General features: G+C 53.3%; 53 protein-coding genes, 1 tRNA gene and 1 pseudogene (1 of these 55 running past the window's edge). 23 read left to right on the top strand and 32 right to left on the bottom strand.

Annotation, left to right across the window (positions count from 1 at the left end; all coding sequences use genetic code 11):
- Positions 1-211: 211 nt before the first annotated feature.
- From GF617_RS18815 to rraB, 5 genes are all read right to left on the bottom strand, one after another.
- Positions 212-1,474 (bottom strand): integrase arm-type DNA-binding domain-containing protein, encoded by a 1,263-nt coding sequence (locus tag GF617_RS18815; protein WP_203452248.1) that lies wholly within the window; start codon positions 1,472-1,474, stop codon positions 212-214.
- A 186-nt stretch (positions 1,475-1,660) separates the two neighbouring features.
- Positions 1,661-1,745 (bottom strand) — tRNA-Leu (locus GF617_RS18820).
- Between the two features lie 105 nt (positions 1,746-1,850).
- Positions 1,851-2,582 (bottom strand): topoisomerase II, encoded by a 732-nt coding sequence (locus tag GF617_RS18825; protein ID WP_181622044.1) that lies wholly within the window; start codon positions 2,580-2,582, stop codon positions 1,851-1,853.
- Between the two features lie 29 nt (positions 2,583-2,611).
- Positions 2,612-3,370 carry a tRNA isopentenyl-2-thiomethyl-A-37 hydroxylase MiaE gene (gene miaE, locus GF617_RS18830; protein WP_203452249.1) on the bottom strand — a complete coding sequence of 253 codons (759 nt, stop codon included), beginning with the start codon at positions 3,368-3,370 and terminating at the stop codon, positions 2,612-2,614.
- Between the two features lie 44 nt (positions 3,371-3,414).
- Entirely contained in the window at positions 3,415-3,834 is a 420-nt protein-coding gene (gene rraB, locus GF617_RS18835) for a ribonuclease E inhibitor RraB (protein WP_203452250.1), read from the bottom strand.
- 99 nt (positions 3,835-3,933) lie between these two features.
- On the opposite strand from rraB, the gene GF617_RS27550 reads away from it, so the two are divergent.
- On the top strand, positions 3,934-4,029 hold the full coding sequence (locus tag GF617_RS27550) for a hypothetical protein (protein ID WP_239006544.1): 96 nt from the start codon (positions 3,934-3,936) through the stop codon (positions 4,027-4,029).
- Positions 3,999-5,003, top strand: a complete 1,005-nt coding sequence (argF, locus tag GF617_RS18840; protein WP_203452251.1) for an ornithine carbamoyltransferase — start codon at positions 3,999-4,001, stop codon at positions 5,001-5,003. Before GF617_RS27550 ends, argF (GF617_RS18840) begins: the two co-directional genes overlap by 31 nt.
- An 84-nt stretch (positions 5,004-5,087) precedes the next feature.
- Here argF (GF617_RS18840) and GF617_RS18845 read toward each other — a convergent pair whose 3' ends face one another.
- Complete coding sequence (locus GF617_RS18845) at positions 5,088-5,540, bottom strand: YhcH/YjgK/YiaL family protein (protein WP_181622040.1); 453 nt, start codon at positions 5,538-5,540, stop codon at positions 5,088-5,090.
- A gap of 673 nt (positions 5,541-6,213) precedes the next feature.
- Between GF617_RS18845 and arcA the strand changes: the two genes are divergently transcribed.
- From arcA to GF617_RS18870, 5 genes are all read left to right on the top strand, one after another.
- Entirely contained in the window at positions 6,214-7,434 is a 1,221-nt protein-coding gene (arcA, locus tag GF617_RS18850) for an arginine deiminase (RefSeq protein ID WP_203452252.1), read from the top strand.
- A 10-nt stretch (positions 7,435-7,444) separates the two neighbouring features.
- Entirely contained in the window at positions 7,445-8,356 is a 912-nt protein-coding gene (arcC, locus tag GF617_RS18855; protein WP_203452253.1) for a carbamate kinase, read from the top strand.
- An 89-nt stretch (positions 8,357-8,445) separates the two neighbouring features.
- The gene (gene argF / locus GF617_RS18860) at positions 8,446-9,450 is read left to right on the top strand and encodes an ornithine carbamoyltransferase (protein WP_181622037.1); all 1,005 of its coding nucleotides are present in this window, start codon (positions 8,446-8,448) and stop codon (positions 9,448-9,450) included.
- 47 nt (positions 9,451-9,497) lie between these two features.
- Positions 9,498-10,901, top strand: a complete 1,404-nt coding sequence (locus tag GF617_RS18865; protein WP_203452254.1) for a YfcC family protein — start codon at positions 9,498-9,500, stop codon at positions 10,899-10,901.
- Between the two features lie 85 nt (positions 10,902-10,986).
- Complete coding sequence (locus GF617_RS18870) at positions 10,987-11,466, top strand: arginine repressor (RefSeq protein WP_181622035.1); 480 nt, start codon at positions 10,987-10,989, stop codon at positions 11,464-11,466.
- A 3-nt stretch (positions 11,467-11,469) separates the two neighbouring features.
- Here the strand turns inward: GF617_RS18870 and GF617_RS18875 are convergent.
- Positions 11,470-11,587: pseudogene (locus GF617_RS18875) on the bottom strand (hypothetical protein).
- Between GF617_RS18875 and GF617_RS18880 the strand changes: the two are divergent.
- From GF617_RS18880 to gbpA, 5 genes are all read left to right on the top strand, one after another.
- Positions 11,567-11,671 (top strand): pyrBI operon leader peptide, encoded by a 105-nt coding sequence (locus GF617_RS18880; protein WP_203452255.1) that lies wholly within the window; start codon positions 11,567-11,569, stop codon positions 11,669-11,671. The pseudogene GF617_RS18875 and the gene GF617_RS18880 overlap by 21 nt on opposite strands.
- 34 nt (positions 11,672-11,705) lie before the next feature.
- The gene (gene pyrB / locus GF617_RS18885; protein ID WP_181622033.1) at positions 11,706-12,638 is read left to right on the top strand and encodes an aspartate carbamoyltransferase; all 933 of its coding nucleotides are present in this window, start codon (positions 11,706-11,708) and stop codon (positions 12,636-12,638) included.
- 12 nt (positions 12,639-12,650) lie between these two features.
- On the top strand, positions 12,651-13,112 hold the full coding sequence (pyrI, locus tag GF617_RS18890) for an aspartate carbamoyltransferase regulatory subunit (protein WP_203452256.1): 462 nt from the start codon (positions 12,651-12,653) through the stop codon (positions 13,110-13,112).
- 73 nt (positions 13,113-13,185) lie between these two features.
- Positions 13,186-13,572, top strand: coding sequence for a 2-iminobutanoate/2-iminopropanoate deaminase (gene ridA, locus GF617_RS18895; protein ID WP_008501391.1), 387 nt, complete (start codon positions 13,186-13,188; stop codon positions 13,570-13,572).
- A gap of 138 nt (positions 13,573-13,710) precedes the next feature.
- Positions 13,711-15,162, top strand: coding sequence for an N-acetylglucosamine-binding protein GbpA (gene gbpA / locus GF617_RS18900; protein WP_203452257.1), 1,452 nt, complete (start codon positions 13,711-13,713; stop codon positions 15,160-15,162).
- Positions 15,163-15,210: 48 nt separating this feature from the next.
- Here gbpA and GF617_RS18905 read toward each other — a convergent pair whose 3' ends face one another.
- Complete coding sequence (locus GF617_RS18905; protein ID WP_203452258.1) at positions 15,211-17,595, bottom strand: beta-N-acetylhexosaminidase; 2,385 nt, start codon at positions 17,593-17,595, stop codon at positions 15,211-15,213.
- 327 nt (positions 17,596-17,922) lie between these two features.
- On the opposite strand from GF617_RS18905, the gene GF617_RS18910 reads away from it, so the two are divergent.
- Positions 17,923-18,723, top strand: coding sequence for a nucleoside phosphorylase (locus GF617_RS18910; RefSeq protein ID WP_203452259.1), 801 nt, complete (start codon positions 17,923-17,925; stop codon positions 18,721-18,723).
- 227 nt (positions 18,724-18,950) lie between these two features.
- Here the strand turns inward: GF617_RS18910 and mgtA are convergent, their stop codons facing one another.
- Complete coding sequence (gene mgtA / locus GF617_RS18915) at positions 18,951-21,659, bottom strand: magnesium-translocating P-type ATPase (protein WP_181623673.1); 2,709 nt, start codon at positions 21,657-21,659, stop codon at positions 18,951-18,953.
- Positions 21,660-22,048: 389 nt separating this feature from the next.
- Here mgtA and treR point away from each other — a divergent pair, with 389 nt between their 5' ends.
- From treR to nrdG, 5 genes are all read left to right on the top strand, one after another.
- Entirely contained in the window at positions 22,049-22,996 is a 948-nt protein-coding gene (gene treR, locus GF617_RS18920) for a trehalose operon repressor TreR (RefSeq protein ID WP_181622028.1), read from the top strand.
- Between the two features lie 185 nt (positions 22,997-23,181).
- Positions 23,182-24,600, top strand: a complete 1,419-nt coding sequence (treB, locus tag GF617_RS18925; protein ID WP_203452271.1) for a PTS trehalose transporter subunit IIBC — start codon at positions 23,182-23,184, stop codon at positions 24,598-24,600.
- 51 nt (positions 24,601-24,651) lie between these two features.
- Positions 24,652-26,310, top strand: a complete 1,659-nt coding sequence (treC, locus tag GF617_RS18930; protein WP_181622027.1) for an alpha,alpha-phosphotrehalase — start codon at positions 24,652-24,654, stop codon at positions 26,308-26,310.
- A gap of 374 nt (positions 26,311-26,684) precedes the next feature.
- Positions 26,685-28,823, top strand: coding sequence for an anaerobic ribonucleoside-triphosphate reductase (gene nrdD / locus GF617_RS18935; RefSeq protein ID WP_181622026.1), 2,139 nt, complete (start codon positions 26,685-26,687; stop codon positions 28,821-28,823).
- A 141-nt stretch (positions 28,824-28,964) separates the two neighbouring features.
- The gene (gene nrdG, locus GF617_RS18940; RefSeq protein ID WP_181622025.1) at positions 28,965-29,429 is read left to right on the top strand and encodes an anaerobic ribonucleoside-triphosphate reductase-activating protein; all 465 of its coding nucleotides are present in this window, start codon (positions 28,965-28,967) and stop codon (positions 29,427-29,429) included.
- A gap of 3 nt (positions 29,430-29,432) precedes the next feature.
- Here nrdG and GF617_RS18945 read toward each other — a convergent pair whose 3' ends face one another.
- The 14 genes from GF617_RS18945 to pmbA all read right to left on the bottom strand — a co-directional run bounded on the left by GF617_RS18945 (position 29,433) and on the right by pmbA (position 40,754).
- Positions 29,433-29,717 carry a type II toxin-antitoxin system RelE/ParE family toxin gene (locus GF617_RS18945; protein WP_203452260.1) on the bottom strand — a complete coding sequence of 95 codons (285 nt, stop codon included), beginning with the start codon at positions 29,715-29,717 and terminating at the stop codon, positions 29,433-29,435.
- Positions 29,707-29,949, bottom strand: a complete 243-nt coding sequence (locus tag GF617_RS18950; RefSeq protein ID WP_203452261.1) for a type II toxin-antitoxin system RelB/DinJ family antitoxin — start codon at positions 29,947-29,949, stop codon at positions 29,707-29,709. The genes GF617_RS18945 and GF617_RS18950 overlap by 11 nt, the downstream gene beginning before the upstream one ends.
- Positions 29,950-30,015: 66 nt before the next feature.
- Positions 30,016-31,926: a transcription antiterminator gene (locus GF617_RS18955; RefSeq protein WP_203452262.1), complete on the bottom strand. Its 1,911-nt coding sequence runs from the start codon at positions 31,924-31,926 to the stop codon at positions 30,016-30,018.
- Between the two features lie 19 nt (positions 31,927-31,945).
- On the bottom strand, positions 31,946-33,091 hold the full coding sequence (locus tag GF617_RS18960; protein WP_203452263.1) for a lactonase family protein: 1,146 nt from the start codon (positions 33,089-33,091) through the stop codon (positions 31,946-31,948).
- A 77-nt stretch (positions 33,092-33,168) separates the two neighbouring features.
- Positions 33,169-33,909: a KDGP aldolase family protein gene (locus tag GF617_RS18965; RefSeq protein ID WP_203452264.1), complete on the bottom strand. Its 741-nt coding sequence runs from the start codon at positions 33,907-33,909 to the stop codon at positions 33,169-33,171.
- Positions 33,906-35,024 carry a DgaE family pyridoxal phosphate-dependent ammonia lyase gene (locus tag GF617_RS18970; RefSeq protein ID WP_181622019.1) on the bottom strand — a complete coding sequence of 373 codons (1,119 nt, stop codon included), beginning with the start codon at positions 35,022-35,024 and terminating at the stop codon, positions 33,906-33,908. Before GF617_RS18970 ends, GF617_RS18965 begins: the two co-directional genes overlap by 4 nt.
- Positions 35,008-36,141 (bottom strand): amidohydrolase/deacetylase family metallohydrolase, encoded by a 1,134-nt coding sequence (locus tag GF617_RS18975; protein WP_181622018.1) that lies wholly within the window; start codon positions 36,139-36,141, stop codon positions 35,008-35,010. Before GF617_RS18975 ends, GF617_RS18970 begins: the two co-directional genes overlap by 17 nt.
- 43 nt (positions 36,142-36,184) lie before the next feature.
- Entirely contained in the window at positions 36,185-36,826 is a 642-nt protein-coding gene (locus GF617_RS18980; RefSeq protein WP_181622017.1) for a DUF4310 family protein, read from the bottom strand.
- Between the two features lie 13 nt (positions 36,827-36,839).
- Positions 36,840-37,616 carry a DUF4311 domain-containing protein gene (locus GF617_RS18985; RefSeq protein ID WP_181622016.1) on the bottom strand — a complete coding sequence of 259 codons (777 nt, stop codon included), beginning with the start codon at positions 37,614-37,616 and terminating at the stop codon, positions 36,840-36,842.
- A 22-nt stretch (positions 37,617-37,638) separates the two neighbouring features.
- Positions 37,639-37,938, bottom strand: a complete 300-nt coding sequence (locus GF617_RS18990) for a DUF4312 family protein (protein ID WP_063926351.1) — start codon at positions 37,936-37,938, stop codon at positions 37,639-37,641.
- Positions 37,939-37,940: 2 nt separating this feature from the next.
- Positions 37,941-38,303: an SFCGS family glycine-rich protein gene (locus GF617_RS18995; RefSeq protein ID WP_181622015.1), complete on the bottom strand. Its 363-nt coding sequence runs from the start codon at positions 38,301-38,303 to the stop codon at positions 37,941-37,943.
- A gap of 10 nt (positions 38,304-38,313) precedes the next feature.
- Complete coding sequence (locus GF617_RS19000; RefSeq protein ID WP_181622014.1) at positions 38,314-38,652, bottom strand: glycine dehydrogenase; 339 nt, start codon at positions 38,650-38,652, stop codon at positions 38,314-38,316.
- A 320-nt stretch (positions 38,653-38,972) separates the two neighbouring features.
- Positions 38,973-39,359, bottom strand: coding sequence for a cytochrome b562 (gene cybC / locus GF617_RS19005; protein WP_181622013.1), 387 nt, complete (start codon positions 39,357-39,359; stop codon positions 38,973-38,975).
- A 42-nt stretch (positions 39,360-39,401) separates the two neighbouring features.
- The gene (gene pmbA, locus GF617_RS19010) at positions 39,402-40,754 is read right to left on the bottom strand and encodes a metalloprotease PmbA (RefSeq protein WP_203452272.1); all 1,353 of its coding nucleotides are present in this window, start codon (positions 40,752-40,754) and stop codon (positions 39,402-39,404) included.
- 95 nt (positions 40,755-40,849) lie between these two features.
- Here pmbA and yjgA point away from each other — a divergent pair, with 95 nt between their 5' ends.
- Positions 40,850-41,401: a ribosome biogenesis factor YjgA gene (gene yjgA / locus GF617_RS19015; RefSeq protein ID WP_181622012.1), complete on the top strand. Its 552-nt coding sequence runs from the start codon at positions 40,850-40,852 to the stop codon at positions 41,399-41,401.
- Positions 41,402-41,503: 102 nt separating this feature from the next.
- On the opposite strand, the gene mpl is transcribed toward yjgA, so the two are convergent.
- Positions 41,504-42,880, bottom strand: coding sequence for a UDP-N-acetylmuramate:L-alanyl-gamma-D-glutamyl-meso-diaminopimelate ligase (mpl, locus tag GF617_RS19020; RefSeq protein ID WP_181622011.1), 1,377 nt, complete (start codon positions 42,878-42,880; stop codon positions 41,504-41,506).
- 199 nt (positions 42,881-43,079) lie between these two features.
- On the opposite strand from mpl, the gene fbp reads away from it, so the two are divergent.
- Together fbp and GF617_RS19030 are read left to right on the top strand one after the other, a co-directional pair.
- On the top strand, positions 43,080-44,078 hold the full coding sequence (gene fbp, locus GF617_RS19025) for a class 1 fructose-bisphosphatase (protein WP_181622010.1): 999 nt from the start codon (positions 43,080-43,082) through the stop codon (positions 44,076-44,078).
- A gap of 233 nt (positions 44,079-44,311) precedes the next feature.
- Positions 44,312-44,605 (top strand): LysR family transcriptional regulator, encoded by a 294-nt coding sequence (locus GF617_RS19030; RefSeq protein WP_181622009.1) that lies wholly within the window; start codon positions 44,312-44,314, stop codon positions 44,603-44,605.
- 37 nt (positions 44,606-44,642) lie between these two features.
- On the opposite strand, the gene GF617_RS19035 is transcribed toward GF617_RS19030, so the two are convergent.
- From GF617_RS19035 to ytfQ, 5 genes are all read right to left on the bottom strand, one after another.
- Entirely contained in the window at positions 44,643-46,211 is a 1,569-nt protein-coding gene (locus GF617_RS19035; protein WP_181622008.1) for a methyl-accepting chemotaxis protein, read from the bottom strand.
- A gap of 93 nt (positions 46,212-46,304) precedes the next feature.
- Entirely contained in the window at positions 46,305-47,306 is a 1,002-nt protein-coding gene (yjfF, locus tag GF617_RS19040) for a galactofuranose ABC transporter, permease protein YjfF (protein ID WP_203452265.1), read from the bottom strand.
- Positions 47,293-48,318, bottom strand: a complete 1,026-nt coding sequence (gene ytfT / locus GF617_RS19045) for a galactofuranose ABC transporter, ATP-binding protein YtfT (protein ID WP_181622006.1) — start codon at positions 48,316-48,318, stop codon at positions 47,293-47,295. Before ytfT ends, yjfF begins: the two co-directional genes overlap by 14 nt.
- A 10-nt stretch (positions 48,319-48,328) precedes the next feature.
- Positions 48,329-49,831 (bottom strand): galactofuranose ABC transporter, ATP-binding protein YtfR, encoded by a 1,503-nt coding sequence (gene ytfR, locus GF617_RS19050; RefSeq protein ID WP_203452266.1) that lies wholly within the window; start codon positions 49,829-49,831, stop codon positions 48,329-48,331.
- A 51-nt stretch (positions 49,832-49,882) separates the two neighbouring features.
- Entirely contained in the window at positions 49,883-50,839 is a 957-nt protein-coding gene (ytfQ, locus tag GF617_RS19055; protein WP_181622004.1) for a galactofuranose ABC transporter substrate-binding protein YtfQ, read from the bottom strand.
- Between the two features lie 309 nt (positions 50,840-51,148).
- Between ytfQ and ppa the strand changes: the two genes are divergently transcribed.
- Positions 51,149-51,676, top strand: coding sequence for an inorganic diphosphatase (gene ppa, locus GF617_RS19060; RefSeq protein WP_181622003.1), 528 nt, complete (start codon positions 51,149-51,151; stop codon positions 51,674-51,676).
- A gap of 212 nt (positions 51,677-51,888) precedes the next feature.
- A complete protein-coding gene (locus GF617_RS19065; RefSeq protein WP_203452267.1) occupies positions 51,889-53,472 on the top strand; it encodes a methyl-accepting chemotaxis protein in 1,584 nt (527 codons plus the stop codon).
- Between the two features lie 35 nt (positions 53,473-53,507).
- Here GF617_RS19065 and GF617_RS19070 read toward each other — a convergent pair whose 3' ends face one another.
- The 3 genes in view from GF617_RS19070 to tamA are tightly spaced (at most 2 nt apart) and all read right to left on the bottom strand, a layout consistent with a single transcriptional unit that may run on beyond the window.
- Positions 53,508-53,852, bottom strand: a complete 345-nt coding sequence (locus tag GF617_RS19070; RefSeq protein WP_014068657.1) for a gamma-glutamylcyclotransferase — start codon at positions 53,850-53,852, stop codon at positions 53,508-53,510.
- A gap of 2 nt (positions 53,853-53,854) precedes the next feature.
- Positions 53,855-57,631: an autotransporter assembly complex protein TamB gene (gene tamB / locus GF617_RS19075; RefSeq protein WP_203452268.1), complete on the bottom strand. Its 3,777-nt coding sequence runs from the start codon at positions 57,629-57,631 to the stop codon at positions 53,855-53,857.
- Positions 57,628-57,671: the end of an autotransporter assembly complex protein TamA gene (gene tamA / locus GF617_RS19080; protein WP_203452269.1), read on the bottom strand. The gene runs 1,690 nt beyond the window's last position; the window shows 44 of its 1,734 coding nt (coding positions 1,691-1,734); its start codon lies beyond the right edge, outside the window; the stop codon is at positions 57,628-57,630. The genes tamB and tamA overlap by 4 nt, the downstream gene beginning before the upstream one ends.

A 57,671-nucleotide genomic window follows, 5' to 3' on the forward strand; every position in this document is an offset into this window, starting at 1 on the left:
CATATGCCACCAACTGAATACGAAAAACAATATTATCAGCGGCTCGGAAGTGTCTAGATTATCTGTGGCGATTCATTACCAGCAATTTCAACATTGTATATTTTCCTATCCATCCACGAAACACATCCAGAGCTGGCGGATCAAATCCATCCATAAACCAGCTTCCAAAGTGAATCTGGTTGGTTAGTTGTATATTAATTAAACATATACACTAAATATTACCCCTATTGATCTTCGCATAGTCAAACGGCGTAATCCCACTTTCCCGATTCGCATCAAGAAAATCAGCCCACCACTGCAGCATTAGTCGTCTCTCATCAAGATGCTCAGCCTTATGAATGTAAGCAGCACGTACTGAGTTACGTTCCATATGGCTCATTTGCCGTTCCACGGCATCCCTCGACCACAATCCAGACTCAATCAATGAACTACAGGCCATTGTTCTGAAACCATGCCCACAAACCTCTACCTTCGTGTCATAACCCATAACGCGCAGCGCCTTGTTCACCGTGTTCTCACTCATCGGTTTGCGATGGTCGTGATCGCCAATGAAAACAAAATCGCGATCGCCACTAAGTTTGTGTACCTGTTTAAGGATTGCTAACGCCTGACGAGATAACGGCACCAAATGAGGCGTACGCATTTTTGAGCCACGCTGGGAGTGCTTCACCCCTTCAATAGCTTCTCGCTCTGCTGGGATCGTCCACATTGATGTTTCAAAATCGATCTCAGACCAACGAGCAAAACGTAGTTCACTTGAACGAATAAATACAAGGAGGGTTAGCTCAACGGCAAGGCGAGTCAGCGGCCTACCGGTATAGCTGCCTATGCGCTGAAGTAGCTCGGGAGTCCGTTTCAACTCAAGGGCTGGGCGATGCTGCCGGTTACCTGAAGCAACGGCACCGACCATCTCCTGCGCGGGATTGTAGTCGAGCAAACCGCTCTGTACCGCATAACGCATTATTGCCGTGGTTCGCTGTTGCAGACGGGAAGCCACTTCAAGTCGTCCAGAAAGCTCTACGGCTTTTATAGGAGCTAACAAATCCCGCGTTTTTAGCTCGGCAATGTTGCGTTTTCCAATGGCAGGAAAGAGGTTGTCCTCCAGACTTTTCAGTACTCGTCGGCTATGTTCTTCCGACCACTTTTTATTTGTGGCATGCCACTCAATAGCGAGCTGCTCAAAAGTACGCGCTTCTTCCAGCTCAACCTTATCATTTTTCTTTTTATCTCCCGGATCGATGCTGTTTGCCAAAAGCTTACGAGCTTCATCACGGCGGGCTCTGGCATCTGCAAGAGATACGTCAGGGTAAACCCCTAAAGCCAGCATCTTTTGCTTTCCGCCAAAGCGGTACTGCAGACGCCAGTATCTTGAACCATTTGGATGGACGAGAAGATGCATACCGTTGCCATCGGTCAGCTTATATTGCTTATCCATTGGCTTGGCTGTTCTGACTTTGATATCTGTTAACGCCATGCTTATCCCCTCCCTGTTGGTACAAGCATTATCGAACCGGAAATACCATCATCTATACCAACATCTGTTGGTAGATGTACGTTGAAGTCGGTTGACCTTGAGAGAGTTACTATAGCGGGAAAGATAGGTAAATACTGGATTTCAGGCACAAAAAAAGACGTCCGTTGACGTCTATTGATGTTCCGATGGTGCCGAAGGCCGGACTCGAACCGGCACGTATTTCTACGGTTGATTTTGAATCAACTGCGTCTACCGATTTCGCCACTTCGGCACTGAAGGGGATGCGGAAACGTTGTGGATTATACCTGTCGCGCGCCGCCTTGCAAGCGGCGACACGCTAAACCTGTGCTAAGTGTCGAAAAAACAAGCGCACAGCCTAATCCAGCTCCGAAACCGCCAGCCGGATCACCCCGGCGGCCTGCTTCTCAGGCAGCTTCAACACCTTCGCCCACATCTCCTGTACCATGTCGCACGAAAGCTTCTCTTTGCCTACCGCCTGCTCCGGCATCTGCAACAGCTGAATGTCCTCGCCATACTTGTCAGCCAGTTCCTTCATAATCGGGCGCACATCTGCCACTGCGGCTTCACGCTCTTCCGGGGTAACGGTGTGGCGATCTTTACCGTAGGCTGCGCGCATCATGTCAGCATCAGCCTGCATACGGCGTTGCGTCATCGGTTTATCAAGCACACGCATCGGGTTCACACCGCCTTTCACCGCCGGGTAAAGAAAGCGAAAACAGGCATCGTCGCTCACCTTCTGGATGGCGGCGGTCTGTTCCATATTCGCCTTCATATACTCCACCACATTGGCATCTGGCGCGTTTTGCAGACGTGACATCTGTAGATTGAGGATCTGCGGCTGGATCACATCAATAATGTGTTGTTCAGGCTCGCCCGCTTTTTGCATGGTGAGGATCTGCTCGCGGATGCGTTGCTGTAGCGCGGGCTCCTGCTCTTTAAGCACTTGCCAGGCAGGCATCGCGTTGAGGGTGGTATCAAGCTGCTGTTCAGGATTTTGCTGCTGCCGCTGTTTATCGAAATAGACCCAGAAGGCCACAGCGGCGGCAATAACAGCGACAACGACAATACGTGTCCAGGTTTTTCTCATGGTATCTCGCATCCTTTTGATGTGCCGGTTTACACCGGCACGCCGCTATGGAAGCGAAACTCGTTATCCGGTGTCGAGATAAGTGTGGCTTCAATTTCACCAAAAAGCTGTATGCGGGAAGAGATATCCTTATCACTCACCTGCTGAGCAAGTATCAGATAGTCCTGATAATGCCGCGCTTCAGAGCGTAGCAGCGAGAGATAAAACGTCTGCAATTCATCGTCCAGGAACGGGGCCAGCGCGGCGAAGCGCTCACAGGAACGGGCTTCGATGTATGCGCCGCAAATCAGCTTGTCGATCAGTGTCAGCTGTTCGTGAGTACGCACTTCTTTGAGCATCCCTTTGGCGTAGCGGCTGGCGGTGATTTTGACGTACGGAATATTACGCGTCAGCATCGCCTCACGCACCTGCCAGAAGTGGTGCAGTTCTTCTTTTATCAGCAGCACCATACTGTCGATAAGCGCCTGGCCCCAGGGGTCGTTCGTTTTGGGCATCACGCTTTTGCCAATTTTCCTGTGCAAGGCAACAAAATCCGGTTCCGGCCCTTCGCGGAAAGTGAATGCTTCGTAAGGTTTGAGCCAGTCGAGAAGCGCGTTTGCCCCCGTCTCATCGGCAACATATTTACGTACCAGAAGCAGTGCCGTCTGCGCAGCTTTAAGCTCACATACCATATGGTCGGTAAGCAACAGCGGCAAGTTGGCCGGGTCTCGGGCTTTATCAATCCATGCTTGCGGGGTCGGGCACTGGAGGAACGAGAGGACAGGAGAGAGTATCTGCGGGTAATCCATTTTTGACCTTTTAATGCGGCAGCCGAAGCTGCCGCAGATAACACTTAGTGGCGCACGCCATCGTCGTCTTCATCGACGAAATCGTCTTCGTCGTCGCCATCTTCACCGTTTGGATCTTCGAAGTAGGTTCCCCAGCCGTCGTATTCCACGTCAAATTTCTCAGCCAGGTTCATCAGTTGTTCAACCTGGGCGTCAATCAGCTCTGCTTTCAGCGCGCCTTCGCTCAGGATGTCACAACAGATGACGGTATCACCCTCTTCAACTTCCAGCTCTTCCGGCTCGGTCACTTCGTAACCCAGTTTGAAGGCTTCTACCGCCATTTTTTCCAGTGCTTCGAAATCGTCGGCGGAGAAATGGTGCTCGATGGTGTACAACGCGTCCGGATCGCTACCGTCTTCCAGCAGCTCCTCAATAATCAGACGCGTCTCTTCGCGTTGCTCTTCCAGTAATTCCGGGTTTGCCATGGCTCATTCCTCTTTAAAGTGCGGCAGATACTTCTATTTTCACACACGGACGTGTTTGCCTCCACCTTTGTAAGAAAGATTTGTTAAACAGGGTTGCAAATGAATATTCATACATATAAAGTGAATTTTAATTCAATAAGTGGCGTTCGCCATGTGGGGATAACATGTCTGATCTGTATAAGAAACACTTTCTGAAATTGCTCGATTTTACGCCTGCACAGTTCACCTCTTTGCTGACACTTGCCGCACAGCTCAAAGCTGATAAAAAAAATAGCAAGGAAGTACAAAAGCTTACCGGTAAAAACATCGCGCTCATCTTCGAAAAAGACTCAACCCGCACACGATGCTCTTTCGAAGTTGCCGCATATGACCAGGGCGCTCGCGTTACCTATCTCGGGCCGAGCGGCAGCCAGATTGGGCATAAAGAGTCAATTAAAGATACTGCGCGCGTGCTTGGGCGGATGTACGACGGTATTCAGTACCGTGGTCACGGCCAGGAAGTGGTTGAAACGCTGGCTGAATATGCAGGCGTCCCGGTATGGAATGGGCTGACTAACGAGTTCCACCCCACGCAGTTGCTGGCCGATTTGCTCACCATGCAAGAGCACCTGCCGGGCAAGGCGTTTAATGAGATGACGCTGGTCTACGCTGGCGATGCGCGTAATAACATGGGTAACTCGATGCTGGAAGCCGCAGCACTGACCGGGCTGGACCTGCGTCTGGTTGCGCCAAAAGCCTGTTGGCCGGAAGAGAGTCTGGTCGCAGAGTGCAGCGCATTAGCCGTGAAAAACGGCGGCAAAATCACCCTGACCGAAGATGTGGCAGCCGGTGTGAAAGGCGCTGATTTCATTTATACCGACGTATGGGTATCGATGGGCGAGCCAAAAGAGAAATGGGCGGAGCGTATTGCGCTGTTACGCGGTTACCAGGTGAATAGCCAGATGATGGCGCTGACCGGCAACACGAACGTGAAGTTCCTGCACTGCCTGCCTGCGTTCCACGACGACCAGACCACGCTCGGCAAGCAGATGGCGAAAGAGTACGCTCTGCATGGCGGGATGGAGGTCACAGACGAAGTCTTTGAATCTGCTGCCAGCATTGTGTTCGACCAGGCAGAAAACCGCATGCACACCATTAAAGCGGTGATGGTCGCGACGCTTGGGGAGTAATTCTCCTCACTTTAGCCCTCTCCCCACAGGGGAGAGGTATTGCTCCAAACGCTCTTTTCTTCCCCCGCACTTTGGGGAAAGGGATCACCCCACCAGCATCTTCACAACGACTTTACGAACTTTTGCCGGCGTCCCTACCGCACACAGCGGCTTATGCACTTCTCCCGGATAAAACACCACAAAATCCCCTTCGCTCAACACCACGGTTTTTTCCAGCTCGCCTTCCGGCAAGAACGCGATGTCTTTATCCGCCAGCCAGTCTGTGTCTGGCGTACCGTGAGGCAGCGTGCTGAAGGTCATCCCTTCCTGACCTTGCATGATGATCTGGATATCAAGGTAGCGAGCATGGTACTCCGCACGACGTTCAGCAAATGGCTGAGTCATGTCTTCTGACACCAGATAAAACAGACGGTTACCATCGATATCATGTTTACCGAGCGACGTCTCGTCAGTGACATGCGCTTTAACATGCTCAATCGCCTGTTGTAACGCTTCCGGCAGCCAGGACTGCAAATGGTGAATATTGCCAACAATCATGATTCAACCCTTAATATAAAACATTGTTTCAATTTCATCTTTTATACGGAAATTTCAACTGCCATACCACCACTTTTTCAAAGAGATTTGCGCAAGCGCATGTTTATCGGGAAACATGTTAATTCGCTGTTAACCGCTAACAGGCAATTATGCAGTGGTTATGCATAACGTAAGATTGCGTGCGTTGCACACAAGCACTAACCAATTGATTAGTAAAACCAAATAACATTACTCGCTACCACTTCACACTTTGTCATTTTGATAATTTGCGCTATAAACCAATAATTATTTATTGATTTTCCTTAAGTCGAAAATAGTTAATTGTTATTTATGCATAGCCATTCCACAAATTAAAAATAAACCTTTAAAATCAAACCAATAGCTATTTATTTCAAAATATTAAAATACACAAAATAATAACAAACACAAATAACGAAAAAGATTTCTGCTTAGCTATTCATCCCACAATTAGACCAAATTAATCATTATCTGATACGAATCATGCAACTGAAAACAAACCTTTAAATATCCAGTTCCGCGTGAGCATCATCACAATATGAAATATCTAACCGCCTACTATGAGCCGTGAAATCAATTGAGCCTGGTCGCCATGCAAATAAACATCCCGCATGGCTCAGCCCTTTTTATTCTGAAAAAAGTTAAAGGGATAATTATGGAAAAGCATTACGTCGGTTCTGAAATTGGTCAATTGCGTAGCGTTATGCTGCACCGTCCAAATTTAAGTTTGAAACGTTTAACGCCATCGAATTGTCAGGAGTTGTTATTCGATGATGTGTTATCGGTTGAACGTGCGGGCGAAGAGCATGATATATTCGCAAACACGCTGCGTGAGCAGGGTGTGGATGTCCTGCTGTTGACCGACCTGATCACCCAAACACTTGATATTACAGATGCTAAAGCCTGGTTGCTGGATACCCAAATCTCTGATTATCGCCTCGGTCCTACATTTGCTAATGACGTTCGTGGCTGGCTGGCGGATATGCCGCACCGGGAACTGGCACGTCGGTTAAGCGGCGGATTAACGTATGGCGAAATCCCTGCATTTATTAAAAATATGGTTGTCGATACCCACACGGCGAATGATTTTATTATGAAGCCGCTGCCAAACCATTTATTTACTCGTGATACCTCATGCTGGATCTATAACGGCGTGTCAATTAACCCAATGGCAAAACCTGCTCGCCAGCGTGAAACAAATAACCTGCGCGCTATATACCGCTGGCATCCTGCCTTTGCCGATGGTGATTTTATTAAATACTTTGGTGACGAGAACATTAATTACGATCACGCCACTCTGGAAGGCGGCGATGTATTAGTCATTGGCCGTGGCGCGGTATTAATTGGATTATCCGAACGCACCACTCCACAAGGCGTGGAATTTCTCGCCAACAGCCTGTTCAAACACCGCCAGGCCGAGCGTGTGATTGCCGTTGAACTGCCAAAACACCGCTCCTGTATGCACCTCGATACCGTTATGACCCACATCGATGTGGATACCTTCTCCGTCTACCCGGAAGTGGTTCGCAAAGATGCCCAGTGCTGGACGCTTACCCCAGACGGACGCGGTGGCCTGCAACGCACGCAAGAAACGGACCTGCTACACGCCATCGAAAAAGCGCTGGGGATCACGCAGGTACGCCTGATCACCACCGGCGGCGATGCCTTTGAAGCAGAACGCGAACAGTGGAACGACGCCAACAACGTACTGACCATTCGCCCCGGCGTGGTAATTGGCTACGAGCGCAACATCTGGACCAACGAGAAGTACGACAAAGCCGGCATCACCGTACTGCCTATTCCTGGCGATGAACTGGGACGTGGCCGCGGCGGCGCACGCTGCATGAGTTGCCCACTGGAACGCGACGGAATTTAAAGGAGTCATCATGGAAAGAAAACCCACTCTGGTCGTGGCACTCGGCGGTAATGCCTTGCTCAAACGCGGCGAACCACTGGAAGCCGATATCCAGCGTCAGAATATTGATTTAGCCGCGCGCACCATTGCCGGGCTTACGGCGCAGTGGCGCGTGGTACTGGTTCACGGCAATGGGCCGCAGGTTGGTTTGCTGGCACTGCAAAACAGCGCGTATGACAAAGTGGCGCCATACCCGCTCGATATTCTTGGGGCGGAAAGCCAGGGGATGATTGGCTACATGCTCCAGCAATCGCTGAAAAACAACCTTCCACAGCGCGATGTGAGCGTCCTGCTCACGCAGGTAGAAGTGGATGGCAATGATCCGGCTTTCCGTAACCCGACCAAGTACATCGGACCGGTCTACAGCCAGGAACAGGCCAACACGCTACAAGCGGAAAAAGGCTGGGTATTCAAGGCTGACGGCAGCTACTTCCGCCGCGTCGTTCCCTCACCGCAGCCTAAACGCATTGTAGAGAGTGATGCCATCACCGCGCTTATCCAGCGCGATCACCTCGTGATCTGCAACGGCGGCGGCGGTGTACCGGTTGTGGAAAACGCCAACGGTTATCACGGCATCGAGGCGGTGATCGACAAAGATCTCTCCGCCGCCCTGCTGGCACGCCAGATAGAAGCCGACGCGCTGCTGATCCTGACCGATGCCGATGCGGTGTACCTCGACTGGGGCAAACCCACTCAGCGCCCACTGGCGCAGGTTACGCCTGAACTGCTTAAAGAGATGCAATTCGACGCCGGCTCGATGGGGCCGAAAGTCGCCGCCTGCCGTGAATTTGTTGAAACCTGTAACGGCATCGCCGGGATCGGTGCACTGGCCGATGGCGCGGAGATCCTCGCCGGTGAGAAAGGCACGCTGATTCGCCGCTAAGCAGCATTTTCCCCTCTTCCTGACCCACTCCCCAGAGAGAGGGCTGGGGTGAGGGCATCAGACAGCTAAAATTAAAAAAGGATTTACACATGACTATCAACCTGAAAAACCGCAACTTTCTCAAACTGCTGGACTACACCCCAACAGAGATCCAATACCTGATCGACCTCGCCATCGAGCTGAAAGCCGCCAAAAAAGCCGGACGTGAAAAACAAACGCTGGTCGGTAAAAACATCGCCCTGATTTTTGAAAAAACCTCTACCCGCACCCGCTGTGCCTTTGAAGTTGGCGCATTTGACCAGGGCGCACAGGTCACTTACCTCGGCCCTAGTGGTTCACAGATTGGCCATAAAGAGTCGATGAAAGACACCGCCCGCGTACTGGGCCGCATGTATGACGGCATTGAGTACCGCGGTTATGGGCAGGAGATCGTCGAAGAGCTGGGTGAATTTGCCGGTGTTCCGGTGTGGAATGGACTGACCAACGAATTCCATCCCACACAAATCCTCGCAGACCTGATGACCATGCTGGAACACGCCCCAGGCAAAACCCTGCCTGAGCTGAGCTTTGCCTACCTGGGCGATGCGCGGAACAACATGGGCAACTCCCTGATGGTCGGCGCAGCCAAGATGGGCATGGATATCCGCCTGGTTGCACCGAAATCCTTCTGGCCGGAAGCTGCGCTGGTTGAACAGTGCCGCGCCATCGCCAAAGAAACCGGCGCACGCATCACCCTCACCGATGATGTGGAAGAAGGTGTTCACGGAACAGACTTCCTCTACACCGACGTCTGGGTATCAATGGGCGAACCAAAAGAAGCCTGGGCTGAACGCGTCAGTCTGATGAAACCGTACCAAATCAACGCTGACGTGATGAAAGCCACGGGCAACCCGAACGTGAAATTCATGCACTGCCTGCCAGCCTTCCACAACGAACACACCAAAGTGGGTCGCGAAATCGAAATGGCCTACGGCCTGAAAGGGCTGGAAGTGACGGAAGAGGTCTTTGAATCACCAAACTCTATCGTCTTTGACGAAGCAGAAAACCGCATGCACACCATTAAAGCGGTCATGGTGGCGACACTCGGCGATTAATCACCGCCCGGCGTACCACGGGGTGCGCCGGGATTCAGGAGAACATCATGGGCAAGTTCAAGTTTCCCTCCGCTTACACCATTCTCTTTTTTCTGATTGCCGTGGTGGCAGCTCTGAGCTGGGTTGTTCCGGCCGGGCAATACCAAATGGCAATGAATGAAACCCTCGGTAAAGAGGTTCCGATTGCCGGGACTTACGCACACGTAGCCGCACATCCGCAGGGCATTATCTCAGTTCTCATGGCCCCCATCGCCGGGCTGTACGATCCAGTGTCAGGCCAGGCAGGTGCGATCGACGTAGCGCTGTTCATTCTGATCATCGGGGGATTTCTCGGGATCGTCACCAAAACCGGGGCGATTGACGCCGGGATCGAGCGCGTCACCACCCGGCTTCGCGGACGTGAAGAGTGGATGATCCCGATCCTGATGGCGCTATTTGCCGCTGGCGGTACGATTTACGGCATGGCGGAGGAGTCACTGCCGTTCTACACGCTGCTCGTGCCGGTCATGCTCGCCGCACGTTTTGACCCGGTTGTTGCAGCTTCTACCGTTCTGCTGGGTGCTGGGATCGGCACGCTGGGGTCAACCATTAATCCGTTTGCAACCGTGATTGCCGCAAACGCGGCGGGGATCCCCTTCACCAATGGGATCGCTCTGCGCGTGGCACTGCTGGTGATAGGCTGGATCATCTGCGTGGCATGGGTGATGCGTTACGCCCGTAAAGTCCGCAACGATCCGTCGCTGTCGATCGTGGCAGACAAACAGGAAGAAAATTACGCCCACTTCCTCGGTAACAAAGGCGAACAGTCGCTGGAATTTACCCCGGTGCGCAAAGTCATTCTGGTGATTTTCGCCCTGGCCTTCGCGGTCATGATTTACGGGGTTGCGGTACTGGGATGGTGGATGGCGGAGATCTCGGCGGTATTTCTTGCCAGTGCCATCATTGTCGGCCTGATCGCCCGAATGAGCGAAGAAGAACTGACCTCGACATTTATCAACGGTGCACGGGATTTGCTGGGCGTCGCGCTGATTATCGGTATCGCGCGCGGTATCGTAGTCATCATGGATAAGGGCATGATTACCCACACCATTTTGCATAGCGCTGAAGGGCTGGTGAGCGGGCTGTCCACGGTGGCGTTTATCAACGTGATGTACTGGCTGGAAGTCGTATTGTCATTTCTTGTGCCTTCTTCATCCGGACTGGCCGTTCTGACGATGCCGATCATGGCTCCGCTCGCCGATTTCGCTAACGTCAATCGCGACCTTGTTGTGACCGCGTACCAGTCTGCATCCGGTATCGTTAACCTGGTGACGCCAACGTCTGCTGTTGTCATGGGCGGGCTGGCTATCGCTCGCGTTCCTTACGTGCGTTATCTGAAGTGGGTTGCGCCGCTGCTGGGTATTCTGACCGTGGTCATTATGGCGGCCCTTAGCCTGGGTGCGCTTCTCTAAATTTGCCGGATGGCGCTGTGCTGTTCCGGCCTACGGTCCGGTGCAGTGCCACCGGACATTTTGGCAACTTACATGGGATTTATATATGACGGACTATGGTGATTACTCTCCAAAAGAGCAGCTACAGCTGGCAGTGTGTCAGCGTCTGATTACTGAAAAGAGTTATCTCTCCCAGGAAGAAATACGCCGCGACTTGCAGGATCACGGTTTCGACAGCATTAGTCAGTCCACCGTCTCACGTCTGCTCAAGTTGCTCGGTGTCATAAAAATACGAAATGCCAAAGGCCTAAAGATTTATTCGCTGAATCCTCAACTCCGCCCCGCCCCCGATGCTGCGCGTTCCATATCCGAAATGGTGGTCAGTGTTGAACACAATAGCGAGTTTATCCTTATTCATACCGTTGCTGGATATGGCCGTGCAGTGGCGCGCATTCTGGATTATCACCAGTTACCGGAAATATTAGGAGTGGTTGCCGGAAGCAGTATTGTCTGGGTCGCCCCTCGTGTGGTGAAGCGCACTGCCCTGGTGCATAAACAAATTAATTATTTACTCAGAACGAATTAATATTCACAAAGAACCGTTTGCATTGAGTAAAGCGTGCATTAAATCGCTTGATAAGAAAAGCGAGCTGCGTATAATGCCCGACAATTTGCCGGGAGGAAGCATGGTCAAGCGTGTACGACATACTGTCTTACCGCGTCTGAAATCAGACGCTGGCCTGCCGTTTTTCTTCCCGTTGATAACCCTATTCCCAGAGCCCCTCATTTGAGGGGCTTTTTTTTGCCCGGCGTCAGGAGATAAACATGAATCCGCTTTATCAAAAACATATCATTTCCATAAACGACCTCAGCCGCGACGAGCTGGAACTGGTTCTGGAAACCGCGGCAAAACTGAAAGCGAACCCGCAACCGGAATTGCTGAAGCATAAGGTGATTGCGAGCTGTTTCTTCGAAGCCTCTACCCGCACGCGCCTGTCATTTGAAACCTCCATGCACCGCCTCGGGGCAAGCGTGGTGGGTTTCTCTGACAGCAGTAATACATCGCTGGGGAAAAAAGGTGAAACGCTGGCGGATACGATTTCGGTGATCAGCACCTATGTCGATGCAATTGTGATGCGCCACCCGCAGGAAGGCGCGGCACGTCTGGCAACCGAGTTTTCAGGCGGTATTCCGGTTCTGAACGCCGGAGATGGCGCGAACCAACACCCGACGCAAACCCTGCTGGATCTGTTTACCATTCAGGAAACCCAGGGACGCCTGGAAAACCTGAACATCGCCATGGTCGGCGACCTGAAATACGGTCGTACAGTTCACTCGCTGGCGCAGGCACTGGCGAAATTTAATGGCAACCGTTTCTACTTCATCGCACCGGTTGCACTCGCGATGCCGCAGTACATCCTCGACATGCTTGATGAAAAAGAGATGACGTGGAGCCAGCACGCCAGCATCGAAGAGGTGATGGGCGAGGTGGATGTTCTGTACATGACGCGTGTACAAAAAGAGCGTCTGGACCCGTCGGAATACGCCAACGTGAAAGCGCAGTTTGTCCTGCGCGCCAGCGACCTCGAGGGCGCACGTAGCAATATGAAAGTGCTGCACCCGCTGCCACGCATCGACGAGATCGCCACCGACGTGGATAAGACGCCGCACGCCTGGTATTTCCAGCAGGCCGGAAACGGTATCTTCGCTCGCCAGGCGTTACTGGCACTGGTTCTGAATCGCGAATTAGCACTGTAAGGGGAAACGACAATGACACACGATAACAAACTTCAGGTCGAGGCCATCAAACGTGGCACTGTGATTGACCACATCCCTGCGCAGGTAGGCTTCAAGCTGCTGACGCTGTTTAAACTGACGGAAACCGACCAGCGCATCACCATCGGTCTGAACCTGCCCTCCGGTGAAATGGGCCGCAAAGACCTGATCAAAATCGAAAATACGTTCCTGACTGACGAGCAGGTTAACCAGCTGTCACTGTACGCACCACATGCCACGGTTAACCGTATCGACGAGTACGAAGTGGTGGGCAAATCCCGTCCGAGCCTGCCTGAACGCATCGACAGCGTGCTGGTTTGCCCAAACAGTAATTGCATCAGTCATGCTGAGCCGGTTTCATCCAGTTTTGCAGTGAAAAAACGCGAAGATGACATTGCACTCAAATGCAAATACTGTGAAAAAGAGTTTTCTCATTATGTGGTGCTGGCCAACTAATTGAGGTTGGTAATGAAATCCCGGCTGTTATAATGGCCGGGAACATTCTTAACGCTGTTATTCTGGAGAAAACATGAGCAAAGTACTCGCGACGGAAAATGCACCAGCCGCTATTGGTCCATACGTTCAGGGCGTTGATCTGGGCAGCATGATCATCACCTCTGGCCAGATCCCGGTGAACCCGAAGACCGGTGCTGTTCCGGAAGATGTAGCCGCACAGGCGCGTCAGTCGCTGGAAAACGTCCAGGCCATCGTGGAATCTGCGGGTCTGAAAGTCGGCGATATCGTGAAAACCACCGTATTCGTAAAAGATTTGAACGATTTCGCGACCGTTAACGCCACCTATGAAGCCTTCTTCACCGAGCACAACGCCACCTTCCCGGCCCGTTCTTGTGTGGAAGTGGCTCGCCTGCCTAAAGACGTGAAAATTGAAATCGAAGCGATTGCCGTTCGTCGCTAAGATATTTCCACTCAGTGGAATGAAAGGCAGCTTAGGCTGCCTTTTTTTTTGGTTATTTTTCCTCACGGCTTAAAATGACGCCCCTCTGCGTCCATTAATACACTGCCTGCGCAGTATCCCTCTTTTAATGGACTCGCCATGAAACTTTCAAAAATCGCGTTTGCGGTGGCAACAATGACGGTTGCCACATCTGTATTTGCCCATGGGTATATCGAATCCCCCGCCAGCCGTGCATACATGTGCAAGCTCGGCCAAAATATCGATTGCGGTTCTGTTCAGTACGAACCGCAAAGTGTAGAGAAATCCTCCGGCTTCCCGGCGGGTGCGATGCCACCTGACGGTCAGCTTGCCAGTGCAGGGATTGCCAACTATTCCCAGTTAGACAAACAGAGCCTGAATGCCTGGACTAAAAACCCGATGACGGCAGGCCCACATAACTTTGTCTGGCGTCATACTGCGCCACATAAAACCGCTAACTGGCGTTTTTATATCACAAAGCAAAACTGGGACCCGAATAAGCCTCTCAGCCGAAACCAGTTTGAATTAACCCCATTCTGTACCATCAATGGTAATGGACAAGCGCCGTCAATGACCCAATCCATGACGTGCAATGTGCCAGAACGTACCGGTTACCAGGTGATATACGGCGTATGGGAAATTGCGGATACCGCAAACAGCTTCTATCAGGCGATTGACGTTGATTTCGGTCAGGGAAGTCATGTGACACCCGATGAATCGCCTGCGGCCGTTTCCGAATGGCGTAAATCCCTGAGCGGACAAATCTCGGGGAATAACCTGAATGCAGGCGATAAAGTGATCGCCCGCTTCTTTGACGCTAACGGTGAAGTTGCCGCCCTGCGCACAGAGATGACCATCGCCTCTGCCGAACAGGGCGATGCGAATCAGTGGTCCTATGATCTGGCGCAGAAAGTGAATACCGCACAAAGCGAGGTGCGGGTAGGCGTGAAAGATGAAAGTGGGGACGTTAACCCGGTGCATGGCGCAAACAGCGTGTTCGTGAAAGACGGGAGCGCGCTCAGATCCGTTGCAATTTCGTATGAAGAGCAGCAGGCCGTTGTGAATGAGAGCATCGCCATCTCTAACGTGCAATACAGCAAAATTGTGGGTGGTAACTCAACCGTGAAATTCCACATCAACACTCGCGGCAACGTGAATGTTGAAGCACATGTGATGAACCATATGGGAGCGGAAAAAGGCTATCTGAAGCAAGATATGAACAATGCCAACCAGGACGTCACTCTGACCCTGACGGGGGTAACAGCTGGCCACCATATGCTGAAGTACTTCGCCACCAATAAAGACGGCACGCTGTTTGCCCAGGACGTCATTAATCTGATGCTGGAAGACAATGCCCCGGCAGGAAATACCCCGAAATATGATTACACCTTCCCCGAAAACCTTGCGTCTTACAAAGCGGGAACCGTCGTGCTGCAGCCTAAAAATGGTAAGACCTACCAGTGCAGGCTGATGCCATACAGCGGATATTGTGTGCAGTGGAAAGCCTATTCAAATCAGTTTGAACCTGGCGTAGGAGCACACTGGAAAGAGGCGTGGGTGTTGAAAAACTGAGTCGCCTGATCTCCTCTCCCCATCGGGGAGAGGAGCATTTTTCGACGTCTACTGATTCCGCGTCGCATTGAGTAACGTTTCCAGCGGATAGACCGCCGCAATCACTACCTCGTCCTGAATCTTCGCCGCGTTATCGAGTTCATTCTGAATTGAGGCAATTTCTTTGTCGTCGAGCGTGCCCTGCCGCGCCACCAAATCTGTCAGCCTCAGGCCGATGGACGCCAGCTTATCAACCTCCTGAATCACGGGCTTTATCGCCTTGAGTTGGTAATTGCTTTCACTGAGCGCCAGCACGTCGCTGGTATTACTCTGCCAGCGGTTAAACACATGGCGTAACGCCTCAGCACTTTCGTTATCTTCTGCATCGCTGACTAAGCGATCGACCCATTTCGTCATCTGCCGCACGGTGTTGCTTTCCGCATTCAGCGCATCGGCAAAACGGTTGAGCGGCTCAAACTGATGATAGTTACCGGCCTGGAATTTCAGGTGTTGGCGGGTGTAATACTGTGCAGGCTCCACCGCCTGAGCGAGAATTTGCAGCGGCAGCGTGTCAGCATTGTTCGCCAGCCGGGTAAAATACGCCTGCTGCTGGCTGTGCTGTTGTAAGCCCACTGATACCGTCGACCAGGCATCAATAGCCTGTAAGCGGGTGTACATGTTGTCGATATCGTTAACGTCCTGTGCCGACCACAGACGTTCAGCGACCGCAAATGCACGCGGCCACAGTTTGATGTCCAGTACTGGTGCAACCACATTTTCCGCCCACAGAGCCGCTTCACCGCCAGACAGATTAGCCTGCTGGCTGGCATCGGGTACAACCGGGACAATACCTTTCGGTACATCATCCAGCAGCTTGCCACTAACAGGATAACGGGCGTTGCCCAACAGGAAATAGCCGCTCAGCGTATCGTTATTTACCGTCACCACTGGACGCGTTTCTCCCATCCAGGTATCCACGGTGAAGGTCACCTGGTTATCGCTGCGCCATTCGATATCCTGCACTGCACGGCGGGATTTACCGCTAAAGTCGATAAACCCGCGCCAGCCAGACTCGCCTTTCACCAGCGTAAAGCTCCCCTCCACCGGTTTCCCCTTCAGGCGTGGCATCGAGAAAGACCAGCTCTGCGCGCTGTCGTTGTCACCAATAACATCAACGTTGTTTAAGCCCTGAGGCACAATTTCATTGCGATAGTGGTAAGCCGTGGACTGAGGCTGATCGAGATAAAAGCCGGTGGAAAGGATGCCTTTATAGCCCTTTTCCGCCACCTGCCCCAGCGCATCTTGCCCTTGCCAGGACTGGATCAGAATGCTTTTTGGCAGATCAGGGTGGAAGATCTCATCCCAACCCACCATCCGGCGATGATGTTTTTCGAGGATCGTTTCCAGCTTGCGGTTGAAATAGGCCTGCAATGCGTGGCTGTCGGTCAGGCTATTATCTCGCATAAATGTCTGGATCGCTGCGTTGTTCTTCCACTGCGTGTCATCGACTTCATCGCCGCCAATGTGCAGATAAGGGTCCGGGAAGATCGCGGTCAGTTCCGTAACCATCGCCTCAGCAAATGCATAAGTGGCCTCTTTTGTTGGATCAAGCACCGGCTTCAGGACTCCCCAGTGACGCTCCATTTCATAAGGCCCTGGTGCGCTCATCAGTTCGGGATAAGCCACGGCAATAGCCGAAGCGTGGCCTGGCATATCGATCTCAGGAACCACACGAATCCCGCGTGCGGTGGCGTAGCGCACAATCTCCCGCATTTGATCCGGTGTGTAAAACAGCCCGTCGCTGGCAAGCTGTGTCAGCTTCGGATAGCGTTTTGAGGCGAAACGCCAGCCCTGATCGTCGGTCAGATGCCAGTGCAGGACGTTGAGTTTTGCCGCAGCCATGCCGTCAATCTGTCGTTTGATATCGTCAGGCGGAATAAAGTGGCGGGCAGAGTCGAGCAAGAGTCCTCGCCACGGGAAGCGCGGAGAATCGTCGATCGTCACCCAGGGGATAAACGTGTTTTCTGTCCCGTTCTGGATGAGCTGCAGTAATGTCTCCATACCGCGTAGCGCACCAAAGCGCGTGTTGGCCGCAATATTCACGCCGCTGGCATTCACGGTAAGCGTATAGCTTTCGTCGCTGTCCGGCATGGGTTGCGTCGGGACCTTTCGGGCAATGGCGAAGGTGATCGTGGCGTGCTCCGGTTTGGCTGCCTGCGGCTGTAACATCCAGCCCGTTTGCAGGGCAATACGCTGACGCAGGCGTGTCGGGGCATCGCCCAGGTCATCCCCCGTCACGTTAACAGAGGTTTTATCGGTCAGGACCAGCGCACCCTGAGTGGCCGGGCGTTCGACCTTCGCAGGCCATGGCATCAGGGGAAGATCGCCTGCCGGAGCGGCAAACGCAGAAGAGCCGAGTAAGAGTCCGGCGGTTAAGAGACTGTACCGTAACATGAATGTTCCTTATCAGAATCTGACGGGCCAATTAAAGGCAAAACATTCTGTTAACATACGGTCAATTTGTCGTCAAGAAAATGCCACGACGGAGATCACAGGTTGCTGAATTTTACAGGGATGTTTGCATGAGTTTTTTCATCATTTCTATTCCGCTCCCTCGCACATTCAATATGTCAAAAGGAATAAAATTACTCATCAGATAAATACAAAACCATCAAACAATAATTTAATTATATATAGGGGATATTTTTCAAAAATGTATTTTTTCAGGTTGAAAATGCCTATTTAAATTATTAAGGTACTTTAAAAAAGGAGAGTCAAAATATGTCTGAACAATACCATTTAAAAATCAGCCAAGGAGATGTGGCACCGTATGTTTTACTACCAGGCGATCCAGGCAGAGTAAAAGCAGTCGCCAGTTATTGGGATAAGGCAGAACTTATCGCAAGCAATCGTGAATACGTCACCTATACTGGCGAATATAAAGGTGTTCCAATTAGTTGTACCAGTACCGGCATTGGCTGCCCATCAACATCAATCGCCATGGAAGAATTGGCACGCTGCGGCGCGACTACGTTTGTGCGTATTGGTACCTGCGGAACATTTCAGGATCATGTCAAAAATGGTGATATTGCTATTTTTGACTCCGCGCTTAGGCTGGATGGATCGTCTAAACTCTACGTTCCTGCTGAATATCCTGCGGTTGCAAGCCATGAAGTGGTTGACGCATGCGCACGCGCACGCGCAGTAAGAGGATTGGGCTACACAGGCCATGTCGGAACAACACGTTCCGCAGATACATTCTATGCCGGACATGCGAAACCGGGTTCCTCCTTCAATGATTACTGGCAATCATCCTGGGCGCATCATTTCGAAGACTTAAAACGCATGAATGTACTCGCAGCCGAAATGGAAGCCAGTATCATTTTTGTGCTCGCCAGACTCTGGGGATTACGGGCCGGAGGATGTGCAGTCGTTATGGATAATATTTGTAACGTTGCAGGTGAGAGCGGCCAGTTTGATCCGCAAAAAGAATTTGACCATAGCGCCAACCATATTGAACGACTGGCACTCGCGGGCTGTGAAACCATTCGAATGCTGGCTGACCTGGATGCCAAAGAATAATAAAATGGATAATAAAAAGGATGCAAAGTAAATGTTAATAGATTTTTATAGATAATCATCCTTACTGAATGATATCTTTAATATCTATTATCAGCTCCTGAAAAACGTTCCTGAAAATAATTTTTATCACATCGCACTTAATTATCAGATAGATAAAATAGCAGCCAGTAAGATGTTTTTACTGGCTGTTTTATCATTCAGATTAATCGACCTTTGACATCATTCTGTCACTGCCAGCCATACCGACGGCTGTAGAACCCTTTCACCATCTGCGTCAGCACCATGTAACCAGCCAGAATCGCCACCAGCCACGGGAAGTAGCTCAGCGGCAGTGCCTGCAGTTGCAGGTAGCTCGCCAGCGGTGAGAACGGCAGCGCGATACCGAGTGCCATCACGATACCAGTCATGATGATCAGCGGCCACGCAGCACGGCTCTGGATAAACGGAATACGACGCGTGCGGATCATATGCACAATCAGCGTTTGCGACAGCAGTCCGACCACAAACCAGCCTGACTGGAACAGAGTCTGGTGTTCCGGTGTGTTTGCGTGGAACACAAACCACATCAGGCAGAAGGTCAGAATGTCGAAGATCGAGCTAATCGGACCAAAGAACAGCATGAAACGGCCAAGATCAGATGGATTCCAGCGCTGTGGCTTCTGGATCTGCTCATCGTCCACGTTATCAAACGGGATCGCCACCTGAGAGACATCGTACATCAGGTTTTGAATCAGCAGATGCAACGGCAGCATCGGCAGGAACGGTAAGAACGCGCTCGCCACCAGTACGCTAAAGACGTTACCGAAGTTAGAGCTGGCGGTCATCTTGATGTACTTCAGCATGTTAGCAAAGGTGCGACGGCCTTCAATCACCCCCTCTTCCAGCACCATCAGGCTTTTTTCCAGCAGAATGATATCGGCCGCTTCACGGGCGATGTCCACCGCCCCGTCGACGGAGATACCAATGTCAGCCGCCCGCAATGCTGGCGCATCATTGATGCCATCTCCCATAAAGCCCACCACATGCCCCTCACGGCGCAGCAGCATGACGATACGCTCTTTATGCATCGGTGTGAGACGGGCGAACAGCGTGGTGTGTTGCGCCAGTTTCGCCAGTTCATCATCTCCGAGGTGTTCAATATCACTCCCCACCACCACATCACCCGCATCCAGCCCCACTTCATGGCACACTTTCGCGGCCACCAACTCACTGTCACCGGTGAGGATTTTTACGGTGATCCCACTCGCTTTCAGCGCTTTCAGTGCCGGAGCGGTCGTTTCTTTCGGCGGATCGAGGAAGGCGATATACCCTTCGAGGATCAGATCGGATTCGTCGATACGCTGATAGTCACCCTCACGTGCAGGCAGGAATTTGCTTGCCACAGCCACAACGCGCAGCCCCTGACGGTTCAGATTGTCGGTAACACGTTTGATGCGGCGCAGCATGGTGTCGTCCAGCGGGACGATGTCGCCGTTATGACGCACCTGTGTGCAGACATTCAGGATCTCCTGTAACGCTCCTTTGCAGATCAGTTGATGTACATCCTGCTGTTCACTGACCACCACCGACATCCGGCGGCGTTCAAAATCGAACGGGATCTCATCCACTTTTTGCCAGCGGCCCGAAAGTGTGCGGGCGGACTCTTCATCAACGCCTTCCAGCACAGCAACATCCAACAGGTTTTTCAGCCCGGTCTGGTAGTGGCTGTTAAGCCAGGCGCTGTGCAGCACACGATCGCTGGTTTTACCGGAGATATCGGTATGGTTTTCCAGCACGATCTTGTCCTGGGTCAGCGTCCCGGTTTTATCGGTACACAGGATGTCCATCGCGCCAAAGTTCTGGATCGCGTCGAGGTGTTTGACGATCACTTTCTGCTTAGAGAGTTTCACCGCCCCGCGCGCCAGCGTGGAGGTCACAATCATCGGCAGCATTTCCGGCGTTAAGCCCACGGCAACGGAGAGGGCAAACAGCGCGGCCTCCCACCAGTCACCCTTAGTGTAGCCATTAATCAACAACACAATCGGCGTCATCACCATCATGAAGCGGATCAACAGCATGCTGACGCGGCCAATGCCTTTCTGGAAGGCATTCGGTTCATTTTCTTGCTCACCAACGCGCCCGGCGAGTTGCCCAAACCAGGTGTGTCCACCAGTGGCAGTCACAATGGCCTGCGCCGTTCCGCTGACTACCGTCGTGCCCATAAAACACAAGGTATCGCATTCAAGTGGGTTCACCTGCTGAGGATCGCGAGTCCGGGCGACCTTTTCAACCGGCAACGATTCCCCCGTCAAAGAAGCCTGAGCCACAAACAGATCCCGGGCCTGAATAATGCGTAAGTCGGCGGGGATCATATCCCCGGCGGCCAGCTTGACGAGATCGCCTCTCACCAGTTGGTCAATCGGTAGCTCAACCCAGGCATTTTCGCCGAGTTCATTAATCACGCGGGAGACGGTGGCGGTGTTGCTGACCATCGCTTTCAAGGCATCAGCCGCTTTGGTTGAACGCGCTTCCTGCACAAAATTGAGCAGCGTGGAAATCCCAACCATCAACGCGATCACGCCTGCGGCAAACAGATCTTCAGTGGCATAGGAAATAATGCCCAGTACCGTTAACAACAGGTTGAAGGGGTTGCGGTAGCACACCCACAGATGTACCCACCAGGGCGCGGGTTTTTGTGCCGGGATCTGGTTATCGCCATACTCGGCGCGAACTTTCTCGACTTCGGAGGCATTCAGCCCTTCCGGGTGTCCGCCAAACGCGCGCCAGACTTCGTTTTCGTCCATGGCCGCAATGTTCAGGCACTGCTCGGTAAGGGAAGGTGGAATCACCGCCCCCGCCAGATTTTTGGCGTTGGGTAGCGGATCGCGTTGTACAAGGCGGTGCGGCAAGTGGCGGTTCAGCAGCGCTTGCAGCTGGCGGGTGATATTTTTCAGCATCATAAGCTCCCCTGTGTTCACCAGGGCGAACACAGTTCAGTCTTCAGGCACGACAAGGCCGTACCTGGCGGCACTTAAATTTTCAGCAGGAACGAATGAAACGTTGCTGCCTCACATCACCGGTGAGACAGCACGGGCTGGCTTACCGGATAGAAAGAACTCTCCCGTTCAGGAGAGGCGTGGGATCGGGATCCATGTAACCTCCGGTAAGTAAAATGAGGGTATCGCCGCGCAGTATAAGGATTTAACCGTACCGTTTGTGGCGATTCGGGCGGTATTATAACGCCATGCAAATAAACCAAACGTAAACCAGACTTTGCCCATAGCGAAATCACGCTATAGCATTAGGCTCAATTGACGACTGCCTTCGCCGTGACAGGGAATAAAAGATGCAAAACCGCCTTACGATTAAAGACATCGCGCGTTTAAGCGGCGTGGGAAAATCCACCGTGTCACGCGTGCTGAACAACGAAAGTGGTGTCAGCGAGCGCACACGCGAGCGCGTCGAAGCGGTGATGAATCAGCACGGTTTTTCCCCTTCCCGCTCCGCACGCGCCATGCGTGGACAAAGCGACAAAGTGGTGGCGATTATCGTTTCGCGTCTGGATTCGCTGTCAGAAAACCTGGCCGTTCAGACCATGCTGCCGGCGTTTTATGAGCAGGGTTATGACCCGATCATGATGGAAAGCCAGTTCTCGCCGCAAATGGTTGAAGAACACCTGGGGATGCTGCAACGCCGTAACATCGACGGTGTGGTACTGTTTGGTTTCACTGGCATAAAAGATGAAATGCTCAAACCCTGGCAGCCGTCACTGGTTCTGCTGGCGCGTGATGCCACTGGATTTGCCTCGGTGTGTTATGACGACGAGGGCGCGATTATCACCCTGATGCAGCGTCTGTTTGATAAAGGTCATCGCCACATTAGTTTCCTCGGCGTACCGCACGCGGATGTCACGACCGGCAAGCGTCGCCATGAAGCCTACCTGGCATTTTGCAAAAAGCACAACCTCTCTGCCGTGGCCTCCCTGCCTGGGCTGGGCATGAAGCAGGGTTACGAGCAGGTCGCCAGCGTCCTGACACCACAGACCACCGCGCTGGTGTGTGCCACGGATACCCTGGCGCTGGGTGCGAGCAAATATTTGCAGGAACAACGCATCGACAACCTGCAAGTGGCGAGCGTGGGAAGTACACCGCTGATGAAGTTCCTGCACCCGGAGATCATCACCGTCGATCCGGGCTATGCCGAGTCCGGCAGACAAGCCGCCACACAGTTGATCGAGCAGATCAACGGCCGCAGCGAACTGCGCCAGATCGTTATTCCAGTTCACCTCTCTTAAGCTTCTTATCCCTTCTTTTTTTCGCGTCGCAGGCGTGTTCCTGCAACGCGAATTGCACAGGTCATAAACAGATTATTGTGATCTTCGCCCAATTTCGGGAACGTTCCCATTTTCGTAAAGACGCTTAAAGAGTAGGCTTGCGTTCAGGTCATTACACCCTTCTCCATCTGTCATGAGGTTTCATGATGAGTAAAGTCAAGCAAGCAGATATCGACCAGTTGATCGTCCTGGTTGGGGGCCGTGAGAACATCGCGACCGTCAGCCATTGCATTACCCGCCTGCGTTTTGTGCTGAACGATCCAGCCAAAGCCAACCCGAAAGCTATCGAAGAGTTGTCGATGGTCAAAGGCTGTTTCACCAACGCCGGGCAGTTCCAGGTTGTCATTGGCACGGAAGTGGGCGATTACTACCAGGCTCTACTGGCGACCACCGGCCACTCTTCTGCCGATAAAGAGCAGGCGAAGAAAGCCGCGCGTCAAAATATGAAATGGCATGAGCAGTTAATCTCTCACTTTGCGGAGATCTTCTTCCCGCTGCTGCCAGCGCTTATCAGCGGAGGCTTGATCTTAGGCTTCCGCAACGTGATCGGTGATGTGCCGATGAGCGATGGCAAAACCCTGGCGCAAATGTACCCCGCGCTGCAAACCATCTACGATTTCCTGTGGCTGATTGGTGAGGCGATCTTCTTCTATCTGCCGGTCGGGATTTGCTGGTCAGCGGTACGCAAGATGGGCGGCACGCCAATACTGGGTATCGTGCTGGGCGTGACGCTGGTTTCGCCTCAGTTAATGAACGCTTACTTACTTGGTCAACAAGTCCCCGAGGTGTGGAACTTTGGTCTGTTTACCATTGCGAAAGTGGGCTACCAGGCGCAGGTTATCCCGGCATTGCTGGCGGGCCTGGCACTGGGCTTTATTGAAACCCGCTTAAAACGTATCGTGCCTGATTACCTCTATCTGGTGGTCGTGCCGGTTTGTTCGTTGATTATTGCGGTCTTCCTCGCCCATGCCTTTATCGGCCCCTTTGGCCGCATGATCGGTGACGGCGTTGCTTTCGCGGTTCGCCACCTGATGACCGGCAGCTTCGCGCCAATTGGTGCTGCCCTGTTTGGCTTCTTGTATGCCCCACTGGTGATCACCGGCGTGCATCAGACCACCCTCGCAATTGATATGCAGATGATTCAAAGCCTTGGCGGAACGCCAGTCTGGCCTATCATCGCGCTGTCTAACATCGCTCAGGCCTCTGCGGTAACCGGTATTATTCTGGTCAGCCGTAAACATAACGAACGCGAAATCTCTGTACCTGCGGCCATCTCCGCCTATCTCGGCGTCACAGAACCGGCAATGTACGGGATTAACCTCAAATACCGTTTCCCAATGCTGTGCGCAATGATCGGCTCCGGCCTGGCGGGTCTGATTTGCGGTCTGAATGGCGTGATGGCGAACGGAATCGGGGTTGGTGGATTGCCGGGTATCCTCTCCATCCAGCCGACCTACTGGCAGATATTTGCACTGGCGATGGCAGTTGCGATTATTGTCCCAATGGCGCTGACCACCTTCATTTACCAGCGTAAATTCCGTCAGGGCACGTTGCAGATTGTTTAACTTCATCTTTCGGGGCGCAATTGCGCCCCTCAGCATTTGCAGGAACGCATTATGAATACCCTTCCTCACTGGTGGCAAAACGGCGTCATCTATCAGATTTACCCAAAGAGTTTTCAGGATACAACCGGCTGTGGTACGGGTGATTTACGCGGCGTGACACAGCGCCTCGACTACCTGAAAACCCTCGGCATTGACGCCATCTGGCTGACGCCGTTCTACCTCTCTCCGCAGATTGATAACGGTTACGACGTGGCGAGTTATACCGCCATAGACCCGGCCTACGGTACGCTGGATGACTTTGATGAACTGGTTGCCGAGGCACATACGCGTGGCATTCGCATTGTGCTGGATATGGTGTTTAACCACACCTCGACGCAACATGCGTGGTTCCGTGAGTCGCTGAATAAAGAGAGCCCGTATCGTCAGTTCTATATCTGGCGTGATGGCACACCGGATGGTTTGTTACCGAATAACTGGCGCTCGAAGTTTGGCGGTAACGCCTGGCGCTGGCACGCCGGAAGCGAGCAGTATTATCTGCATCTGTTTGCCCCGGAACAGGCGGATCTCAACTGGGAAAATCCGGCTGTTCGGGCCGAACTGAAAAAAGTGTGTGAGTTCTGGGCCGATCGCGGCGTCGACGGATTACGCCTCGACGTGATCAATCTGGTGTCCAAAGATCAGGATTTCCCGAACGATGAGTACGGTGATGGACGCCGCTTCTACACCGACGGGCCACGCATCCATGAATATTTACAGGAGATGAGCCGAGACGTTTTTGTCCCGCGTAACCTGATGACGGTAGGCGAGATGTCTTCAACTTCGCTGGAAAACTGCCAGCAGTACGCCTCCCTCGACGGGCGTGAGTTATCCATGACCTTTAACTTCCATCACCTGAAGGTCGACTATCCTGGCGGAGAAAAATGGACGAAGGCGCAACCGGATTACGTTGCGCTGAAAACCCTGTTCAACCACTGGCAGCAAGGCATGCATAACAAAGCCTGGAATGCGCTGTTCTGGTGTAATCACGATCAACCACGCATTGTCTCGCGTTTTGGCGACGAGGGAGAATACCGCGTGCCTGCCGCGAAAATGCTGGCGATGGTGCTGCATGGAATGCAGGGGACGCCGTATATCTACCAGGGCGAAGAGCTGGGCATGACTAACCCACACTTCACCCGCATTACTGATTATCGCGATGTTGAAAGCCTGAATATGTTTACGGAACTGCGCGCCAGTGGACGTGAAGCCGACGAGTTGCTCGATATTTTGGCAAGCAAATCCCGCGATAATGGCCGCACGCCAATGCAATGGGATGCATCACCAAACGCGGGCTTTACTGCGGGTGAGCCCTGGATTGCTGTCTGCGATAACTTCCAGGACATTAATGCAAGCGCTGCGCTTAACGACCCAGGCTCCGTGTTTTATGCCTATCAGTCGCTGATTACGCTGCGCAAAACGCTGCCGGTGCTGACATGGGGCGATTACCAGGATCTGCTGCCTGAACACCCTTCTCTGTGGTGCTACCGTCGTCAGTGGCAGGGGCAAACCCTGATCGTTGTGGCCAACCTCACCCATAACAGCCATGAATGGCAGCCAGAGGCGTTCAGCGGCGAATGGCAGGCCGTGATGAGCAACTACGTGGAAACGGCCAACAAACCAGGCCCAATGACACTACGCCCGTTTGAAGCCGTATGGTGGTTACAGGCATAAATCAAAACACCGGGCATGCCAATATGCCCGGTTTATTTTGCTGTTTTTGTTGAATAATTAATCAGATTTTTCCTTCCTGCCTTTACAAAGGCTGAAGCGCCCGTCGTTTGTACTCTCGTCTTTTTACTTTGTTCTGCATCAAAAAAAACGCAAACATGTTTGATGCAAATCACTATATGTAGCACTTAAAATGCACGCCGACCCAACATCTTGTATTTATCGTCTACTATTCCAACAACAAGACGGCGACTCAGCTCTCCGGAATTGTGGATAACAAGTGTGGGGAACGAGGGAAGTCGCTGGGCTATCTGTAAATCTGCCCGGTGAATACTTCTCCACCTCTGTGGATAACCTGTTTTTAAAATGGAGTGATCATGACACCGCATGTGATGAAACGAGATGGCTGTAAAGTGCCGTTTAAATCAGAGCGCATCAAAGAAGCCATTCTGCGTGCAGCTAAAGCAGCGGGAGTCGATGACGCAGATTACTGCGCCACCGTCGCAGAAGTCGTTAGTAGTCAGATGAACGCGCGCAGTCAGGTGGATATCAGCGAGATCCAGGTCGCCGTAGAAAACCAGCTGATGTCTGGCCCGTACAAACAACTGGCGCGCGCCTACATTGAGTACCGTCACGATCGTGACATTCAGCGTGAGAAACGGGGCCGCCTGAATCAGGAGATCCGTGGCCTGGTAGAACAGACCAACTCCGCCCTGCTCAACGAAAACGCCAACAAAGACAGTAAAGTGATCCCAACCCAGCGCGATCTGCTGGCCGGTATCGTCGCCAAACACTATGCCCGCCAGCATCTGCTGCCGCGCGATGTCGTCCAGGCGCACGAACGCGGTGAGATCCACTATCACGATCTCGACTATTCGCCGTTCTTCCCAATGTTCAACTGCATGCTGATTGATCTGAAAGGCATGCTGACCCACGGCTTCAAAATGGGTAACGCTGAGATTGAACCGCCAAAATCTATCTCTACCGCGACAGCCGTAACCGCGCAGATCATTGCCCAGGTTGCCAGCCATATTTACGGCGGAACCACCATTAACCGTATTGACGAAGTGCTCGCACCGTTTGTGACCGAGAGCTTCAACAAACACCGTAAAACGGCGGAAGAGTGGCAGATCCCGGATGCTGACGGCTATGCGCGATCCCGCACTGAAAAAGAGTGCTATGACGCATTCCAGTCGCTGGAATATGAAGTGAACACGCTCCATACCGCCAACGGCCAGACGCCGTTTGTAACCTTTGGCTTTGGTCTGGGAACCTGCTGGGAGTCACGCCTGATTCAGCAGTCTATTCTGCGCAACCGTATTTCCGGTCTTGGCAAAAATCGCAAAACCGCCGTCTTCCCGAAACTGGTCTTTGCCATTCGCGACGGCCTGAACCATAAATTTGGCGATCCGAACTACGACATCAAACAGCTGGCGCTGGAGTGCGCAAGCAAGCGCATGTACCCGGACATCCTGAACTACGATCAGGTCGTGAAAGTGACCGGCTCCTTTAAAACCCCAATGGGTTGCCGCAGTTTCCTCGGGGTGTATGAGGACGAAAACGGTGAGCAGATCCACGACGGCCGTAACAACCTGGGCGTGATTAGCCTTAACTTGCCGCGCATCGCGCTGGAAGCCAAAGGTAATGAGACGGCCTTCTGGAAACTACTGGACGAACGTCTGCAACTGGCGCGTAAAGCGCTGATGACGCGTATTGCACGTCTGGAAGGGGTGAAAGCCCGCGTTGCACCAATCCTGTATATGGAAGGGGCCTGCGGCGTGCGTCTTAACGCGGATGATGATGTTTCAGAGATCTTCAAAAACGGGCGAGCGTCAATCTCCCTCGGTTATATCGGTATTCACGAAACCATCAACGCGCTGTCAGGCAATCAACACGTCTACGACAGCGATGCCCTGCGGGCGAAAGGTGTCGCTATTGTTCAACGTCTGCGTGATGCCGTTGACCAGTGGAAAGAGGAAACCGGCTACGGTTTCAGCCTGTACAGCACGCCAAGTGAAAACCTTTGCGACCGTTTCTGCCGGCTGGATACCGCCGAGTTTGGCATCGTTGGCGGTGTGACCGATAAAGGTTATTACACCAACAGCTTCCACCTCGACGTTGAGAAAAAGGTTAATCCGTACGACAAAATTGATTTTGAAGCCGCTTACCCGCCGATCGCCAACGGTGGCTTCATCTGCTACGGCGAGTACCCGAACATTCAGCACAACCTGAAAGCACTGGAAGACGTATGGGATTACAGCTATCAGCACGTGCCGTATTACGGAACGAACACACCAATCGACGAGTGTTACGAGTGCGGTTTCACCGGTGAATTTGAGTGCACCAGCAAAGGCTTCACCTGCCCGAAATGCGGTAACCACGATGCCTCCCGTGTCTCCGTGACCCGCCGCGTATGCGGTTATCTCGGCAGTCCGGATGCTCGTCCGTTCAACGCCGGGAAGCAGGAAGAGGTGAAACGTCGCGTGAAACATTTAGGGAACGGGCAGATCGGTTAAGTTCTGCACAGGGTTCTCCCACTCGCCCTACCCCTCTCCCTCAAGGGAGAGGGGACCGATCGAGCACATTGTTAAGCCTGACTCCAGTTTTCTCCCTCTCCCGGTGGGAGAGGGCCGGGGTGAGGGCATCAGGTTAACGCTATGAATTACCATCAATACTACCCCGTCGACATCGTCAACGGTCCTGGAACGCGTTGTACCCTGTTTGTTTCAGGGTGCGTGCATGAATGCCCCGGTTGCTACAACAAAAGCACCTGGCGTTTAAATTCCGGAATGCCGTTCACCAAAGAGGTGGAAGACCGGATCATCAACGATCTGAACGACACACGTATTCACCGCCAGGGAATTTCCCTTTCAGGCGGTGACCCGCTTCATCCACAAAACGTGCCGGAAATTCTGAAGCTGGTTAAACGTATCCGCCGCGAGTGTGCGGGAAAGGACATCTGGGTGTGGACGGGCTACAAGCTGGATGAGCTGAACGCCGCACAAATGGAGGTGGTGGATCTGATCAACGTGCTGGTCGACGGCAAGTTTGTGCAGGATTTAAAAGATCCGGCACTGATCTGGCGAGGAAGCAGCAATCAGGTCGTGCACCATTTGCGTTAAACGCTAAAGCCGTTTGTTTGCGTCATGATAAACGGCTGATTTCTCACGTTTCCCAATGGCGATGACAAATACCGTTATAACGTTGTCCTGAACCTGATAAACCAAACGATAACCCTGGGATTTGAGTTTTATTTTGTAGCAATCGGGCAGACCATGCAGGCGGGCCGATTCCACTCTGGGGTTTACCAACACATCAGCAAGTTTCTTCTTAAACTGGGCTTTTACTGTATCGCTCAGCTTATGCCACTCCTTTAACGCCCTTAGGTCGAATACCAGATCATAAGTCATCCAGACTGACCTTAATTCCCTTTTGCGGACTGGCCAGTCTCTCCCGGACGGTCTGAATCAGAGCATCTTCACTGTCGCTGATCGTGACGGTTTTCACCGGCATCCGCCCTGTTTCAGCGACATACTGAAACAGCAAGCGCACCGCCTCTGTCGGCGTGATATTGAGTTTTTCCAGCACGGCATAAGCCTCGTTTTTGAGTTTGTCATCCAGACGGACGTTAAGCGTGGCCATTATGCCTCCGGTAGAATGGGACGTGTAATGCAGTTTAGCATTACATCGAATTCTGGATAACACCTCTCAAAACCGGCTCAAACACTCGACCGATACGGTTTTAAACTCCGCAAAATCCCTGCATCCGCAAAGCCGTGTCACCGCGCGCTCCCGCAAGAAAGTGACGAAAATATCGTAAATCGCCATCGCCTCTTCGTACTCGCTTTTACTGATGGCAAGCAGGAAGATCACATGTGCGGTTTCATCGCCCCACTGAATGCCTTGCGGAGCCAGAACGGTGTAAACCACCGTTTTTTGCGCCAGCAGGCCGAGTGAGTGAGGCAGCGCAATACCCTCACCCAGCATAGTACTGACGATAGCCTCACGCTCAACAACCGAATCAAGGAACTCCGCGCCGACAAACCCTTCAGCTTCCAGCTGTGAACAAAGTTCCAGGAACAAGGTTTGCTGGTCAACCGGCTTGTCGATGATCCGAAAATGGGCCGCGTCGAAGTATTTTTCCAGCATCCACGGGCGGGTTCTGTCCACCAGCACCAACTTGCCAATCTGCTCCAGCTGATAATCCGTCGGGAACGGCGCAATCATCACCACCGGTTTCGCTTTCTCGCTGATCCGCGCCGTGGAGATAACAAAGTCCTCACTCAGGGTCTCCGCCTGCTCGTATTCACGCAAAGTGAGCGTTCGCGTTACCTCAATTTGTGGATACTTGCGCTGCAGCACCGCCTCAATCATGCGTACCATCGCGTTACCGGCATCACACACCAGCAACACACGCGGCTGGCGCTGGTAGCCAATGTTGTAGTGACGCTCCAGTCCCACACCGATATGCAGCACCAGAAAACCGATCTCGTTTTCACTGATCACATACGGCGTGTATTTGCCCCAGCTTGAGACTGCTGCCAGCGTCATATCCCACGCCATCGGGTAGTGCTGTTTGATGTTATCCAGCAGCGGGTTGGGGATCATGATTTGATACCGCACGCGGGTGATCATGGTTTTAATATGCGTGAGCAAGTCCGCATGCAGCTGCTCATCGCTGAGCAGGTTGTAGTTATAGTGGGTATTGATGTAGCGCAGGATGTAATTGACCAGCGCTTCGTCGTCATCGGCGTTGATGGCGCTTGGGGCGATCTCCTGGATCTGGCGCGCGGCAATGTGCACGCACAGCCAGCTCTCTTCCGATGGTGAAAGCGCTTTGCCTGCCAGTTGCTGGATGGTTACGGCAATATCCTTCGCGGCTTCACGTACGTTCTCTTCCACATCCTCCGCGTGAAATTCTGGCAGCGGGTAGCCTTCGCTAATCCGCCTCACCGATACCGCGCAATAGAGGCGCACGAACAGTTCACCTTCATCGGTAAGGCGAATATGGTGGCGCGTCAGCGCATCGTGTAACACTGTCACCATCTGCTCAGGTACACCCACGTTCAACGCCACTTCGGTCACCAGCGGGTTCAGGCTGTCCTGCTGTGCCAGCGTCCAGAGCAAATCGGTAAGACAGGCACGGGTTGCCATCTCGCTGCCAAACAGTTTCATTCCGTGGCGTGGGCGCGTTTCCAGCGTCAGGTGATAACGGTTAAACCACTCGCGCACCTCTGCCATATCATTTTGCAGCGTCGCACGACTGACAAACCACTCATCCGCCAGATCTTCAAGCTTAAGGGAGAAGGCCGACGTCAGAAAACGCACCACCAGATAGTGCACGCGCTCAGGGCCAGTACGCGGAATACGCAGCGCGCGCGGGTGGGAATCTTGTAATAGCTGATAGCGCGCGGCATCGTCAATTTTGAGTTGATAACCGTTGCCACGGCTCAGAATAAACTGTGCGCCGTGGCTTGCCAGCAGCGCATTCAGAGCGGTGATATCGGCCCGGACGGTACGCGTGGAGACCGACAGCCGCTGCGCCAGTTCATCCTGTGGCAGCGTTTCGTTTTGCAACAGATCGAAAAGTTGCGCTAAACGTTGGTTCGGAAATCGCACGAGTGAGTCCTCTTACCGCTTAAGGTGCAGGTGAAATGATCATCTGGGATGGGCTGCCAACCGGGATATAGTCTGGCTCAAAGCTTAGCGCGCCGTCCTGCGTTACGCGAAAACGGGTGATGTTATCGCTACGCTGATTCATGACGTACAGCCATTGGCCCTGCTTATCCAGAGTCAGCGAGCGTGGATAATCACCTCGTGTCCAGACATCATCCTGATGCGTCAGTGTGCCATCCGCCGTTACGGTAAAGTGCCCGATGCTGTTATGCAAACGGTTGGCAACATACAGTTGCTTGCCGTCCTCACTTAATACCAGCCCGGCGGCAAAACTCGTCCCTTTATACGCCTTCGGCAAAGCAGAGAGCGTTTTGCCCTCTTTCAGCGTACCGGAGTGTTTATCCACGGCGTAATGAGTGAGAGTGGACGCCTCTTCGTTAATCAGCCACAGGCCATCGCCTTTCGGGGTAAAAACAAAGTGACGAGGTCCGGCCCCTTTTGAGGACGCGTCAATAAACGGTGGATCGTTCGGGGTTAATTTTCCGCTCCGATCGTCGAATCGATACTGGTAGATCCGATCCAACCCAAGATCGGTGGAAAAAACATATTTCCCACTCGGATCGGCGGCGATCATATGCGCATGCGGCCCGTTATGATCGCTGATGGCAAAGCTCCCTTCCGCCGCGGCTTCCGGTTTTGCTGCACCCTGCTCGCCCTGATCCTGGTGCGTATCCGTTGCCTCGCCCAGACTGCCATTGGCCTTGATCGGCAACACGGCAATCGATCCACTGACGTAGTTCGCCACCAGCAGGTGTTGACCGTTTGGCGTAAGGGAAAGATAAACCGGCCCAGCCCCGCCGGATGCCACCTGATTAAGCTCAGTCAGGTCACCGTTATCGCCCACATGAAGCGCCTGCACCACGCCCTGCTCCACTTCGCTTGCTACATAAAGCGTCTTACCGTCGCGCGATACCGTAAGTTGCGCGGCGTTCGGCAGTTTACTTACCAGGGTTTTGTTCGCGAGTGCACCGGTTTGCGGATCGACGGTAAAACGGTACAACCCTTCACCGTTCGGATTATAGGTCCCCACCCAGGCAAACTGCGTCTGGGCGACAGCGGCGGTAGCCAGTAAAGAGAGTGAAGCAACAAGCAGGTTACGGGTGTACATGGTGGCTCCTTCAGGTTTGTGCGGTGTGTTCCCCTCCCCCCCTCCCAAAGGAAGAGGATGAGGGGTAAGGTTTAGCTTTATTTCACCAGCATCTTCGTCATCGCCAGCAGCGTACGGACATCTTCCGGACGCGTATCTCCGCTGGCTTTGTCGATAATCGAGCTGTAAATATGCGGAATGATTTTGCTCACGCCCGCATCCAGCGCGATTTGCAGGATCGCTTCATAGTTTTCCAGATCGATCCCCCCCGTCGGCTCCAGCCAGAAATCGTGACGGGCGCAGGCTTCTGCCACTGTTTTATACTCATCACGGCATTTCAGGCCGGCCATGGGGAAATATTTGATGGAGCTGCCGCCGAAATCCTTCAACAGAGCAATGGCCGTCTCTACCGGGACAATTCCATCTGGCACGGCACTGCTCAACGGGCCGGTCGAGATTTTCACCATGCCCACCGTTCCGGTGGGCGACACCAGACCATTCACTACCGATTCGTTCTGCCCCAACAGTGCGCGGCTGGTTGCTACGCCAGTGAACACCTGGTTGACATGCTGCGGCTGCACCTGACGGGAAATTTCACTCACCATGGCCGACTGGTTCGGATCGCCCGCGCCAAGCCCCACGGAGAGCGCATTATCAATCAGCGCCGCATATTCACGCATATCGGCAACCGCACTGGTGACATCCGGGTAATTTTTGGAGAGCACACCCACCAGCACATGACCTTCAGCCGCCTCGTAAATGGCACTGGCATTCGCTTTTGAACCTGCCAGCACATTCAGGCAGACGCGGTCACGGTAAAAATTGGGGGTCAGTTTCATGCAGTTTTCTCCTGTCCTAATACTTCGCTAATACGGCGGTACACAATGTTTAGCTGATCCGCTGTCACGCTGCGCACATCCGCTTCGATAATCCCTTCGTTGGCTTTATAGCCACGGAAATAGATGGCGTATTCACCCTGCTTCAGTTTCGCTACAACATCCCCAGTGCCCACGCCCGTCGTGGCTTCGTCGAATTTGATTTCAGTGCGGGCGATATCGCGACCAGCGCTATCCCAGACCACGCGCGCAGCAACGCCATTTAAGGTATTGATGGCATTGATAAACGGCGTCATCTTCGCCACCATTTCTGCGCCACTTTCTTTGGTGGCCGTCAGGTAATGTTCGATGGCGCAGGTCAGCCCAAGGATGCCCTCTTTACCCACTTTCATTGCGCGACCAATCCCTGCTGACTGGCGTTTCACCCACTCAACGTACTGCGTTTTACCGATAACCAGCCCGCTGGTTGGCCCTTCAATCGCTTTCGCGCCGCTGTAGATCACCAGGTCAGCGCCGGAACGGTAGTACACATGCAGATCTTCTTCCGCTGCGGCATCGACGATCAGTGGCAGATCGTGCTTACGGGCGACCACCGCCGCTTGCTCCACGCTGAGCATACTTTTCTGCACACAGTGGTGAGACTTGATATAGAGGATTGCCGCGGTACGCGGGGTGATCGCCGCCGCCAGTTGATCGGCAGAGCATTCGTTAGCGTAACCCGCTTCCACCAGCTTGCCTCCGCCCAAAGTAACCATCGTCCCGACCGGCGCACCGAAGTTCACGTTGTGGCCTTTCGGCAACACGATTTCGTTGTTCTCAACAGGAGTCACGTGCAAATTTTCCAGCAGCCAGTCGCTGTCTTTTACCAGCACCGCCGCCACAGACTGCGCAATACCCGCCGACGCGCACGAGACAACGGTCGCCCCTTCGACATCCAGCAGTTTCGCAATGTATTCGCCGGTTTTGTTCACCAGATCTTTCATTTCAAAGTACTGGTTCATGCCGTCCATCGCCGCCTGTACAACTTCCGGACGAGGGGTAGAAACGCCCAGCGCCGTCATGCGACCTGAGGTGTTAATAACCTGTTTTAAATGGTATTTCTCAAAAATCGAAGGCATGTTCCGTGCTCCCTTGTTCGGTCATGTAGCCCTTGCCCGCGCGAATGGCGGCAAGCGGCATCAGAATATGGTCAGCCTGCAGGCTGTCGTTTTCCGCATCCACCAGCAGCGTCGACTGGCGTTTGACGGTAAAAAGTGTCAGATCAGCATCCAGGCCAGGCTGAATACGGCCTTTGTGCGTCAGACGCAGACCGTCAGCGGCATTCGCGGTGACGCATTCAATCACCTGTGGTAACGACATCCCGATGGCGAGGAATTTCGACATCACGCTGGCGAGGCTACCTACCGGGCCATTAATGCGGTTACGACAATAGATATCTGAGCTGATGGTGTGCGGCAGGATCCCCATCGCGATGGCGCGTTTTGCCACTTCAAAGCTGAAACTCGCCGTACCGTGTCCCACATCCAGACGCACGCCGCGTTTCAGCGCTGAGGTGATCGACGCCCGCAATTCACCTGACGGCGTCAGGATGCGGTTGGGTTTGCCGTTATAGCAGTGGGTGATGATGTCCCCGGAACTCAGCAGTTCGGCGATTTCGTCGAGGTTTGGCGGGTTGTTGCCAATGTGCACCATCAGCGGCAGGTCGCCGTTCTCTTTCTGAATGGTTTTGGCCCGTTCCAGCGGCGTAATGCCGTTTTCACCAACCACGCTGCTGCTCATGCGCGCTTTCAGGCCAACGATAAAATCAGGGTGGCGTTTGACCGCCTGTTTTACCGCGTCGGCGTCGATGTTATCCATATTGGCCAGTTCGTTTTGGGCAATCAGGCCCACGCGGGAGATGTTCAGTAAGGCAAAGACATCTGTCGACGCTTTGCGGGTGATGGCGTAGAAATCGTCCACGTCATCCGCCCCGGCACTTCCTGCGTCAACCACAGAGGTGACACCCGTGGCGATACCGACGCTGTCTGGCTCGTCGTGGTAAATCGGGGAGTTCGGGTAGCAGTGAACATGGGAGTCAATCCAGCCTGCGCTGACGAACACTTCACCATTAAGCTCAACGGTTTTGTGGGCGGGCGCATCAATCTCACCAAGCGCCGCGATTTTCCCGTCCTGGATGGCGATATCGGTCAGGGTATCGTCGGTAAGGCGCGCACGGCGCAGGAGTAAATCAAACATGGGTATCTCCTGATAAGACGGGCGCATACGCGCCCGCTGAAGGTCAAAGCGCGACCGGGAACAACCAACCCAGAAGCATTGCACCGAGGATAGCGCCACCGGTAATCGGCTTCTGCCAGATGTAGAACAATAGAGCACCTGCCAGTGAACCAATGCCGATAGGGATCGACGCGGTCATCGCACTGAGGATAATCAACGGCCCGAGGAAGCGGCCAGATGCATTACCCGCGCCCATCATCACGTCTGCCCCATAGGTGGAGTTGCTCTGATTGATGGTAAACTTACGCGCAAGGATAATGACGTAACCAATGGCCAGACCAATCACCAGGCCGGTAATCAGCGAGGCAATAAAGTTTGTCACCGGGAACATGATCCCCGCGCCCAGCAGCAGCGCCGGCACACCTAAGCCCACACCGGTCTGAATCGCCCCGCCGATATCCAGGATCCCGACCAGAGAACCTTCGATAATACGGGCAAACAGGAAGCTCGCACCGAACGCGGCGACCGCGCCGTAAGCACCGGTATCAATCCCCGCTTTTAACATGGCGACGAAGGCCACTTCGTTAAACGCGCCGATGCCGTAGAGGTAGTACATGTGCGTCCCGGCAAACACGCCGGAGGAGAGCAGGCCAACGAAGATCGGGAACGACCAGTCGGCATACCAAAAACCTTTATTCTGTTCCATTTCGAGGCCCCTGTTATTTGCCGCTGAGCGAGCTATGGATAAGATCGAGCCAGTTCGGCACGGTCAGGTGGAAAGATTCGATCATCTTCATGTCGAAACCACGGAAGAAACCGCTCAGCACAAACAGCAGAACAATCGCGGCCATCATCACTTTGGTGACGTGATTCCAGCCACTCTCTTCCACACCTTTACCAATCAGGATGCCCAGAACCAGACCCGGAACGGCGTTCCCCATAATCAGCTGCGCAGCGCCACCAAAGACGGTCGCCCAGAAGCCCGATTTTTTGCCCGCATCGATAGCGGCCAGCCAGAAGATCACCGGCATGACGGTGTTCACCAGCAGGTTTGCGGCAGGAACCAGTACCTTAACGGCGGTCACCTGAAGCGCAGCCGGTACGGAGGAGGCGGTCAGGTTAAGGAAGGTGACGACAATCATGCCGATGATGCCGCAGGCAATCGCCATTTTACGTGGGTCGTGCAGGGTTTCACCGACATTACGGTTTTTGACCATCAATGCCGCTGCGCCCCAGTTCGGGATGATGCGGTGGTCAACGTCCTGAGTAAACGCACCTGCCGCCACCGAAGATGCCCAGGCGTTAAAGAAGAAACCTAACCCAAAGGAGAAATGAGACGCCGGATCGCCTTCACAGGAGTTCAGCTCCCCCAACGTACGAAACGCGCCCATACCCTGTGTGGTAGGCGCATGAAACATGCGTGCAGCCCCGGCCCCCACACCGACGCCCACCAGGCCGCCGATAATGAGCGATTTTATTAATATAATTAAGAACATCAGTCTGCCCTTTTATGAATAATCAGCGTTGCGTGACGAAGTCCACCTGGTCGAGATTGATGGCAGTCACGTTGACGGTCACATCCAGCTCCACGCTGTATGTACGTCTTTCCCGGCGCAAAAAGAAAAACAGAAAGGCTTCTTTGCGCACCGCTTCTTGCGCCTGAACAACCTGCACGTCCTGTGGCTCAATACGCAGTAAGATATGCGGTGAAGATTTCATCACCGCGGCCTGAACATGGTTGAGTGCATCGGCAAAGGCGCGCGCTTTGGCGTCGCCTTTTCCTTTCACCCGCACCGTGGTAGTGAATTGTTCTTTCATGCTTACGCGCCGTGTTTCTTCTGCCACGCCTGCACCAGACGCTCGCCCAGCTCTTCTTTATCCATAAAGCCAAAGCCCAGCACGTTGCAGCCTTCGTTGATGGCCGTTATGCCCTCTTCCACGGAACGCATACCGTATTTGGCTTTGTAGCCATATTTGGTTTGCGCAGTGATCGCACCCGCACCGCCACTGCCGCAGAAGGAGATGCCGAAAGTGGCGTTTTCCGCTTTCATCACGTCACCCAGTTTCATATCTGCTGCGACACCCGGTACGACAACCGCACGTCCACCTGCTTTTTCCACACCGGCAGCCACTTTCTGGCCTTTGCCCAGGCGATCGCCAATCACGACTGTAATCTGTTCCATGTGTTGCTCCTTAAAGGTTGTCTTTTGCGACTTCAAAATGAACGGAGAGCAGCCAAGCCTCTTCATCAGGAAGGTTGCCAAACTGCGCGACCACTTCTCTGGCCAGCCGCATTGAATCTGGTGAAATTTCGTCAAACAGATCCGCTTCAACTTCCGGCAGCGGCTCGCCGGTCACAGACCGGTGTGCCATCGCGCGGACGTGGGAAGTGAGCATCTGTTCCTGTACTGCATTGGGGATGATGTTGTGGCGGGCAAGCAGGGCATAAACCTGCTTAAGCATGGTGTCAGCGAGTTGCTCAATGTGTGCTGCTTGTTCCCCAACCTCGTTCATTACCGCTCCGTTAATCACTCGTCTTACCCCGTTAATGGCTCTGGGATAAAACTAACGTTGGCGGTTCATTGTTTGTAGCGAGTTGTTTTCCACTTCGAAGTGGAAAGGAAAGCGGCAGCAGTGATCTGTGCCACATAAATGCACCAAATGATTACATATCGCTAGATTTGCGTGATGAATATCACGTAATCACCCGGGAAAATGGAGGAGAGGAAAACGAATAGGTTCAGGCACAGCGTCGCAGAAATGTGACAGCGATAGGGTTTACTTATTACGTTGCGAAAAAAAACGAGGGCATATTGCCCTCGTTTTCGTATTTCGTCAGGCGCAACGGCCTGTTAACGGTATTTCTTGTGATAGGTGTTGCGGGTCGTGACAAACTGGTCAGCCGCCGCCTGCGCCTCTTTCACTTTGCCTTCATTAGCCAGTTTCAGTGCACCGTCGATCTGGCCGACCAGCACATCAAAGCCGTGGCGATAATCTTTCATCTCCGCGCTGTCTGCTGCCTGGCTTTCCAGTTTTGGCGGCGTGGCTTTCTGGGCATCCAGTGCCGCTGCACGCATTTTGGTTAATGCGTCTTTCATTTCCGTCGCATTATCCGTTTTCTGTACCACTTTCAGATTGGCACTGAGGGTGTCCATATTATCTTCAAGATCGGCAGCAAACGCAGAAGAACCAAGAACCAGCGTTGAAGCTGCGACGATCGCTAACAGGTGTTTACGCATTGCTCACTTCCTTTTTTATTATTAATAACGCTTTGACAAGTATTACTGGCCGGCGATTTTCATCTCCGGCAACAGAACTGAACCACACTGTATATTGCTACGTGTTTCAATATCGTTACCGACCGTGACAATATTGCGCCACATATCTTTTAAGTTACCGGCAATCGTAATTTCGCTCACCGGATACTGAATTTCACCGTTTTCGACCCAGAAACCGGCTGCGCCGCGAGAATAATCCCCGGTAATGCCGCTCACACCCTGGCCCATCAGTTCAGTCACCACCAGACCCGTTCCCATCTCTTTCAGCATCTGCTCGAAGCTCAGCCCCTGACCCTCAATGCGCCAGTTATGGATACCGCCCGCGTGACCGGTACTTTTCAGCCCCAGTTTGCGTGCCGAGTAGTTGGTCAGCAGCCACTGCGTCAGCACACCGTCTTTAATGATGTCTCGACGTTCAGTACGCACGCCCTCGCTGTCGAACGGCGTCGATGCCAGCCCTTTCAGCAGATGCGGGTGCTCTTCAATGGTCAGCCATTCCGGCAGAATTTGTGTTCCCAGCGCATCCAGCAGGAACGTGGATTTACGGTATACCGCGCCACCGGCAATCGCCCCGACCAGGTGGCCAAACAGGCCGGTTGCCACTTCATTGGCAAAAATAACCGGGGCTTTCATGGTTGAGAGTTTGCGTGGCGACAAGCGTGAAAGCGTGCGTTGCGCGCATTCCGCCCCAACCCACTCTGGAGACTGCAAATCAGCAAGCGCACGCCCAATGGTGTAGGCGTAATCACGTTCCATATCGCCATTCTCTTCAGCAATCACACAGCTGGAAAGCGAGTGGCGGGTCGAGCAGTAGCCTTGCAACATGCCGTGGCTGTTACCAAACACTTTGATGCCATAATGGCTATTGAAGCTACCGCCTTCGGTATTGGTGATACGTTTATCCGCTTTCAAAGACGCTTGCTCTGCACGAGCCGCCAGCTCGATGGCCTCATCCGGCGTGACCTCCGCCGGATGGAACAAGTCCAGATCCGGCGCATCGAACGCCAGCAGTTCTTTATCGGCTACGCCTGCGTAAGGGTCGGGGGAGGTGTAACGCGCAATGTCCAGCGCCGCCTGAACGGTACGGGCAATCGCGTCCGGACTGAGGTCAGTGGATGACGCGCTACCTTTGCGATTCTGGTGATAAACCGTGATCCCAAGCGCCCCATCACTGTTGAATTCAACATTCTCCACTTCACCATAGCGGGTACTCACGCTGATGCCGGTGGTTTTGCTTACTGCTACTTCAGCGCCATCTGATTTGCCTGAAGCGAGCGCCAGCGCTGTGGATACCGCTTCTTCCAGAATCTTACGCTGCGCTTCAACTTGTGAGGTTACTTTCATCGCAAATGCCATACTGTAAGAGAGAGTTAACTGAAGTCTATCAGAGAACCGTTTTTCAGTGCGCATCTTAACTGGTAACATTAGCCTCTTTTTTTAAGGAGCCTGACATGACTAAGCAGCCCGAAGACTGGCTCGACGACGTTCCCGGTGATGACATCGAAGACGAAGATGATGAAATCATCTGGGTCAGTAAAAGTGAAATTAAACGCGACGCCGAAGAGTTAAAACAGCTTGGTGCGGAAATGGTAGAACTGGGGAAAAACGCGCTGGATAAACTCCCGCTCGACCCCGATCTGCGTGCCGCCATTGAACTGGCACAGCGTATCAAGAAAGAAGGCCGTCGCCGCCAGCTTCAGTTGATCGGTAAAATGTTGCGCCAGCGCGATGTGGAACCTATCCGCCAGGCACTGGACAAGCTGAAAAACCGCCACAACCAGCAGGTTGCGCTGTTCCATAAGCTTGAGCAGATCCGCGATCGTCTGATTGAACAAGGCGATGATGCTGTGCCTGAGGTATTAAATCTGTGGCCAGACGCCGACCGCCAGCAACTGCGTTCGCTTATCCGTAATGCGAAGAAAGAGAAAGAGGGGAATAAGCCGCCAAAATCTGCGCGTCTGATTTTCCAGTATCTGCGCGAGCTGTCTGAGAACGACGAGTAAGGTCGGGAACGCCTGTTCCCCCTCACCCACAGCCCTCTCCCCAAAGGGGAGAGAGTGTTCAATTTCCCTCGCCCCTTTGGGGAGAGGGTCAGGGTGAGGGAATTACTCTGCGGCGGCCTCGGCTTTCTTCGCCAGGCCATCCAGCAGTTTTTGATGAATACCACCAAAACCACCGTTGCTCATAACCAGTATGTGATCGCCTGGCTGAGCCGTTTTCACCACCATATCCGCTAACGTATCCACGTCTGCACTCCAGTGTGCTGGCTGGACGCACGCCTCTGCGACTTCAGCGACTTGCCACGGAATATGCTGCGGTTGCAACAGGAACACTTCGTCTGCACGCCCTAAAGACGGGGCGAGATCGTCTTTGCAGATCCCCATCTTCATGGTGTTTGAGCGAGGCTCCAGTACCGCCAGAATGCGTGCGGTTCCACCCACTTTACCGCGCAGGGCGGCAAGCGTTGCGAGGATCGCGGTTGGGTGATGCGCAAAGTCATCAAACACCGTCACGCCGTTGGCCTCGCCACGCAGCTCCAGACGGCGGCGGGCATTCACAAATGACCCCAGCGCGTCGGCCGCATCCGCAGGTTGAACCCCGACATGACGCGCGGCTGCAATCGCCATCAGGCCATTGTGCATGTTGTGCTCGCCGACCAGGCCCCACTTCACCTCACCTACTTTTTCGCCATCGAGCAGCACTTCCCACTCAGAGGCATCCGTATTGAGTTTTCTCGCGTGCCAGTGACCTTGTTCACCCACCAGCTCCTGCTCGCTCCAGCACCCCATCGCCATCGTCTGCTTCAGGTTAATATCGTTCTCTGGCAGGATGATGCGACCCTGGCCCGGAACAATTCGCACCAGATGGTGGAACTGTTTCTGGATGGCTTTCAGGTCGTCAAAGATATCGGCGTGATCAAACTCAAGGTTGTTGAGGACCAGCGTACGCGGGCAGTAGTGAACAAACTTGGAGCGCTTATCAAAGAACGCACAGTCGTACTCGTCAGCTTCGATCACAAAGAACGGGCTATCGCCCAGACGTGCAGAAACGTCGAAATTGCCCGGCACACCGCCAATCACAAAGCCGGGCTTGTAGCCACAGGCTTCCAGGATCCAGGTTGCCATACCGGCGGTAGTGGTTTTGCCGTGCGTACCGGCAACCGCCAGCACCCAGCGGTCACGCAGCACGAAATCATGCAACCACTGTGGGCCAGACATGTACGGAATGTTGCGTTCCAGGACCGCTTCAACACACGGATTGCCTCGGGTCATGGCGTTGCCAATGATGACCAGATCCGGCTGCGGATCCAGTTGGCTGGCATCATATCCCTGAATAAGGGCGATCCCTTGCTTCTCCAGAAGCGTGCTCATCGGTGGATACACATTGGCGTCCGAACCTGTCACTTCATGGCCCAGAGAGCGCGCCAGCATTGCCAGCCCGCCCATGAAAGTGCCACAAATCCCCAATATATGAATGCGCATACGTCACTATCCCTCTTCAATGTGGTGCACATTTTACTCACATGTCAGCGGCAGCGAAACGCATTTCAGGTAAATCCGTATTTTGCTGGCGCGATTCACCTCTGCGCTAATATTTGAATGTTTGTTAAGATTGTTGGACGTCAGCCGTTTTACTGAACATACGATCGCTTTACTCAACATAAAATGCAGGGAAAGTGTTATGAAAACGTTAGGTGAATTTATTGTCGAAAAGCAGCACGAGTTTTCTCATGCTACGGGTGAGCTCACTGCTTTGCTGTCGGCAATAAAGCTGGGCGCTAAGATCATCCACCGTGATATCAACAAGGCCGGTCTGGTCGATATCCTGGGTGCAAGCGGTGCCGAAAACGTTCAGGGCGAGGTGCAACAAAAACTCGACCTGTTCGCGAATGAAAAACTGAAAGCTGCACTGCGCGCACGCGACATCGTTGCGGGTATCGCCTCTGAAGAAGAAGATGAAATTGTCGTTTTCGAAGGCTGCGAACACGCAAAATACGTTGTACTGATGGACCCGCTGGATGGCTCCTCTAACATCGACGTTAACGTTTCTGTCGGCACAATTTTCTCCATTTATCGTCGCGTCACACCTGTTGGCACACCGGTTACTGAAGAAGATTTCCTGCAACCGGGCAGCAAACAAGTTGCTGCCGGATACGTCGTGTATGGTTCGTCCACCATGCTGGTTTATACCACCGGGTGCGGCGTGCATGCCTTTACCTACGATCCGTCACTGGGGGTCTTCTGCCTTTGCCAGGAGCGTATGCGTTATCCGCAGAAAGGCAGCACTTACTCCATCAATGAAGGCAACTACATCAAGTTCCCGAATGGTGTGAAGAAGTACATCAAATTCTGCCAGGAAGAAGATAAATCCACCCAGCGCCCGTATACCTCCCGTTATATCGGTTCTCTGGTGGCAGACTTCCATCGTAACCTGTTGAAAGGTGGCATTTACCTCTATCCAAGCACCGCCAGCCACCCGGAAGGGAAACTGCGTTTGCTGTACGAGTGCAATCCGATGGCGTTCCTGGCTGAACAGGCCGGCGGTAAAGCCAGTGATGGTAAAGAGCGTATTCTGGATATCACTCCGGAAAGCCTGCACCAGCGCCGTTCGTTCTTTGTGGGTAATGATCATATGGTTGAAGACGTTGAACGCTTCATCCGCGAATTCCCCGACGCATGACGAACACCAGCACAACCTCATTCAGGCTGCGTCAAAGCGGTAAACGAATGAATCCCCGGAAACAGTGATAACGCTGTAACTGGGGTTGGTAAAAGAGAGGGAGCCAGTCTGGCTCCCTTTTCATTTATATATTTTAACGTATAAATGAATATAAAAATCGCGCTTTAATATCTCGACTCACTCACGCATTATTTCTGAGCAGTTTCTTAAATATTTCGCAGAGCATAATCGTGATGAAAAACTTTTCCCGTGCAAATACCGGTATCGACTTAAATCTTATTCCTGTTTTTATTGAAGTGGTGAGATGCGGCAGTATGGCCAAAGCCTCAGTACGACTGGAGATGTCTCGTCCGGCGGTGAGTCTTGCATTAAAACGCTTTAATCAGCTCTTTGACGAGCCGCTATTTCTTCGTAAAGGTTTATACCTGGAGCCTACCGATAAAGCACTGGCCTTAACCCACTCGCTGGAAATATTAATGGGCGATATTCATGACAATATCGGTGCAGTGAATTCTGCACCGATATAACCCCTGGTCGGTAACGCCACAGGGGTTGCTATTACCGTCAGGCAGATTGTGCCGTCAGCTTGAAGGATGACATAGCTTCCATCAGTTCGCGTGATTGATCTTCGAGCGAACGCGTTGCAGCTGAAGACTGTTGTACCAGCGCCGCATTTTGCTGTGCGGTTTCGTCCATCTGATTCACAGCGATATTCACCTGCTCAATACCCCGGCTTTGTTCCTGCGATGCCGTGGCGATCTCACGCATCAGTTTGGTCATGCGCAGCACTTCGGTCGCAATTTCATCCATCGTTTCACCCGCCTGCTGTGCGAGTTCGCTACCTTCATTCACGTGGGTTTGAGAATCGCTGATCAGTGTGCGAATCTCTTTCGCTGCATCGGCACTTCGGCTGGCCAGATTGCGAACTTCCCCGGCAACAACCGCAAAGCCGCGCCCCTGCTCACCCGCACGTGCCGCTTCAACGGAGGCGTTGAGTGCAAGGATATTGGTCTGGAAGGCGATACCGTCGATAACGCTCAGGATGTCGGCAATACGCGCAGAGCTACCGGAGATATCGCGCATTTTCTCAATCACGTAGCAAACCATTTCGCTACCGTGATCGGCGGTGTCGGAAACCGACTTCGCCATCTGATGCGCCTGCTCGGCGTTATCCGCGTTTTGTTTCACCGTGGCGGTAATCTCTTCCATGCTGGCCGCCGTCTGCTCCAGTGATGTCGCCGTAGATTCCGTCCGCTGGGCAAGGTTGATATTGCCAGCAGTCAGTTCCCGGCTGCCGGTATCAATCTGAGAACTGGCATCGCGCACGCGCAACACCGAATTCATCAATGACTGACGCATCTCCTCAATCGCCGTGTTCAGACGGTTGAACTCCTGGCTCGCAGGGGCATTCAGGGTGTGCGTTAAGTCACCTGCGGCAACGTGCTCCAGCTGTGAAATCGAGTCCGACAGGGGCTTGAGCAGCATATGGCGCAGCACCAGCCAGGCCAGCACAATAATCCCCGCCGTCAACAACGCCGCGACGATAATCAGGATCAGCACGCGAGTTTTGCTCGACTGCACGGCGCTCACTTCCGCCTTACCACGCGCTTCACTCCACGCCTGGAACGTCTGCATATCATTATCAAACTGTTTCGCCACCGGGATCAGCTTGTTCTCCAGCAGATCGTAATAGCTATCAGCACTTTGCTGATTCAGAGCGGTAAGCATTGGATTGATCCCCTGCTCGTTATACGCCGCAAAGCTGGTCGCAACCTTGCCCAGCAGTTGCTGCCCCTCCGTATCCGCAACACCGCCATCAATCACACCTTTCAGCGTTTTCTGCGCCTGAGCAACTTCCTGATTAATGTTTTTAACGGATTTGGCGGCATCGTCCAGCATGCCGATCTCCATCATACGAACGGCCTGACCCGCTTCATTGCGCGCGCGCAGGATCAACGTATAGCCAGAATTCAGCTGCACCATTTGCTCACCCTGAAGGTGGTTGATGCGCTGGAGTGAGGAAGAACTCTGTGTGAGGGCATAAATGCCAATGCCGCTGACAATCAGCAGCAGAAGGGTCATAACGGCCAGTAACGAAAGCAAGCCGGTACGAATCGATAGCGTTTTAAGCATGATGTTATTTCCGGTAGCGAGATATTTCTGGGCATAAAAAAAGAGTATCGGCCGCTACCGGAAAATGTTTAGACTTTAAGCAAATTCATGGTGTTATAACTTTGTTGCTGATGTGCTGACGCGTGTAACAGGCGAGCTTTGGCGGTTCTCCCAAAGCACCGTCAGACCTCGCTGCAGCGCAATAAAAATGAACAGCAGAATGCCAATGGCAATTTTCGTCCACCACGAACTGAGCGTTCCGTCGAAGTTAATGTAGGTCTGGATCAGCCCCTGGATCGCCACGCCAAACAGCGTGCCCAGCACCGTTCCTACCCCCCCGCTGAGCAGCGTCCCGCCGATCACCACCGATGCGATGGCATCCAGTTCGACCCCAACACCCGCCAGCGCATAGCCCGCCTGGGTATAAATGGAGAACACAATACCCGCCAGCGTCGCCAGCCCGGTCGAAAGCATATAAATGCGGATCGTCGTACTGCGGGTAGAGATCCCCATCAGGTTTGCCGAGGTCGCACTGCCGCCAATGGCATAAACCTGATTACCAAACCGGGTACGGTGCGCGAGAAAAATACCGATGATCACGACACCGAGCATCAGCAGCCCCATCGCACTTAACCGACCGCCACCAGGGATTTTCCAGGCCAGGCTTGAGAGCGTGTCGTAAATGGGATGGTTGATCGGTATCGATTCCTCCGAAACCAGATAGCTCACGCCACGCAGAAAGAACATCCCCGCCAGCGTGATGATAAACGCCGGGATCTTCAGGGCATCGATCAACAACCCCATAAACGCGCCGAATGCGCAGCCCATCGCTAACACCAGTGGGAAGGCCAGCAGCGGCGAGATCCCCCAGAAACCAATCGCTTTCGCCAGAAATACGCCGGTAAAGGCGATCACAGAGCCCACGGAGAGATCTATCCCGCCGGAGAGGATCACGAAGGTCATCCCAACGGCGATAATGCCTAAAAAGGCGTTATCCGTCAGGATATTGCAGATGACGCGCGTAGAAGCAAAACCGGGGAACTGCGTCAGGCAATAGAGATAGCCCAGCACAAACACGCCCAGCGTAATCATTAATGGCAAATTACGTTTTATCATGACCACGAATCCCCTTGATGAGGCTGATAAACCGCGGCGACTGGACGATGAGCACAATCAGCACCACAACGGCCTTAACCACCTGGTTCAGCTCTGGCTGGAAGCCGGAAAGCAAAATGCCCGTGTTCATCCCCTGGATAATGAGTGCCCCCATCACCGACAACAGCAGGTTGAAGCGGCCTCCCATCAGCGAGCCGCCGCCAATCACCACCGCCAGGATCGCATCCAGCTCCAGCCATAATCCGGCGTTATTGGCATCCGCACCGCGAATATCTGCCGCAACGATCACACCGGCAATGGCAGCACACACACCGCTGAGCACATAGGTCAGCATGACCATCAGACGGGTATTCACCCCGGCATTTCTTGCAGCCCGAATGTTGATCCCTACGGCTTCAATAAACATGCCGAGCGCCGTTTTGCGGGTGAAAAGCCAGAACACCAGCAGCGTCACCAGGGCAATAATGACCGGTGTGGGGAAGAAGAACAGCTTGCCGCTGCCGATCCACGCAAGGCTGGGAGAATCGAAGGTGACAATCTGCCCGGAGGTGATCAATTGCGCCACTCCGCGACCGGCCACCATCAGAATCAGCGTTGCGACAAACGGCTGGATCTTAAGTATCGCCACCAGAATGCCGTTCCATAATCCGGCCAGCACACCGGTTCCTAACGCGGCCAGCAGAACCACTGGCAAACTGTGCCCGGCCACGGTCATCGACGCGGCCGTCGCACCAGAGATGGCCATCACCGCGCCAACGGAGAGGTCGATCCCACCCGTCGCAATCACCAGCGTCATACCTATTGCCAGCAGCGCGACAGGTGCAGCGCGGTTTAAGATGTCGATCGGGCTGCCAAACAGGCGGCCATCCTGCACAATAATCTGGAAGAAATGTGGCGCGACAAGGCTATCCACCAGCAGCACCAGCAAGAGCGCCGCGATCTGCGGCGTGCCGGTCGGCCAGTTAAAGCGGCGCTTTGACTCTCCAGTCTGGGGAAGAGAACGGGGCATCACGCGGTACTCCTTATGCCGCAATGGCATTCATGATCGCCGGAACAGACAGTTTATCCAGCGGGATCTCTGCCACCTGCTTGCGATCGCGCATAATAATGACGCGATCGGCATAGCCAACCAGCTCTTCAAGTTCGGAAGAGATGACCAATAACGCCAGCCCATCGGCGCACAAGGTTTCAATGAGCCTGATGATCTCTGCATGCGCGCCCACATCGATACCGCGCGTAGGCTCATCAAGGATCAGAAACTGGGGTTTGGTCAGCAGCCAGCGGGAAAGCAGCACCTTCTGCTGGTTACCACCGGAGAGAAACTCAATGGGTTGTTCCGCGCTCGGCGTGCGAATACCGAGCTGACGAATAAAACGCTCGGCAATGGCATTCTGCTCCTTGCGGGGGATCGGTCTTAACCATCCACGCTGCGCCTGTAAGGCCAGAATGATATTTTCCCGCACCGACGCGGCGGCAATGATGCCGTCCGTTTTACGATCTTCCGGGCAAAAACCCACACCAAGACAGGATGCCTGATGAGGTGAACGCAGGGTTTGCGGCTTGCCTCTAATTAACGCGCGACCGCTGTCGGCAGGCTTGATCCCGAAGATCACCTCGGCAGTTTCGGTGCGCCCTGACCCTAACAATCCGGCCAGGCCCACAATCTCGCCGGGACGAACCTCCAGACTGAAGGGAGAGATGACCCCTTTTTTACCGAAGTCACTGAATGCCGCGACCGGCTTATCACTTAATAACGTGCGACCGGCTCGCTGAAGCGCATGGGTATCCAGTTCACGACCCAGCATCATTTTCACCAGCTCAATTTGCGGCAACTCGCGGGTTTCACGGCAGCCCACAAAGCCGCCATTACGCAGCACAGTAATACGATCGCTGACCTCATACACCTGATCGAGAAAATGGGTCACGAAGATCAAGCTCACGCCCTGGTCACGCAACTGACGCATCAGGGTGAAGAGCATCTCAACTTCCTGGGTATCGAGACTGGCAGTTGGCTCATCCAGGATCAACACCTTCGCCGAGAGATCGATGGCGCGACAAATAGCGACAATCTGCTGCATCGCCACAGAGAAGCGGTTGAGCGGTTCGCGCACATCCAGCGAAAAACCATAAGAGGCCATCAACTGCGTCGCCCGCGCTTCCATCTCTTTGCGATGGATCAAGCCAAATCGCTTCGGTTCGCGGCCAATGAACAGATTATCCGCTACTGACATATTCGGCAGCAGGTTCACTTCCTGATAGACCGTCCCGATGCCTAACTGCTGGGCATGAGCGGTGTTTTTGGGCGAAATTGCCTGGCCCTCAAGCCAGATCGTGCCGCGATCGGCATGGTAGACGCCGGTTAATGCTTTGATGAGCGTCGATTTCCCCGCACCATTTTCTCCGAGCAACGCCATGATTTCACCACGTCGCAGACTGAAATCGACGTTATCCAGCGCCTTCACGCCGGGGAAAAATTTGCTTAATCCTTCTGTGCGGAGGATCTCCTGGTGTTGTTCTGTGGTCATAACGTCCCCCTCACCCTGACCCTCTCCCCAAAGGGGAGAGGGGGACGGGCATCAGTAGCCCATATTTTTCTTCTTCTCTAACTCTTCTTTCGCGGTATCAGGCAGATAGAGTGTGGATTTGGTGATAGTCAGTTTCTCAGGCAGCGTGCCGTCTTTTTTGTACTTTTCGAGTGCATCAAACGCCGGGCCAGCCATGTCTGGAGTCAGCTCTACGCTGGCGTTCGCTTCACCTGCCATCATCGCTTTATAGATATCCGGTACGCCGTCGATAGAGCCGGTGAGGATATCTTTGCCCGGCTTCAGACCCGCCTCTTTAATGGCCTGAATCGCCCCGATCACCATGTCGTCGTTATGGGCGTAAACCATACAGATGTTCTTGCCGTTGTTTTCAGCCTTGATAAAGCTTTCCATGACTTCTTTGCCCTTACTGCGGGTAAAGTCACCGGACTGAGAGCGGATGATTTTGATGTTTGGCGCGTTGGCGATAGCCTCAGCAAACCCTTTTTTACGGTCGATGGCCACGCTCGCCCCTACCGTACCTTGCAGCTCGACCACGTTACACGGCTTGCCATCAACCTGTTTCACCAGCCAGTCACCAATCAACTGCCCCTCAAGAATGTTGTTAGCGGTCACGGTGGTCATATAGAGAGATTTGTCTTTTACATCGATGGAACGATCGAGCAGGAAGACCGGAATTTCAGCATCTTTGGCTTCCTTCAGGACGGGCTCCCAACCCGTTGCTACCACAGGGGCGATGAAGATGGCATCGACACCCTGAGCGATAAAGGAGCGTACTGCTTTGATTTGGTTCTCTTGTTTTTGCTGGCCATCGGCGATTTTCAGCGTGATGCCGCGTTTTTGAGCTTCGCTTTTCGCAACGCTGGTTTCAGCCGCTCGCCAGCCTGACTCCGAGCCTACCTGCGAAAATCCTACGGTTAAGGGTGCAGCCATCACCATAGACGACATGGCTGCCGAAACTGCTGTGACTAGAAGTAAACGCTTCCACATAAGTGCGTCCTCGTAGGGTAGATTATTGTTGGATAAAAGATGTTCTGCGAAAAAACTATAGACAATGCGAGATGTAACGGATTGCGTTACATCACACTTCAGAAAAGTGAATAAAACGTTAATCACAAGTTTGTAATCGCTTTCATTCAGCCATGAAAAATGCAACTGAGTTTATGGATTTTCCTGTCATGGAATCGGTCTGAAAAGTGGGATGAACGGAGAGAGAAGGCGAAAACAGGCGAAGACTTTCAGCGCGAGTTGGCTATAATACCTGCCACTTGTTTACCATACATTTTAAAGGACACAGACATGAGCTTACTCAACGTCCCTGCGGGTAAAGAACTGCCAGAAGACATCTACGTTGTTATCGAAATCCCGGCTAACGCAGATCCAATCAAATACGAAGTGGACAAAGAGAGCGGCGCACTGTTCGTTGACCGTTTCATGTCTACCGCGATGTTCTATCCGTGCAACTACGGCTACATCAACCACACCCTGTCTCTGGACGGTGACCCGGTTGACGTTCTGGTCCCAACGCCGTACCCACTGGAACCTGGTTCAGTGATCCGCTGCCGTCCAGTTGGCGTTCTGAAAATGACCGACGAATCTGGTGAAGATGCGAAACTGGTTGCTGTACCGCACACCAAACTGAGCAAAGAGTACGATCACATCAAAGATGTGAACGACCTGCCAGAATTGCTGAAAGCACAGATCACTCACTTCTTCGAGCACTACAAAGATCTCGAAAAAGGCAAATGGGTTAAAGTTGACGGTTGGGACAATGCTGAAGCTGCGAAAGCTGAAATCATTGCGTCCTTCGAACGCGCTAAGAAGTAATTCTGCCCCCTGTTTCTAAGCCCCGCCAGTCGGGGCTTTTTTGTAGGCTGAAATTGTCACAAAAACGTCATAAAGATATTTTGTCTCACGATATTAATTAGATAGCGCTTTTTTCCTGCCTTACCCCTGCTTTCCCCCCTTAAAGTCTGCCTGCCGCAGGTCGATACCTCCCGTGACGTGACCGCGATCGCATTTTCACAGAACGGGAAAACATGAAACTCAATACACTCACTATTGGACAACGCCTGGGGCTTTTGGCGTCGCTTCTGCTGCTTGCGACGCTCTTTACCGGCCTGCGTGGCCTGGTGATTAACAGCGACAGCCGGGCGCAAAACGAACAGATTATGGCGATGGAACAAACCATCACCGACAGCATCGATACCGCGAGAAACGCTCAGGTTCAATTCAAAATTCAGGTTCAGGAGTGGAAAAACACGCTCATTCGTGGCGCTCAGGGACAGGAGGCGTTTGATAAGTATAAAAATGCGTTTATCACCGAGAGTAAAAACACCCAGACGCTGTTGACGCATCTGAGTGAACTTCTGCCAAAAATTGGCATGGATAACCAGCAGGTGCTGGCAACACGCGAAATCCACGCCGGGCTTGAGCAAAAATACCTGGCTGCACTGGCCTCCTATCAAACAGGGGATGCCACCAGCACACAGCGTGTCGACAAGCTTGTCACGGGGATTGACCGGGAACCCACCAAAATGATTGATGAGGTGGTGGCCCGCACACTGCAACATGCACAAACGCTCCACCAGCAGACGATCGCTCAGAATCAGGCGAAGTATCAGGAAACAAAATGGATGCTAATGCTTGCCATGTTACTGACGCTGGCTGCGGGGATGCTCGTGACCTGGTGGCTGATTCGCAGTATTACCCGTCCACTGGCTCAGGCTGTCAGCATCGCGCGTACCGTTGCCGCAGGCGATCTGCAATCTCGCTTTACCGTTGTGGGCCGTGATGAGACCGCTGAGCTGATGCGCGCGCTACAGGAGATGAACGAAAACCTCACCCGCATCGTATCCGGTGTGCGCAGCGGCACAGAAACCATCGCCACGGCGTCTGCGCAAATTGCCAGCGGGAGCCATGAGCTGTCATCACGAAACGAGGCACAAGCCAGCGCGCTGGAGCAAACTGCCGCATCGATGGAACAGCTGACCTCCGTGGTGAAAAGCAACGCTGAAAACTCACGAACGGCCAGTGACCTGGCCCGCAACGCGCGTCAGTTCGCGCGTCAGGGTGAAGAAGCGGTTGAGCGTGCGGTGCAGACCATGAGCGAAATCCACACCTTCTCCAGCGAAATCAATACGATTATCAGTATGATCGACAGCATCGCGTTCCAGACCAATATTCTGGCGCTTAACGCTGCCGTCGAAGCCGCACGCGCGGGAACCGAGGGACGTGGTTTCGCCGTCGTTGCCGCTGAAGTTCGCGCCCTCGCACAGCGTTCTTCCGCTGCTGCCAAAGATATTCGCGTGTTGATTGATCGTTCGGTGAGCCGTATTGATGACGGTAACGGCCAGGTGAAACAGGCGGGCGCGGCGATGGCGGATATCCTGCACAGCGTGAGCAAGGTCAGTGAATTGATCGAGGCGATTTCACATGCCAGCCATGAGCAAAGCACCGGAATCGATCAGGTGAATGTTGCGGTAACGCATATGGACACGGCGACACAGCAGAATGCCACATTGTCCCAGGAGTCATCAGCGGCGGCACAGGCGATGCATCGTCAGGCCGAGCAGCTTCTGGATACGGTGCAACTCTTTAAGCTGCGACAGGAAACGGTCTAAAAAACAACGCCACCTTACGGTGGCGTTGTTTTTTTTCAGTACTGGTCTCTGTCTAACCAGTTACCGCTTTCAATCCGCGTTAGCCCTTCGACCGGACGTTGGTACACGTACATCCATGCACTCCCGTATGGCGTCTGGATCAACTGGCGAGCGTATTCACCGCCCCTGGTGCGCAAGGCATCAAGTTCGGCAAGCGTGGCATTATCAATACGATAAACTTCACCCTGTACTGTTCCATTTCCCGGAACGGCGCCTGGATAGTGGCCCAGACTGTACAACTGGTAGTTCTCGATATTGTAATTTCCCAGCAACTGGGCGTTCGTCATCCAGTGACTGTTGCCCTGCTTGGTGCGTAAACTGCCGTAAACAAATATTCGCATTGCTAAAACTCAAACTGATAGAGCACATCCAGTGCCTGGTCTACGCCAGACACTGCTTCCAGATATAGCTTAGGCATCAGGCGATAGCGTAGCGTGAGAGTTGCCAGTGAGTCAAAGATCCCCACACCATATTTTACCTGCAGACCTGGCAGCACATAGCCGCTGACCACCACTTGCGAAGAGTCACCCACGCCCTGGGTATCCAGCGCCAGATTGCTTACACCAAACGTCTCGCCGATTTTACCCACAACCTGACCACTTTGTGCAACCCCCAGGCCGACTAACATCGATGTCATCGCTGCGCTGTCACTTTGACCACTTTCCAGACCTTGCCCACGCAGGAGGTAAGAGAGCGCTTCCTGCTGAGACATCGCCGGGTCGGAGAAGATTTCGGCTTTCGGTTCATCAGCGGTCCCGGTCACACGCACACCGGCAATCACCTCGTTTTCAGTCGAATCAGGGTTACGGATCGCTTCGATATTCAACAGTGGTTGATCCGGTGGGCCGGAGAACAACAGCTCACCTTTACGCACAATCAGATCCTGACCATACGCGTGGAAACGTCCTTCAGGGATATTGATTTGCCCGTTCAGACCTAATCCCTGTTTATCCTGCGCAACTTTCAGATCGCCCGTCAGTCTCGCCTTCAGCCCAAAAGCATCGAGACGCACGTTATTTCCCACGTGCACAATAAGATTACTATTGATCGGGATGCCCGCGCTCTTCTGTTCGATCGGTTTCAGATTATCACTGAGCATAACTTCATCGCTGGAGACACCCACCGCGCTTTCCGGGACGTCATGTACCACAATGCGCGCCCACGGCACGTCCACGCGGCCATCCAGAGTGAAGAGGCTCGGCGTAGCTTCAAAGACCACATCCGGCGACACATCCAGGCGGACCATTGGTGGCACAGTAATACGCACTTTACTGCCCTTCGCCGCGATACGTGCGCGCCAGTTATCAAGCTGGCTCCAGTCGGCGTCACCACTCAGGTTGATTTGTCCTTGCTGAGTACGTACCACCCCGGCAAGCGTCGAGCTCATACCATTAAAGTTCATCGCAATCTGACTTGGCTGCATATCAAACGGCATGAAGTTGCCGTCAATATCCACACCATTCAGCTGCATTTGCCCAAACAGTTGCGGGCTTTGCGCATTCCCTGCCAGACGCAGATTGGCATTGAGCATCCCTGCGGCTTTTTCTCCACGAGAGAAAATGGCATTCGCCATCGCCAGGTTAACGTTGCGGATATTGACGTTGCCGCCCAGATTACGTCGTCCTTGCGGATCGGTAATCTGCACTTTTCCGTCGAGCTGACCGTTGTTGGTCAGCTTAATCAACCAGCCAAGCTCGGCGCGGTTGTTATGTAGATCTGCGCTCAGGTTCAGCGTATCAAATGCTACCGGCAGCGGCGCATCGTTAACGACCTGCGTCACCTTCACGTTACGCCCGGAAAGGGTCACACTTCCCTGGGGTAGCCCCTCTTTGGTGGTATCCCATGCCACATCCGCTTTACCGCTAAAGATGCCGCTGGCTTGCGTGGTCTCCGGCATAAAGGGTTTCAGCATGGCGAGGTCAAAGCGGTTGAGTGTGATCTGCGCGCGGCCTTCCGCACCGGCATCAATTGTCTGCGGAACACACAGCTCCGCATTTGGGTTCACCCAGCAATGCGGTCCAATACTGATTTTCTGTTCCGCATTACGGTAATCCAGCGCGACAGAACGGGAGAGCGCCAGCGGCCCCACAGGGGTGTTGAAGCGGGTGTTATCCAACTGCCCTCTCCAGCGTTCCTCTTTGCGGTCAAAACTGCCGGTCAAATGCAGTTGCCCGGACACTGGTTCCCCCTGCACGCGCAACTGGAGCTCGTGCTGTTTCTCATTGCCTTTGGCATCCAGTGTCACCAGGCCAATATTGACATCAGGTTGCGAAATGCGCTCCACGCGCAAATTCAGATTCCCGCCGATTTGATCGGCAGATTTTACGTCCCCCTGGACGCGAACGCGGGCAATAGACAGTTCCTGCCAGCGCAGGCTGTTCGCCGTAATATCCGCCAGCAGTTGCGGGGCATCCACCGTACCGCGAACGTTCACCAGCCCTTTCGCTGTCCCCCCCAAACCTGGCAGGGCATTATCAAGATTCGGTGCATCAATGGTGGCATCAAGATTAAGATCTTTTACGCCCAGCTCACCTTTGATATCGGCAGTATTACGCCCCAGAGCAACATGCAGCCCTGGGATGATCCATTGCAGATAGCTGTTGCCTTTGACCGAACCTTCAACGTTGACTTTATTCTGCTTCACGTTGCCGGTGATTTTTATCTCCGGCACATCCATCTGCCAGCTACCGCCGTACAAACTGCCGCGTGTTTTAATCAGGCCATCAAGTTTTGACGGCCAGTCCGGCACTTCTTTTGCGGTGTTGATGCCGCTCAGTTTTAACTCACCGCGCCAGCTGATGGCCTGCTGCCAGTCGAGCAGCGCAGTCAGTTCCGTTTTTCCTTCCAGCGCCGCCACCGTCAGTTTATCGAGATTGACCTGTTTTTCGTTACCTTTTGCATCCAGCGTAATGGTGGCAGGCGGCACACCCTGCCCTTTGACCGCGGTGCGGAAGGACAGCGTGTAATCGGTCATTTTGCCGCTCAGCTTCAACTTCAGGTCATCCGCCTGGAACTGCTTTTCGCCGGTAAATGGCCAGTACAACTGCTGGCTAACCACATCAACATTGATCGGCAATCCGGCTTCGGCCAGTTGAGTCTGCGCACGCAGGACCATATCCACCGGACCGGAAAGATTGATGCCCACATCCAGCTTGTCGCGCAGCGCACCGCCGACTTTCACTTTCACCTTTTCCCCCTTCAACGGGTCGATATTCAGTGCGCTGTTGAGGGTGATATCCACCGGCCAGTTATCACGCAGTAACGCAGTACCGGTGGCGTTAACAGAGCCCTGATTAGTATCAATATCCAGCGCATCAAGCTTCATGTTGCCGTCGATACTGCTGACTTTAAGCAGCATGTTGTAGACCGTCAGATCGGTGTCACCCGTCAGTCGCAACTGCTCGCCTTTAAATGCCTCAATATTGAGGTTCAGCGGCAGGTGAACGTCGGTCATCTCAGGCAATACGGGCTTCGAGAAGAGCTCGCTCAGCGTCTCGCCCAGCGGTTTTTCTTCCGGCTGTGGATTCTGGATCTTAGGTTCGACGATCTCTTCCTGCGCCACTTTCGCCACTTTCGGCAGTGCAATCAGCAGTCCCTGCAGGGAGGTGGGCGTCAGGGTGAGGTTTTTCTCCTGCCAGCGCAGGCCTGACGTGAAATCCATCACCGAAACGGTCGTGTCGTCGATTTTGATGTTGACGTTATTCAGCGCCACCCGGTAAAGCGCAATCGGATATGGGGTGGAGAGATTCAGCGGGCCACTATCTTCCTCCGCTACGGGCGCTGATGCCGGCATTTTTTTCGAATCTATCGCCACATTGACATCTTTTAGCGACAAGTCGTTTACGCACAAACTGCTGTCACGCAAGCAACTCAGCTTCACTGCCAGATGAAACTCACCTGCGTTAACGGCCACGCCAGGCTGTTCGTAACGAATGTTCTTCAGACGCAAGTCGCGCCAGCCGCCTGTAACCTGACCAATGTCAAGCCCAGGAACCCAGCGGTTCGCCGCATTAAACAGCAGATGCAGACCTGTCGTGGTCCCGACCAGAAAGGCCACCGTACCGAGCAGCAGCACGATAAAAATCAGTACCCCGAGGCTTATCTTCTTCCATAAACTCATAATTCAGGCCCCAGACCGATGTAAAACTGTAAACCGTGTT

This window comes from Lelliottia sp. RWM.1 (assembly GCF_016859735.1).
In the GTDB taxonomy this organism is placed as follows: domain Bacteria; phylum Pseudomonadota; class Gammaproteobacteria; order Enterobacterales; family Enterobacteriaceae; genus Enterobacter.

Coding starts and splice junctions, on each gene's coding strand:
- GF617_RS18815 (WP_203452248.1), bottom strand. CDS start 1,474: ATGGCGTTAACAGATATCAAAGTCAGAACAGCCAAGCCAATGGATAAG.
- GF617_RS18825 (WP_181622044.1), bottom strand. CDS start 2,582: ATGAGAAAAACCTGGACACGTATTGTCGTTGTCGCTGTTATTGCCGCC.
- miaE (WP_203452249.1), bottom strand. CDS start 3,370: ATGGATTACCCGCAGATACTCTCTCCTGTCCTCTCGTTCCTCCAGTGC.
- rraB (WP_203452250.1), bottom strand. CDS start 3,834: ATGGCAAACCCGGAATTACTGGAAGAGCAACGCGAAGAGACGCGTCTG.
- GF617_RS27550 (WP_239006544.1), top strand. CDS start 3,934: ATGAATATTCATACATATAAAGTGAATTTTAATTCAATAAGTGGCGTT.
- argF (WP_203452251.1), top strand. CDS start 3,999: ATGTCTGATCTGTATAAGAAACACTTTCTGAAATTGCTCGATTTTACG.
- GF617_RS18845 (WP_181622040.1), bottom strand. CDS start 5,540: ATGATTGTTGGCAATATTCACCATTTGCAGTCCTGGCTGCCGGAAGCG.
- arcA (WP_203452252.1), top strand. CDS start 6,214: ATGGAAAAGCATTACGTCGGTTCTGAAATTGGTCAATTGCGTAGCGTT.
- arcC (WP_203452253.1), top strand. CDS start 7,445: ATGGAAAGAAAACCCACTCTGGTCGTGGCACTCGGCGGTAATGCCTTG.
- argF (WP_181622037.1), top strand. CDS start 8,446: ATGACTATCAACCTGAAAAACCGCAACTTTCTCAAACTGCTGGACTAC.
- GF617_RS18865 (WP_203452254.1), top strand. CDS start 9,498: ATGGGCAAGTTCAAGTTTCCCTCCGCTTACACCATTCTCTTTTTTCTG.
- GF617_RS18870 (WP_181622035.1), top strand. CDS start 10,987: ATGACGGACTATGGTGATTACTCTCCAAAAGAGCAGCTACAGCTGGCA.
- GF617_RS18880 (WP_203452255.1), top strand. CDS start 11,567: ATGGTCAAGCGTGTACGACATACTGTCTTACCGCGTCTGAAATCAGAC.
- pyrB (WP_181622033.1), top strand. CDS start 11,706: ATGAATCCGCTTTATCAAAAACATATCATTTCCATAAACGACCTCAGC.
- pyrI (WP_203452256.1), top strand. CDS start 12,651: ATGACACACGATAACAAACTTCAGGTCGAGGCCATCAAACGTGGCACT.
- ridA (WP_008501391.1), top strand. CDS start 13,186: ATGAGCAAAGTACTCGCGACGGAAAATGCACCAGCCGCTATTGGTCCA.
- gbpA (WP_203452257.1), top strand. CDS start 13,711: ATGAAACTTTCAAAAATCGCGTTTGCGGTGGCAACAATGACGGTTGCC.
- GF617_RS18905 (WP_203452258.1), bottom strand. CDS start 17,595: ATGTTACGGTACAGTCTCTTAACCGCCGGACTCTTACTCGGCTCTTCT.
- GF617_RS18910 (WP_203452259.1), top strand. CDS start 17,923: ATGTCTGAACAATACCATTTAAAAATCAGCCAAGGAGATGTGGCACCG.
- mgtA (WP_181623673.1), bottom strand. CDS start 21,659: ATGCTGAAAAATATCACCCGCCAGCTGCAAGCGCTGCTGAACCGCCAC.
- treR (WP_181622028.1), top strand. CDS start 22,049: ATGCAAAACCGCCTTACGATTAAAGACATCGCGCGTTTAAGCGGCGTG.
- treB (WP_203452271.1), top strand. CDS start 23,182: ATGAGTAAAGTCAAGCAAGCAGATATCGACCAGTTGATCGTCCTGGTT.
- treC (WP_181622027.1), top strand. CDS start 24,652: ATGAATACCCTTCCTCACTGGTGGCAAAACGGCGTCATCTATCAGATT.
- nrdD (WP_181622026.1), top strand. CDS start 26,685: ATGACACCGCATGTGATGAAACGAGATGGCTGTAAAGTGCCGTTTAAA.
- nrdG (WP_181622025.1), top strand. CDS start 28,965: ATGAATTACCATCAATACTACCCCGTCGACATCGTCAACGGTCCTGGA.
- GF617_RS18945 (WP_203452260.1), bottom strand. CDS start 29,717: ATGACTTATGATCTGGTATTCGACCTAAGGGCGTTAAAGGAGTGGCAT.
- GF617_RS18950 (WP_203452261.1), bottom strand. CDS start 29,949: ATGGCCACGCTTAACGTCCGTCTGGATGACAAACTCAAAAACGAGGCT.
- GF617_RS18960 (WP_203452263.1), bottom strand. CDS start 33,091: ATGTACACCCGTAACCTGCTTGTTGCTTCACTCTCTTTACTGGCTACC.
- GF617_RS18965 (WP_203452264.1), bottom strand. CDS start 33,909: ATGAAACTGACCCCCAATTTTTACCGTGACCGCGTCTGCCTGAATGTG.
- GF617_RS18970 (WP_181622019.1), bottom strand. CDS start 35,024: ATGCCTTCGATTTTTGAGAAATACCATTTAAAACAGGTTATTAACACC.
- GF617_RS18975 (WP_181622018.1), bottom strand. CDS start 36,141: ATGTTTGATTTACTCCTGCGCCGTGCGCGCCTTACCGACGATACCCTG.
- GF617_RS18980 (WP_181622017.1), bottom strand. CDS start 36,826: ATGGAACAGAATAAAGGTTTTTGGTATGCCGACTGGTCGTTCCCGATC.
- GF617_RS18985 (WP_181622016.1), bottom strand. CDS start 37,616: ATGTTCTTAATTATATTAATAAAATCGCTCATTATCGGCGGCCTGGTG.
- GF617_RS18990 (WP_063926351.1), bottom strand. CDS start 37,938: ATGAAAGAACAATTCACTACCACGGTGCGGGTGAAAGGAAAAGGCGAC.
- GF617_RS18995 (WP_181622015.1), bottom strand. CDS start 38,303: ATGGAACAGATTACAGTCGTGATTGGCGATCGCCTGGGCAAAGGCCAG.
- cybC (WP_181622013.1), bottom strand. CDS start 39,359: ATGCGTAAACACCTGTTAGCGATCGTCGCAGCTTCAACGCTGGTTCTT.
- pmbA (WP_203452272.1), bottom strand. CDS start 40,754: ATGGCATTTGCGATGAAAGTAACCTCACAAGTTGAAGCGCAGCGTAAG.
- yjgA (WP_181622012.1), top strand. CDS start 40,850: ATGACTAAGCAGCCCGAAGACTGGCTCGACGACGTTCCCGGTGATGAC.
- mpl (WP_181622011.1), bottom strand. CDS start 42,880: ATGCGCATTCATATATTGGGGATTTGTGGCACTTTCATGGGCGGGCTG.
- fbp (WP_181622010.1), top strand. CDS start 43,080: ATGAAAACGTTAGGTGAATTTATTGTCGAAAAGCAGCACGAGTTTTCT.
- GF617_RS19030 (WP_181622009.1), top strand. CDS start 44,312: ATGAAAAACTTTTCCCGTGCAAATACCGGTATCGACTTAAATCTTATT.
- GF617_RS19035 (WP_181622008.1), bottom strand. CDS start 46,211: ATGCTTAAAACGCTATCGATTCGTACCGGCTTGCTTTCGTTACTGGCC.
- yjfF (WP_203452265.1), bottom strand. CDS start 47,306: ATGATAAAACGTAATTTGCCATTAATGATTACGCTGGGCGTGTTTGTG.
- ytfR (WP_203452266.1), bottom strand. CDS start 49,831: ATGACCACAGAACAACACCAGGAGATCCTCCGCACAGAAGGATTAAGC.
- ytfQ (WP_181622004.1), bottom strand. CDS start 50,839: ATGTGGAAGCGTTTACTTCTAGTCACAGCAGTTTCGGCAGCCATGTCG.
- ppa (WP_181622003.1), top strand. CDS start 51,149: ATGAGCTTACTCAACGTCCCTGCGGGTAAAGAACTGCCAGAAGACATC.
- GF617_RS19065 (WP_203452267.1), top strand. CDS start 51,889: ATGAAACTCAATACACTCACTATTGGACAACGCCTGGGGCTTTTGGCG.
- GF617_RS19070 (WP_014068657.1), bottom strand. CDS start 53,852: ATGCGAATATTTGTTTACGGCAGTTTACGCACCAAGCAGGGCAACAGT.
- tamB (WP_203452268.1), bottom strand. CDS start 57,631: ATGAGTTTATGGAAGAAGATAAGCCTCGGGGTACTGATTTTTATCGTG.